This window comes from Mesorhizobium newzealandense (genome assembly GCF_042682145.1).
Taxonomy (GTDB): domain Bacteria; phylum Pseudomonadota; class Alphaproteobacteria; order Rhizobiales; family Rhizobiaceae; genus Mesorhizobium; species Mesorhizobium newzealandense.
Genome location: NZ_JBHUGZ010000001.1, coordinates 455,652 through 513,322, shown reverse-complemented (window position 1 = coordinate 513,322; position 57,671 = coordinate 455,652). Strand labels below are relative to the sequence as shown.

Annotated in this window: 39 protein-coding genes and 2 pseudogenes (2 of these 41 cut by a window edge); 33 read left to right on the top strand and 8 right to left on the bottom strand. The window is 61.7% G+C overall.

Annotation, left to right across the window (positions count from 1 at the left end; genetic code table 11):
• The 16 genes from ACFSOZ_RS02185 to ACFSOZ_RS02110 all read left to right on the top strand — a co-directional run.
• Positions 1 to 618, top strand: partial view of an SDR family NAD(P)-dependent oxidoreductase gene (locus ACFSOZ_RS02185; RefSeq protein WP_379093055.1) — the 3' portion only. Its footprint begins 189 nt before the window's first position; 618 of the gene's 807 nt are visible here — the last part of the coding sequence; its start codon lies beyond the left edge, outside the window; it ends in the stop codon at positions 616 to 618.
• Between the two features lie 13 nt (positions 619 to 631).
• Entirely contained in the window at positions 632 to 979 is a 348-nt protein-coding gene (locus ACFSOZ_RS02180) for a RidA family protein (RefSeq protein WP_379093052.1), read from the top strand.
• A gap of 50 nt (positions 980 to 1,029) precedes the next feature.
• Positions 1,030 to 1,818 carry a FadR/GntR family transcriptional regulator gene (locus ACFSOZ_RS02175; RefSeq protein ID WP_379093049.1) on the top strand — a complete coding sequence of 263 codons (789 nt, stop codon included), beginning with the start codon at positions 1,030 to 1,032 and terminating at the stop codon, positions 1,816 to 1,818.
• A gap of 290 nt (positions 1,819 to 2,108) precedes the next feature.
• Positions 2,109 to 2,819 (top strand): SDR family oxidoreductase, encoded by a 711-nt coding sequence (locus ACFSOZ_RS02170; RefSeq protein WP_379093046.1) that lies wholly within the window; start codon positions 2,109 to 2,111, stop codon positions 2,817 to 2,819.
• Positions 2,820 to 2,830: 11 nt separating this feature from the next.
• Positions 2,831 to 3,580: an SDR family NAD(P)-dependent oxidoreductase gene (locus ACFSOZ_RS02165; RefSeq protein WP_379093043.1), complete on the top strand. Its 750-nt coding sequence runs from the start codon at positions 2,831 to 2,833 to the stop codon at positions 3,578 to 3,580.
• Between the two features lie 55 nt (positions 3,581 to 3,635).
• Positions 3,636 to 4,586, top strand: coding sequence for a LysR substrate-binding domain-containing protein (locus tag ACFSOZ_RS02160; RefSeq protein ID WP_379093040.1), 951 nt, complete (start codon positions 3,636 to 3,638; stop codon positions 4,584 to 4,586).
• A 91-nt stretch (positions 4,587 to 4,677) separates the two neighbouring features.
• Complete coding sequence (locus ACFSOZ_RS02155; RefSeq protein WP_379093840.1) at positions 4,678 to 5,709, top strand: amino acid ABC transporter substrate-binding protein; 1,032 nt, start codon at positions 4,678 to 4,680, stop codon at positions 5,707 to 5,709.
• A gap of 81 nt (positions 5,710 to 5,790) precedes the next feature.
• Positions 5,791 to 6,954: an ABC transporter permease subunit gene (locus ACFSOZ_RS02150; protein WP_379093037.1), complete on the top strand. Its 1,164-nt coding sequence runs from the start codon at positions 5,791 to 5,793 to the stop codon at positions 6,952 to 6,954.
• 3 nt (positions 6,955 to 6,957) lie between these two features.
• Positions 6,958 to 8,037 carry an amino acid ABC transporter permease gene (locus ACFSOZ_RS02145; protein WP_379093034.1) on the top strand — a complete coding sequence of 360 codons (1,080 nt, stop codon included), beginning with the start codon at positions 6,958 to 6,960 and terminating at the stop codon, positions 8,035 to 8,037.
• A gap of 12 nt (positions 8,038 to 8,049) precedes the next feature.
• On the top strand, positions 8,050 to 8,814 hold the full coding sequence (locus tag ACFSOZ_RS02140; RefSeq protein WP_379093031.1) for an amino acid ABC transporter ATP-binding protein: 765 nt from the start codon (positions 8,050 to 8,052) through the stop codon (positions 8,812 to 8,814).
• Positions 8,815 to 8,824: 10 nt separating this feature from the next.
• On the top strand, positions 8,825 to 10,264 hold the full coding sequence (locus ACFSOZ_RS02135; RefSeq protein WP_379093029.1) for an FAD-binding oxidoreductase: 1,440 nt from the start codon (positions 8,825 to 8,827) through the stop codon (positions 10,262 to 10,264).
• Positions 10,265 to 10,343: 79 nt separating this feature from the next.
• The gene (locus ACFSOZ_RS02130; protein WP_379093026.1) at positions 10,344 to 12,014 is read left to right on the top strand and encodes a thiamine pyrophosphate-binding protein; all 1,671 of its coding nucleotides are present in this window, start codon (positions 10,344 to 10,346) and stop codon (positions 12,012 to 12,014) included.
• Positions 12,011 to 14,107 carry a hydantoinase/oxoprolinase family protein gene (locus ACFSOZ_RS02125; protein WP_379093023.1) on the top strand — a complete coding sequence of 699 codons (2,097 nt, stop codon included), beginning with the start codon at positions 12,011 to 12,013 and terminating at the stop codon, positions 14,105 to 14,107. The genes ACFSOZ_RS02130 and ACFSOZ_RS02125 overlap by 4 nt, the downstream gene beginning before the upstream one ends.
• Positions 14,104 to 15,723, top strand: a complete 1,620-nt coding sequence (locus ACFSOZ_RS02120) for a hydantoinase B/oxoprolinase family protein (protein WP_379093021.1) — start codon at positions 14,104 to 14,106, stop codon at positions 15,721 to 15,723. The genes ACFSOZ_RS02125 and ACFSOZ_RS02120 overlap by 4 nt, the downstream gene beginning before the upstream one ends.
• Complete coding sequence (locus ACFSOZ_RS02115; RefSeq protein ID WP_379093018.1) at positions 15,720 to 16,922, top strand: pyridoxal phosphate-dependent aminotransferase; 1,203 nt, start codon at positions 15,720 to 15,722, stop codon at positions 16,920 to 16,922. Before ACFSOZ_RS02120 ends, ACFSOZ_RS02115 begins: the two co-directional genes overlap by 4 nt.
• A gap of 3 nt (positions 16,923 to 16,925) precedes the next feature.
• Positions 16,926 to 17,738: an NAD-dependent epimerase/dehydratase family protein gene (locus ACFSOZ_RS02110; RefSeq protein WP_379093015.1), complete on the top strand. Its 813-nt coding sequence runs from the start codon at positions 16,926 to 16,928 to the stop codon at positions 17,736 to 17,738.
• A gap of 402 nt (positions 17,739 to 18,140) precedes the next feature.
• On the opposite strand, the gene ACFSOZ_RS02105 is transcribed toward ACFSOZ_RS02110, so the two are convergent.
• From ACFSOZ_RS02105 to istA, 3 genes and pseudogenes are all read right to left on the bottom strand, one after another.
• Positions 18,141 to 19,193: a LacI family DNA-binding transcriptional regulator gene (locus ACFSOZ_RS02105; RefSeq protein ID WP_379093012.1), complete on the bottom strand. Its 1,053-nt coding sequence runs from the start codon at positions 19,191 to 19,193 to the stop codon at positions 18,141 to 18,143.
• A gap of 168 nt (positions 19,194 to 19,361) precedes the next feature.
• The gene (istB, locus tag ACFSOZ_RS02100; RefSeq protein WP_379093009.1) at positions 19,362 to 20,174 is read right to left on the bottom strand and encodes an IS21-like element helper ATPase IstB; all 813 of its coding nucleotides are present in this window, start codon (positions 20,172 to 20,174) and stop codon (positions 19,362 to 19,364) included.
• Positions 20,164 to 21,692: pseudogene (istA, locus tag ACFSOZ_RS02095) on the bottom strand (IS21 family transposase). The gene istB and the pseudogene istA overlap by 11 nt, the downstream one beginning before the upstream one ends.
• A 160-nt stretch (positions 21,693 to 21,852) precedes the next feature.
• On the opposite strand from istA, the gene ACFSOZ_RS02090 reads away from it, so the two are divergent.
• The 4 genes from ACFSOZ_RS02090 (at position 21,853) to ACFSOZ_RS02075 (ending at position 26,052) form a co-directional block, all read left to right on the top strand.
• Positions 21,853 to 22,188 carry a MurR/RpiR family transcriptional regulator gene (locus tag ACFSOZ_RS02090; protein WP_379093006.1) on the top strand — a complete coding sequence of 112 codons (336 nt, stop codon included), beginning with the start codon at positions 21,853 to 21,855 and terminating at the stop codon, positions 22,186 to 22,188.
• A 91-nt stretch (positions 22,189 to 22,279) separates the two neighbouring features.
• Complete coding sequence (locus ACFSOZ_RS02085; protein WP_379093003.1) at positions 22,280 to 22,612, top strand: hypothetical protein; 333 nt, start codon at positions 22,280 to 22,282, stop codon at positions 22,610 to 22,612.
• A 340-nt stretch (positions 22,613 to 22,952) separates the two neighbouring features.
• The gene (locus ACFSOZ_RS02080; RefSeq protein WP_379093000.1) at positions 22,953 to 24,719 is read left to right on the top strand and encodes a type I secretion system permease/ATPase; all 1,767 of its coding nucleotides are present in this window, start codon (positions 22,953 to 22,955) and stop codon (positions 24,717 to 24,719) included.
• Positions 24,706 to 26,052, top strand: a complete 1,347-nt coding sequence (locus ACFSOZ_RS02075; protein ID WP_379092997.1) for an HlyD family type I secretion periplasmic adaptor subunit — start codon at positions 24,706 to 24,708, stop codon at positions 26,050 to 26,052. The genes ACFSOZ_RS02080 and ACFSOZ_RS02075 overlap by 14 nt, the downstream gene beginning before the upstream one ends.
• A gap of 292 nt (positions 26,053 to 26,344) precedes the next feature.
• Here ACFSOZ_RS02075 and ACFSOZ_RS02070 read toward each other — a convergent pair whose 3' ends face one another.
• Positions 26,345 to 39,400, bottom strand: a complete 13,056-nt coding sequence (locus ACFSOZ_RS02070) for a VCBS domain-containing protein (protein WP_379092994.1) — start codon at positions 39,398 to 39,400, stop codon at positions 26,345 to 26,347.
• Between the two features lie 503 nt (positions 39,401 to 39,903).
• A complete protein-coding gene (locus ACFSOZ_RS02065; RefSeq protein ID WP_379092991.1) occupies positions 39,904 to 40,083 on the bottom strand; it encodes a hypothetical protein in 180 nt (59 codons plus the stop codon).
• Positions 40,084 to 40,806: 723 nt separating this feature from the next.
• Here ACFSOZ_RS02065 and ACFSOZ_RS02060 point away from each other — a divergent pair.
• From ACFSOZ_RS02060 to ACFSOZ_RS02040, 5 genes and pseudogenes are all read left to right on the top strand, one after another.
• Positions 40,807 to 41,052 (top strand): hypothetical protein, encoded by a 246-nt coding sequence (locus ACFSOZ_RS02060; protein ID WP_379092988.1) that lies wholly within the window; start codon positions 40,807 to 40,809, stop codon positions 41,050 to 41,052.
• 352 nt (positions 41,053 to 41,404) lie between these two features.
• Positions 41,405 to 41,614, top strand: a pseudogene (locus ACFSOZ_RS02055) (Arm DNA-binding domain-containing protein); the annotation flags it as partial.
• A 145-nt stretch (positions 41,615 to 41,759) separates the two neighbouring features.
• The gene (locus ACFSOZ_RS02050; protein ID WP_379092985.1) at positions 41,760 to 42,974 is read left to right on the top strand and encodes a glycosyltransferase family protein; all 1,215 of its coding nucleotides are present in this window, start codon (positions 41,760 to 41,762) and stop codon (positions 42,972 to 42,974) included.
• A 1-nt stretch (position 42,975) separates the two neighbouring features.
• Entirely contained in the window at positions 42,976 to 44,214 is a 1,239-nt protein-coding gene (locus ACFSOZ_RS02045) for a glycosyltransferase (RefSeq protein ID WP_379092982.1), read from the top strand.
• Positions 44,211 to 45,401, top strand: a complete 1,191-nt coding sequence (locus ACFSOZ_RS02040; protein WP_379092979.1) for a glycosyltransferase family protein — start codon at positions 44,211 to 44,213, stop codon at positions 45,399 to 45,401. The genes ACFSOZ_RS02045 and ACFSOZ_RS02040 overlap by 4 nt, the downstream gene beginning before the upstream one ends.
• A 107-nt stretch (positions 45,402 to 45,508) precedes the next feature.
• Here the strand turns inward: ACFSOZ_RS02040 and ACFSOZ_RS02035 are convergent, their stop codons facing one another.
• Positions 45,509 to 46,180 (bottom strand): methyltransferase domain-containing protein, encoded by a 672-nt coding sequence (locus ACFSOZ_RS02035; protein ID WP_379093837.1) that lies wholly within the window; start codon positions 46,178 to 46,180, stop codon positions 45,509 to 45,511.
• Between the two features lie 83 nt (positions 46,181 to 46,263).
• Between ACFSOZ_RS02035 and ACFSOZ_RS02030 the strand changes: the two genes are divergently transcribed.
• The 4 genes from ACFSOZ_RS02030 (at position 46,264) to ACFSOZ_RS02015 (ending at position 50,690) form a co-directional block, all read left to right on the top strand.
• Positions 46,264 to 46,491: a hypothetical protein gene (locus tag ACFSOZ_RS02030; RefSeq protein ID WP_379092976.1), complete on the top strand. Its 228-nt coding sequence runs from the start codon at positions 46,264 to 46,266 to the stop codon at positions 46,489 to 46,491.
• Between the two features lie 17 nt (positions 46,492 to 46,508).
• Positions 46,509 to 49,223, top strand: coding sequence for an ABC transporter transmembrane domain-containing protein (locus ACFSOZ_RS02025; RefSeq protein ID WP_379092973.1), 2,715 nt, complete (start codon positions 46,509 to 46,511; stop codon positions 49,221 to 49,223).
• Between the two features lie 40 nt (positions 49,224 to 49,263).
• Positions 49,264 to 49,713 carry a cyclic nucleotide-binding domain-containing protein gene (locus ACFSOZ_RS02020; RefSeq protein WP_379092970.1) on the top strand — a complete coding sequence of 150 codons (450 nt, stop codon included), beginning with the start codon at positions 49,264 to 49,266 and terminating at the stop codon, positions 49,711 to 49,713.
• Between the two features lie 122 nt (positions 49,714 to 49,835).
• The gene (locus tag ACFSOZ_RS02015) at positions 49,836 to 50,690 is read left to right on the top strand and encodes an MBL fold metallo-hydrolase (protein WP_379093834.1); all 855 of its coding nucleotides are present in this window, start codon (positions 49,836 to 49,838) and stop codon (positions 50,688 to 50,690) included.
• A gap of 1 nt (position 50,691) precedes the next feature.
• Here the strand turns inward: ACFSOZ_RS02015 and ACFSOZ_RS02010 are convergent, their stop codons facing one another.
• Both ACFSOZ_RS02010 and ACFSOZ_RS02005 read right to left on the bottom strand, forming a co-directional pair.
• Positions 50,692 to 51,456: a polysaccharide deacetylase family protein gene (locus tag ACFSOZ_RS02010; RefSeq protein ID WP_379092967.1), complete on the bottom strand. Its 765-nt coding sequence runs from the start codon at positions 51,454 to 51,456 to the stop codon at positions 50,692 to 50,694.
• Positions 51,453 to 52,541, bottom strand: coding sequence for a glycosyltransferase family 4 protein (locus tag ACFSOZ_RS02005; RefSeq protein ID WP_379092964.1), 1,089 nt, complete (start codon positions 52,539 to 52,541; stop codon positions 51,453 to 51,455). Before ACFSOZ_RS02005 ends, ACFSOZ_RS02010 begins: the two co-directional genes overlap by 4 nt.
• Positions 52,542 to 52,615: 74 nt before the next feature.
• Between ACFSOZ_RS02005 and ACFSOZ_RS02000 the strand changes: the two genes are divergently transcribed.
• The 4 genes from ACFSOZ_RS02000 to ACFSOZ_RS01985 all read left to right on the top strand — a co-directional run.
• Complete coding sequence (locus ACFSOZ_RS02000) at positions 52,616 to 53,794, top strand: DUF3095 domain-containing protein (protein ID WP_379092961.1); 1,179 nt, start codon at positions 52,616 to 52,618, stop codon at positions 53,792 to 53,794.
• Positions 53,795 to 53,907: 113 nt separating this feature from the next.
• Positions 53,908 to 55,251 carry a nucleotide sugar dehydrogenase gene (locus tag ACFSOZ_RS01995; protein WP_379092958.1) on the top strand — a complete coding sequence of 448 codons (1,344 nt, stop codon included), beginning with the start codon at positions 53,908 to 53,910 and terminating at the stop codon, positions 55,249 to 55,251.
• A gap of 265 nt (positions 55,252 to 55,516) precedes the next feature.
• Positions 55,517 to 56,857 carry an adenylate/guanylate cyclase domain-containing protein gene (locus tag ACFSOZ_RS01990; RefSeq protein ID WP_379092955.1) on the top strand — a complete coding sequence of 447 codons (1,341 nt, stop codon included), beginning with the start codon at positions 55,517 to 55,519 and terminating at the stop codon, positions 56,855 to 56,857.
• Between the two features lie 145 nt (positions 56,858 to 57,002).
• Positions 57,003 to 57,671, top strand: the start of a protein-coding gene (locus ACFSOZ_RS01985) for an ABC transporter ATP-binding protein (protein ID WP_379092952.1). The gene runs 1,227 nt beyond the window's last position; only the first 669 of its 1,896 coding nucleotides appear in the window; its start codon is at positions 57,003 to 57,005; its stop codon lies beyond the right edge, outside the window.

Sequence of the window (57,671 nt, the reverse complement as noted above, 5' to 3'; positions counted from 1 at the left end):
GCCGACGTGGGCTCGGTGGAGGCGCTAGCGCAGGCCGTCAGCGCTGTGTTCGGCACGCCGCATGTCGTCGTCAACTGCGCCGGCATCCTGCAGAGCGGCCAGCATGTCCTCGACCAGGATCTCGACGAAGACGAGAAGATGTGGCGGGTCAACTATCGCGGAACGCTGCTGGGTTGCCAGGTTTTCGGCCGGCTGATGTCGGCCGCCAGGCGCGGCGCGATCCTGAATGTCGGCTCGCTAGCCTCTTTCGCGCCGCTGTCTCTGCCGGCCTACACGCCGGGCAAGCATGCGGTCCTGGCCCTGACCCAGATCCTGGCGGCCGAACTCGGCCCGCATGGCGTGCGCGTGAATGCGGTGGCGCCCGGCTACACGCTTTCCGATGGGTTGAAGGCCAGGATCGCCAAGGGCGAACGCAATCCCGAGGCGATCCAGGCCACCACGGCGCTGCGCCGCTTCGTCGAGCCGCGCGACGTTGCCGAGGCGGCACTGTTCCTCTGCTCGGACCGCGCCGCGTCGATAACCGGCGTGACCTTGCCTGTCGATGCCGGCTGGCTCGTTCAGGCGCCTTACGCGCAGTACCTGCAGGGCAACCCCATCCGGCAGACGCCGGCAATCTGACAAGGACAATCCAGTGAGCAATATCCAGCGCTTCGACTTCGATACCCGCATCCACCACGGCGTCATCCACAATGGCACGCTCTATCTCACCGGCCAGGTCGCCAGACCCGGCCAGTCCGCGGCCGACCAGATGCGCGAGGTGCTCGGCAAGATCGATGCGCTGATGGCCAAGGCAGGCACGGACAAGTCCCGGATCCTTCACGTGCAGATGTGGCTGGACGACATCAGGGATTTCGATGAGGTCAACACGGTCTGGGATGCCTGGATGCCGAAGGAGCATGCACCGGCGCGCTCTTCCGGTGAAGGACGGATGGCCAAGCCCGGCATGCTGGTCGAGCTGATCGTCACCGCGGCGGTTTGAATGGTCCAGTCGGTTCGGGCATCATCCCGAATCTGGCGAGAGGGAGACTGATGACGAAGCGCAAGCCGCTGTCCACCGTCGTGGCGGAGAGCCTGTCTGAAAAGATCCGTTCAGGATCGCTGCTGCCCGGTGCGCAATTGCCGACCGAGGCGGAGCTTTGCGCCGAATACGACGTCAGCCGGACGGTGGTGCGGGAAGCAGTGGCGCGGCTGCGCTCCGAAGGCCTGGTGGTGCCGCAGCAGGGACGCGGCATGTTCGTCAGCGAAACGCCGGCGCCACGCAATTTCTCGATACCCGACGAGGCGCTCAGAACCTTGCCGGAAACCATCGCCTTGCTCGAACTCAGACTGAGCGTCGAGGTGGAGTCCGCCGGGCTCTGCGCCGAACGGCGAACCGACGCGGAGGCGAGTGCTATCCGTGCCCTGATGGAACAGGTCGACGCCGAGCAGGCGGATCCCGCTGTCGTCCAGATCCACTACGACTACGATTTCCACCTGGCGATCGCCAAGGCGGCACGCAATGAATTCATCCATGGTTTCCTGAGTTACCTCAGGCCGATGATCGTTCCACGCTTTCAACTGGGCTACGTGGTTACGCCCGCGCTCAAGGACAGCTACTACGCGCGCATTCATAACGAACACAAAACCATTGTCGACGCCATCGAAAGGCAGGACGCTCGGGCTGCGCGCCAAGCCATGCGCAAGCACCTGCACAACAGCCTCGGGCGCGTGCGAGCCTTGGCACGGGCTTCGGGCGTCGCCACAACGGAGGCCGAGCAGAAGGCGGCTGCCGCCTCTCTCTTTTCCGACATGAAAAGGCCTGTTCAGACAGGCGGATAACGCCCGCCGATTTCATTCGCATGCGCAGGCGTCTGGGCCAGTTCAGCCACGCGATGCGAAAGCCTTGTTTTTTGTTCTACCGGCCGTCAGCACTCGCTCTCTTCGTGTTGAGGGCGCCATTTTTCTGGCGTTTCCTTGGGTTTGCGGCTTCCGCGATCGTATGGGTGCCGCAAGAAGTTTCAGAGGCTGAGAGGGATTTCGAAAGTTTATCTTTCCTATTTGCTGATTTTCTTGGTTTCGCGGCATCGATCCCGGCCGCAAACTGAAACCGAGCAATCAGGAACGCCCACGTGACGACAGCCTTCATCACAGGTGCTACGAGCGGCATAGGGCGGGCCATCGCGATCGCACTGAGCGACGCCGGCTATGAAGTCTATGCGGTCGGGCGCAGCCAGGCCGCGCTCAAGGAATTGCAGGCCGAGCGGTCTGCCATTGTGCCCATTGCCGTCGACGTCACCGACCGCGAGGCGCTGGAAGCGGTTCTGGCGGATCTGACCATCGACGTGCTGATCAACAATGCCGGGATCATGCCGCCGCTGGGCAATTTTGCCGATATGAAAATCGCCGACATCGACACCACGCTGGAGGTAAATCTCAGCGCGGCAATCCTGCTCACCCGCCTCGTTGTCCCGCAGATGCGCGAGCGGCAGTCCGGCCACGTATTGTTCACCGGCTCCACTGCGGGCCACGCGCCATATTCCAACATTGCCGTCTATTCAGCCACCAAGGCGGCGATATCGGGCTTTGCCGCCGCGCTGCGCGCCGACCTTTCGCCATCAGGCATACGCGTCACCGAGATCGTCGCCGGCCGTGTCGAGACGCAGCTCTACCAGGACATACTCGACGCCAAGGCGCGCGCGGCCATGTACGCCAGCAAGGTGGTGCAGCCTGATGACGTGGCCAGGATGGTCGTCGCGGTGCTCGCCCTGCCGGCATGGGCCGACGTTACCCGTTTCGACATCATGCCGACTTGGCCAACTTCGCCGAGCGGCACCAAGTAAGGAAAACTGGAATGAAGGATCTTTCCGTTCTGATCGTTGGCGGCGGTGCCGGCCTCGGCGCTCTTTTGGCTGGGATGGCTGTAGACGCCGGGGCTGCGAAGATCGGCATCATCGACATCAACCAGGAAGCTGCCGAGTCCGCACTCGCACCGGCAAGGGCCAAGGGCTTGCCGACCGCGGCTGCTGCGTGCGACATCCAGGTCGGCGCTCAGTGCCACGCCGCCTTCGACGCCATCGTTACGCAGCTCGGGCGCATCGACACATTGATCAATTGCGCCGCAATCTACCCTCGCCGCCCGATCCTCGAGATTTCCGACGCCGATTGGGATGCCTCCAATGGCATCAACATCAAAGGCACCTACCACATGATGGTGGCTGCCGTTCGCCACATGCAATCGCAGGAGCCGAAGAGCCATGTTCGCGGGCGCATCGTAAACCTGACTTCGGTCGACGCGTTCAAGGCGCATCCGCAGAACGCCCACTATGCGGCAACGAAGGCCGCGGTGGTCAGCCTTACCCGCTCCTTCGCTCATGACGTGGCAAAGCACGGGATCCTGGTGAATTCGGTAGCCCCGGCCGGCATGGCCACGGAGAAGGCAAAAGCCCTCGGCTTCCTGGAGGAACTGGCCAAGGCGAGCCCGCTCGGCCGCGGCGCCGAGCCCGCCGAGATTGCCGAATGGGTGCTGATGACCGGTGGTCCCAAGAACACCTATATGACCGGAGAAAACGTAATCGTATCAGGTGGTTACATATACGCTTGAGCACCGCGCATTGCGTGACCAAGGAGGCCCCTAGCGTGAAGGAGCGGAATTTTCGATGACCGGCAAGCTGCGCCTTCCGTCGCTCAATGCGCTTCGCGTTTTCCACGCCGTCGCGCAGCACAGGAGCTTTCGGCAGGCGGCAGATGAATTGCTGGTCACGCCGCAGGCCGTCGGACAGCAGATCAAGCTTCTGGAGGATACGCTTCAGGTGACGCTGTTCGAGCGCAAGGGCCGGTCGGTCGAATTGACAGAGTCGGCCATCCTTCTCTCGCACTATGTCAAAGCCGGATTTGACGAGTTCTCGGAAGGCGTTCGCCGCGTCACCAAGTCGAACTACCGGGACCGCATCAACCTGAATGCGAGCCCTTACTTCGCCACCCACTATCTGCTGCCGCGCCTTTCCCTGTTTCGCGAGATTCTGCCGGGCGCCGATCTGCGCCTGACGACGATGGTCGACCTGCCCGATTTCGGACGCGACGACATCGATATGACCGTCCAGTGGGGCTACGGCAAATGGCCGGACTACGAGACCACGCTGCTGGTGCCGGATCCGAAGGTCATCTGCTGCACTCCGGCCATCGGCGAGAAGATCAAGTCGGCGCAGGACCTGACACTGTTCACGTTGCTGGACACCGTCAAGTCGAAGCGCCTTTGGCCAGACATTTTACGGCATCTTGCCGTCGAGCAGACGGATGGCAACCGAAGCATCAGCTTCGACGATGCGGCAACCATGCGCCGTGCGACCTTGCAAGGCATCGGCGTGGGCTTGGTCTCCGTCATCGACGCCGAGGAAGATCTGAGGTCGGGCGCGCTGGTCGCGCCGGTTGGCCGCGAAGCCCTTGCTGATATGAGGCCGGAGGAGGTCCCTGGATTCTACCTGATCGTCCCGCGCGGGCACCTGCGCGTGAAGGCGGTCGCCGCTCTTCATCGATGGCTCGCCCAGCAGGACTGGGGAAGCGATCTGAAGATTTCCTCCCTGCCGAAACCGACCCCGCTTTCCGACTAGGAGCGGCTTCGCGACTGAGTTCCGAAAGCTTGTTTCGGACCTCCAAAAACAAGAACCAAACAACCTCAACAGTGGAGACATCAACGTGAAAATGATCAAATGGGGGGCGGCTGTCGCCCTAGTGCTCAGCCTTGTCCAGATTTCGGCGCCGGCAGAAGCAGCTGGCGGCAAGACGCTCGAGACCGTCAAGGCTCGCGGCGTGCTCAATTGTACCGGCCATGACGGATCCTATCTCGGCTTCGCCGAAGTGGACGACAAGGGCAACTGGAAGGGCATGGACATCGACCTATGCCGAGCCGTGGCAACGGCCGTGTTCGGCGATCCGGCAAAGCTGAAGATCGTGCCAATCAGCTGGGCGCAGCGCTGGCCATCGCTTCAATCGGGCGATGTCGACATCATCATCAAGGCATCTGGCGGCACGCTCAGCCGCGACACGGAGCTGGGCTTGCAGTTCTCCACCTCCTATTACCTCGGCACGACCAAGGTGATGGCGCACAAGGAGCTCAATCTCAAGTCGCTGAAGGATGCCGCCGGCGGCACGATCTGCATCCCCGCCGGAACGTCGCAGGAACAGCAGGTCGCGGCCTATACGGCCAAGCTTGGCATCAAGCTCGAGCCCGTGCTCATCGAAAAGACGGAAGAACTCGAGCAAGCCTACTTCTCCGGACGCTGCGATCTCTATGCGCAGTGGGGGCCGACTCTGGCCATTGCGCGCATCGCCAAGGGCAAGGTCGAAGACCATGTCATCCTGCCTGACGTGCTCGCCGTCGAGCCTGAAGTCATGATCATGCGGCAAGGCGACGACAATTGGGTCGACATCGCCAACTGGACGCTCAGCACCCTGATCTTCGCCGAGCAGGAAGGCATCACCTCCAAGAACGTCGACGAGATCAAGGCCAAGCCGACTTCGCCTCAGGTCGCCAAGTTTCTCGGCGTCACGCCAGGCATGGGCAAGGGTCTCGGCCTCGATGACGACTGGGCCTACAAGGTGATCAAGAACGTCGGCAATTACGGCGAAATCTTCGAGCGCGACCTCGGCAAGGACTCGCCCTACAAGATGGACCGCGAACTGACCAATTTGTGGAACAATGGCGGTGTCTTGTTCCCGCTGGTGATCGACTGATCCGTTCTTAACGCATCCCGCTCTGAGCTCCGCCCGGCTCCTGTCGGGTGGAGCCGGCGACAATTCGGCAAGGATCTTTGGATGGTCAGCCTGCTGAGAAATCAGAAGGTCCGCAACACGCTGTTGCAGGTCCTGTATGTCGGCTCGATCGCCGCGCTGGTGCTTGCCGGTATCGTGATCGCTCGCCGGAACCTGGCCGCGCAAGGGATCACCTCCGGATTCGACTTCCTGTTCAAGTCGACGGGTTGGGATGTCAATTTCTCGCTGCTGCCCGCCACGGCCAACGATCCCTATTGGTGGTACTTCCTCATCGGCATCATCAACACGCTGTTTCTGGGCAGCGTCGGCCTGATGCTGGCGACGATCGTGGGAACGATCGTGGGTTTGGCGCGGACGTCCTCGAACGACTTGGCGCGGCTGCTCGGCCGCACCTATGTGGACATCTTCCGCAACATCCCGCTGATCCTCCAGGTCTTCTTCTGGTACGCGATCATCACACACTTGCCGACACCGCGCAGCGCGCATGAAGCCTGGGGCTTTCTGCTCACCAGCCGGGGGCTCTACATCCCGTTTCCCAATGTCGGCAATGCGGCGTTTGCCGCAGCCACTTTGGCTGTGGTCGCGGCCATCGTGCTGCCGGCCTGGCTGGGCAGGACGTCGCGCCTTAGCCAACCGATCGGCCAGCGGCGCGCCATCCAATTTACCGCCGCGGCAGCGGCACTGGTCTGCGCGGCTATCTGTCTGGCCGTTGGACGTTTGCCGGATCTGCCGCTGTTGGACTTCCCGGCGCTGCAAGGGCTCAATTTGTGGGGCGGCCTGCGCATTCCACCGGAGTTCGCCACACTCGCCATCGCCATCGCGATCTATGGCGGCTCCTACATCGCGGAGATCGTACGCGGAGGCTTCAAGTCTGTCGGCAAGGGTCAGGTCGAGGCAGCACTTTCCCTGGGCCTCAGTCCCTGGCGCGTCTTCACGCTGGTGCGGCTCCCGCTGGCGCTGCGCGCCATGCTCCCGATCCTCGCCAACCAGTACGTCTGGCTGATGAAGGCGACCACGATGGGCATCGCGGTGGGCTTCACCGACTTCTTCATGATCGTGGCGCTGACGATCAACCATTCCGGCCAGACTCTCGAAGCGATCGGCATCCTGATGGCAGGCTTCCTCGCCATCAATCTCAGCCTTGCCGCCGTCTTCAATCGCATCAACAAAGCAATCGCCCTCAAGGGCAATCAACTGAGGAGCTGAGAAATGGAGACGGTCGTTGTCGCTCCACCCGCTCCCGGCAGGCTCGAGGATCTGAGGCGACGCTTCTTTGCGACGCCGCTTCAGGCAGTTTTGTCGCTGGCTTGCCTGACGATCATGGTCTTCCTGGCCTGGAAGCTCCTGAACTGGGCGGTTTTCTCGGCTGTCTTCACGACCAGCGGCGGGCCGGAAGCCTGCCAGGCGGCAGCGGGAGCCTGCTGGTCGGTCATTGCTGCCAGATGGCGGATCATCTTCTTCGGCCTCTATCCCTACGAAGAACAATGGCGCTCGGCCCTGGCCTGTGTGGTCGTGGTGGTCATGACGGTGCTGAGCTGCATCCCGGCATTCTGGACGGGCCGTCGAATTGCGCTCGTATGGGGCGCCGGAACGGCCCTTTTCTACGTGTTAATGAAAGGCGGTGTGTTTGGTCTCGCCCATGTCGGCGAGGAAGCGTGGGGAGGACTGGCACTCACCCTCTTCATCTTCGTGACGACCTGCCTGGTCGGCTTCCCGCTGGCGATCTGCCTGGCTTTGCTGCGCCGGTCGGAACTGCCCTGGATCTCCCGCACCACCGGCCTCATCATCGACGGGGTCCGCTCGCTTCCGCTAATATCGATCCTCTTTACATTTGCAGTGGTTTTGCCGTTCGCGCTGCCGCAATGGCTGCAGGGCGACAAGCTGTACCGGGTGATCCTGGGCTCGGCCCTGTTCTTCTCCGCCTATCAGGCGGAGATCGTGCGCGGCGGTATGCAGGGCGTTCCGACAGGACAGGAGGAGGCTGCCATGGCGCTTGGCATGCGCTATTGGCAACGCATCGGCCGCATCCTTCTGCCGCAGGCCATGCGCAACGCCCTGCCGGCCACCATCAACCAGTTCGTCATCTCGTTCAAGGAGACCTCACTGGTGATCATCGTTGGCTTCTTCGAGATACTGGCTTCCGGCAATGCCGCTTACGGAACCGGCGAATGGCGCTTCGCCTATGTCGAGGTCTACGCCTTCATCGCCTTCATCTACTTCGTCTTCGTCTTTAGCCTGTCCCGCTATGGCGCCTTTCTCGAGCGCCGCATGTCGATCAGCGAACGGTAAGGAAGCGCGCAAGTGATATCAGGCAATTCGACCGAACCCGGTGGGCCGGCGCTCCGCATCGAAAACCTCGACAAGTACTACGGTACGTTCCACGCGCTGCGGAGGGTAAACCTTGCCGTGGAGCGGGGAGAGAGGATCGTCGTCTGCGGACCCTCCGGATCCGGCAAGTCCACCATGATCCGCTGCATCAACCGCCTCGAGCAGCACAATGGCGGCCGGATCGCCGTACTCGGCACCGAACTCAACGACGACGTCGGCAACATCGACGAGATCAGGCGCGAGGTCGGAATGGTGTTCCAGCATTTCAACCTGTTTCCGCACATGACGGTGCTGGAGAACTGCATGCTGTCCCCCATGATCGTGCGCAAGCAGCCACGAGCGCAAGCCGAGGCAACGGCCCGGCGCTATCTGGAAAAGGTGCGCATTCCCGAGCAGGCCATGAAATATCCCGGCCAATTGTCCGGTGGTCAGCAGCAGCGGGTTGCGATAGCGCGCGCTCTTTGCATGCAGCCGCAGATCATGTTGTTCGACGAGCCGACCTCGGCTCTCGATCCGGAAATGGTCTCCGAGGTGCTGGACGTCATGGTTACGCTAGCCTCCGAAGGCATGACGATGATTTGCGTGACCCACGAGATGGGCTTTGCGCGCCGCGTGGCGGACCGGGTCGTCTTCATGGACAGCGGCGAGATCGTCGAGGAGGCGCCGCCGGAAACCTTTTTCACCACGCCGCGGAACGAGCGGACGCGCCAGTTCCTGTCGCAAGTGCTTGACCATTGATGGGGTAGACATGACTGATCCTGCCGCCGCGCTGGCCCAAATGCTCGGCCCGAAAGGCTGGCTTTCGGGAGAAGAGGCCGAGCCCTATCGCCAGGACTGGCTGAAGCGCTACGGCATCGCTCCGCTTGGCGTGGCCCGGCCGATCACCACGGCGCAGGTCGCCGAAATTGTGACGCTCTGCTGCGACGCAGGGATGAACGTGGTGCCGCAGGGAGGCAATACCGGCCTGTGCGGCGGCGCCGTCGTCGAACGAGCCGGAGGCATCATCCTGTCGCTTTCGCGCATGGCGGCGATCGGCGAACCTGATGCGGCAAGCGGCTCGGTTGTCGTCGAGGCTGGCGTCATCCTGTCCGCGCTGCATGATGCGCTGGCGCCGCATGGCCTGGTCTTTCCCATGCATCTGGGTGCCGAAGGGAGCGCGCGGATCGGCGGGCTGATCGGCACCAATGCCGGCGGTAGCCATGCGTTGCGCCATGGCATGATGCAGGACCTCGTCCTCGGCCTGGAGGTCGTGCTGCCTGACGGCTCCATCTGGAACGGATTGCGGGCGGTGCAGAAGGACAATGCCGGCTATCAACTGCGCAAGCTGTTTTGCGGCGCGGAGGGCACGCTAGGCATCGTCACACGTGCGGTCCTGAAGCTCTCTCCAGCGCCCAGGCAGCGGGCGACGGCGCTTCTCACCTTAGGCGACAGCGCCGCCGCGGTTGCCTTCGGCACGTATCTGCGGGGGGAGGCGGGTGAATTCCTCTCCGGTCTTGAATTCTTCTGCGATTTCGGACTTTCGCTTGCGTTGAAGCATTTACCCGGCCTGAGCTTTCCGCTGGAAAGCCGGGGCGATGTTCATCTGCTCGTGGAACTGACGTCAAACTCCACGCGCGTGCCGCTGGATGAAATCCTGGCGTCGGCTCTGGAATGGGGGATGGAGCGAGGGCTGATCATGGACGGAGCTCTGGCCATGTCGGACGCGCAGCGAGCCCATTTCTGGCGCCTGCGGGAAGAACAGCCTGAGGGCCAGCGGTTGGAGGGCGAGCAGCTCAAGCACGACATCTCCGTGCCGGTCGGCCGCATCGCCGAGTTCATCGACAAGGGGCAGGCGCTCTGCCAGGGCATACTGTCCGGCGTGCGCATCAATCCCTTCGGCCATCTGGGCGACGGCAACATCCACTACAATTTGTCGCCGCCGGCAGGTCGTGCCGATTTCGACGGCAAGGCGCCGGAGATCGCACAGGCACTGGCGGCGCTCGCCACCGATATGAACGGCAGCTTCGCCGCTGAGCATGGCCTCGGCCGGGCAAAGATCGCATTGGCCGACCGCAATCGCAGTCCCGTCGAACGGGACCTGATGGCCCGGCTGAAACATGCCCTGGACCCGCTGGGAATGATGAACCCTGGCGTCATCGTTTGCGAATCCTTGGGAAAGAAGAACTTTCCAATGAACGGGATTTCTTGATTTCGCCGCGAGGCCCCAAAGTGCAGGTTCGGCTGCAATCCGCCCTGGCGTTTCGTCAGGGCCAACAGGAAGTGGATGGATGATGCGCAATGGGGGCCAGCTTCTAGTCGAGTGCCTGCTGGCGCTCGGCGCAAGCAAGAGCTTCGGCGTGCCGGGGGAAAGCTACCTGGCCGTGCTGGATGCGCTGCACGACACAGCTGGAAGGCTGGACTACGTGCTCTGCCGCAATGAAGGCGGTGCTGCGTTCATGGCCTCGGCCTATGGCAAGTTGACGGGCTCTCCGGGCATCTGCTTCGTGACGCGCGGGCCGGGCGTTGCCAATGCGTCCATCGGCGTGCACACGGCGATGCAGGACAGTTCGCCGATGATCGTTTTTGTTGGCCAGGTCGGTACCGATATGAGAGGCCGCGAAGCGTTCCAGGAAATCGACTACCGCGCCGTGTTTGGCACGATGGCGAAATGGGCGGTCGAGATCGACGATGTCGGGCGCCTGCCGGAAATTGTTGCCCGGGCCTGGACGACGGCGCTCACCGGGCGGCCCGGCCCGGTGGTGATCGCTTTGCCCGAAGACATGCTGACGACGCTGACCGATGTCGCAGCACTCAGCGGGCCGGCCAGGGTGTTCGAGGCCGCCGCTGATGCCGATGCCCTGGCTGAGGCCCGGTCGATGCTTGCCGCATCCCGCAGGCCGGTCATCCTGATCGGCGGCGCCAACTGGTCGGCGCAAGGGCGTGCCGCGCTGCAGGCTTTCGCCGAATCCTCCGACATTCCGGTCGTCGCCGCGTTTCGCTTCCAGGATCAGTTCGACAATGGCTCGCCGGTCTTCGTCGGCGAGGCGGGCGTCGGCATGGTTCCCCATGTCAAGAAACTGATCCGCGACGCCGACGTGATCCTGGCGATCAATGTGCGCTTTGGCGAGATGACGACGGACGGCTATACGCTGCTGTCCGTGCCGGAGCCGAAGCAGAGGCTGATCCATGTCCATGGGTCGGATCGCGAGATCGGCAAGATCTATGTGCCTTCGCTCGGCATTCATGCCGGGCCGAACACCTTCGCCAAAGCGTTGTCGCCGGTGAAGGGCGACTGGGCCGAGTGGCGGTCACAGGCGCGCCAAAGCTACGAAGGCACATTCACGGCGCCGGCCCAGCCTGGCCCCGTCGACATGGTCGAGGTCAGCCGCTGGTTGCGCGAGACGCTGCCCGACGACGTCATCCTGACCAACGGCGCCGGCAACTTCACCGTCTGGCCAAACAAGTTCTTCAAGTTCGGGCCGAAGGCACGGCTGCTTGCGCCGCAATCCGGCGCCATGGGCTACGGCCTGCCGGCGGCAATCGCGGCCAAGGTCGCGTTTCCCGGCCGCACCGTGGTCTGCTTTGCCGGCGACGGTGATTTCCAGATGAACTGCCAGGAGTTGGGGACCGCGATGCAAGCCGGGGCGCAGCCGATCGTTCTCATCCTGAACAATGGCATCTACGGCACCATCCGCGCCCATCAGGAGCGGCATTATCCGGCGCGCGTTTCGGGAACTACGATCGAAAATCCGGATTTCGTCGGCATCGCCCGGGCCTACGGCTTCCACGCCGAGCGGGTCGGCGCGACCGCTGATTTCGCCGGCGCTTTCGGCAGGGCGCTCGCGTCCATGACCGGCGCGGTGCTGGAGCTGGATATTTCCCCGGAAGCCCTCACGCCGCGCCAGACCCTGTCCCAGATGCGCGAAGCAGCGCTCGCTTCGCAGAAGGCCAACGCATGACCAGTACGGCAAATGACATCCGTCTCGGCGCGGATATCGGCGGCACCTTCACCGATATCGCACTTGATGTGCGTGGCACGATCTTCTCGACCAAGATCCTGACCAACTATGCCGCGCCCGAGCAGGCCATCCTCGACGGCATCGAGATCGTCGTGCGCGACGCCGGTATCTCGCTGGCGGACGTCGACATCGTGATCCACGGCACCACGCTGGCGACGAACGCGCTTATCGAGCGCCGTGGCGCGAAGACCGCACTGGTCACGACCGAAGGTTTTCGCGACGTGATCGAGATGCGCACGGAGAACCGCTTCGAGCAGTATGATCTGAATCTCCAACTGCCGCCGCCGCTGATCCCGCGCGAGGACCGCTTTACGGTCAAGGGCCGGATCGGAGCCCAGGGCCAGGAACTGCAGCCGCTCGACGAAGCAGCGCTGGAAGATATCGCCGGACGGATTGCGGCCGGCGGTTTCGGCTCGGTGGCTATCGGCTTCATCCACTCCTATGCCAACCCGGCTCACGAGCTCCGAGCCCGCGAAATTCTCGCTCGGAAGCTGAACATTCCGATTTCGGTCAGCGGTGAAGTATCGCCGCAGATGCGTGAGTTCGAGCGCTTCAACACGGTCTGCGCCAACGCATATGTGCGGCCGCAGATGGCGGACTATCTCGCCCGCCTGCAGATACGCCTGAAGGAAATGGGCGCCGCATGCCCGGTCTTCATGATCCATTCCGGCGGCGGCCTGATCTCGGTGGAAACCGCCTCGGAATTCCCCGTGCGGCTGGTCGAGTCCGGCCCGGCGGGCGGCGCAATCTTTGCCGCCGACATCGCCAGGCGCTTCGGCCTGGAGAAGGTCGTATCCTATGACATGGGCGGCACGACCGCCAAGATCTGCCTGATCGAGGACTATGTGCCGCGCACCGCCAGAACATTCGAAGTGGCGCGCACCTATCGCTTCTGCAAGGGCTCCGGCATGCCGATCTCCATTCCCGTGATCGAGATGATCGAGATCGGCGCCGGTGGCGGCTCGATTGCCTGGGTCGATGCCATGGGCCGCATCCAGACCGGGCCGGAAAGTGCTGGATCGGAGCCGGGCCCGGCGTGCTATGGCCGCGGCGGCAGGCGTCCGGCGATCACCGACGCCGATCTGGTACTTGGCAAGCTCGATCCCGACAACTTCGCCGGCGGCGCCATCCGGCTCGACACGTCTGCGTCCGAACTGGCCATCCTGCGCGATCTGGGCGCGCGCCTGTCGCTCGATGCCATTTCGACGGCCTTCGGCATCTGCGAGGTGGTCGACGAGAACATGGCCAATGCCGCTCGCGTCCATGCCGTCGAGAACGGCAAGAACATTTCCGACAATCTGATGATCGCCTTCGGCGGCGCGGCACCGCTGCACGCAGCAAGGCTCTGCGAAAAACTCGGCATCGACCGGTGCATCGTTCCCAAAGGGGCAGGCGTCGGCTCGGCGATCGGCTTCCTCAAGGCTCCCTTCGGCTACGAGGCTCTGGCATCCAGGCTCACGCGGCTTTCGCAATTCAAGCCTGCCGAGGTCAACGCCTTGCTTGGCGAGCTCAAGGCGTCCGCCGAGGGCTTCGTGCGGACCGGCGCCAGCGGCACGATCGTCTGCGAAATCACCGCCTTCATGCGCTACGCCGGCCAGGGCTGGGAGATCCCCGTGCCCTTGCCGGACAAGCCGTTCGGCGACGATGCCGCCACCACCCTCAAGGATCTGTTCGAGGCGAACTACCAGCGCTTCTTCGGTCGCGCCATCGAAGGGCTGGACGGGCTGGAAATCGAGATCGTTACCTGGTCGGTCAAGGCCACGGATGTTCGGCCCACCACCGCCCGGCACGATCTGACGACGGGCCACCGCACCAATGAGCCGGCCACGACCCGGGCGGTATTCGACCCGGCCAGCGGCGAGCCACGCACCTATGGCATCGTCGAACGAGACCTGCTCTGTGCCGGCGATCGTGTGGCGGGCCCGGTGGTCATCGTCGAGCGCGAAACCTCCACCGTCGTCACCACAAGCTTCGACGCCGTTATCCAGAGCGACGGCGCCATCCTTCTGATCCGCAAAGGCAGCCAGGCATGAGTGACATCAGCGAAATCCGCATGCAGGTCATGTGGAACCGGTTGATCTCGGTGGTCGAGGAGCAGGCGCTCACCTTGCTGCGCACGGCCTTCTCGACCTCCGTGCGCGAGTCCGGCGACCTGTCGGCGGGCGTGTTCGATCCCAGCGGCCAGATGCTGGCACAGGCGGTCACCGGCACGCCCGGCCATGTCAACACCATGGCCGAGGCAGTGCAGCATTTCATGAACGAAATCCCGCGCGACAATATGTTCGAGGCCGATACCTACGTCACCAACGATCCCTGGCTTGGCACCGGCCACCTGCATGACATCACCATGGTGTCGCCGTCGTTTCTGAACGGCGAACTCGTGGCATTCTTCGCTTGTACTGCCCATGTCGTCGATGTCGGCGGGCGCGGCTTTGGCGCCGACGCCAAGTCTGTCTACGAGGAAGGCATCCAGATCCCGATCATGAAGTTCGCGGAGAAGGGCAAGGTCAATCTCGACCTCGTCAGGATCCTTCGTGCCAATGTCCGCGAGCCGAACCAGGTCGTCGGTGATTTCTACTCGCTCGCCGCCTGCAACGAAGTCGGGCACCGGCGCCTGGTCGACATGATGAAGGAGATCGGCCTGACGTCTCTCGACGGGCTCGGCGAGTTCATCTTTTCGCGAACCCGCGACGCCATGGCCGAACGCATCAAGGCACTGCCGAAGGGAACCTGGTCCAACGAGCTGGTGACTGATGGCTACGACAAGCCGGTGAAGCTCGCGGCAGCTGTTACGGTTCGCGAGGACAGCGTCGAAGTCGATTTCACCGGCACCGACCCGATGAGCCGGTGGGGCATCAACTGCCCGATCATCTACAGCAAGGCCTATGCCTGCTACGCCCTGAAATGCGTGGTGGCGCCCGACATCCCGAACAATGCCGCCTCGCTTGCCTTCTTCACCGTGTCGTCGCCGGTCAATATCCTGAACGCGGTGCGGCCGGCGCCCGTGGCGCTGCGGCATATCTTCGGACACATGGTTCCCGATCTCGTGCTGGGAGCGATTTCCAAGGCGTTGCCCGGGACGATCCTTTCGGAAGGTGCCGGCGCGCTGTGGAACATCCACATCTCGGTGCGGCCGGCCGCTGGCGGTCTGGGCCGTCGCGCCGAAGTGCTGATGTTCAACTCCGGTGGCATGGGCGCGCGGCCCGGCCTCGACGGCCTGTCGGCGACGGCCTTCCCTTCCGGCGTCCATACAATGCCGATCGAAGCGACGGAGCATACCGGTCCGATCGTCATCTGGCGCAAGGAGCTGCGCCCCAATTCCGGCGGCGACGGCGAATTCCGTGGTGGTCTGGGGCAGGTTATCGAGATCGCCGCGACCGAAGGCCACGAGTTCGACTTCTCGGCCATGTTCGACCGCGTCAATCACCCTGCCCACGGGCGCAACGGTGGAAAGGCCGGCGTCGCGGGCGTGGTCAGGCTGGACGATGGCACGCAGATGCGGCCCAAGGGCTGGCAGCATGTACCGGCCGGCCGCCGGTTGATACTGGAATTGCCGGGCGGCGGCGGCTATGGCGATCCGGCCAAGCGTGGCGCGGAGGCGAGGGCGCAGGACCAATCCAGGGGATATGTTACGGAGGACGGCAAATGAGCTACATCTCCTCACGCCTGTCCGTGGTCAAGCCATCGGCTTCGATGGCAGCCTCCCAGGCCGCCAAGGCGCTGAGGGCAAAGGGCGTCGACGTCATCGACCTTGGGCTCGGAGAACCGGATTTCCCGACGCCTGCCCACATCACCGAAGCGGCCTATGCGGCCGCCAAAGCGGGCCAGACCCTGTATACCGCGGCGGCCGGCACGCCAGAAGTGCGCGAGGCGGTGGCCGATAAGTTCAAGCGTGAGAACGGCTTGGACTACACGGCTGACGACATCGTCGTGGCCAACGGCGCCAAGCAGATCATCTTCAACGCCCTGATGGCGACGCTGGAAAGCGGCGACGAGGTGATCCTGCCGGCGCCCTATTTCGTGTCCTATCCCGAGATGGTCAAGCTGCTGGGCGGCACGCCTGTGGTCGTCGAATGCCCCGAAGCGACCGGTCTCAAGCTCACGCCCGAACTGCTCGAGCGAGCGATCACGCCGAGGACCAAATGGCTGTTCCTGAACATGCCGGGCAACCCGTCGGGCGCGGTCTATTCCTCGGTGGAACTGAAGGCCCTTGGCGCGGTCCTGGCCGGGCATCAGCAGGTGCTCGTGCTGTCCGACGAGATCTATGAGCACATCATCTTCGACGGTCGTGAATTCGTATCGTTCGGCAAGGCTTGCCCGGACCTTCGGGACCGAAGCCTTATCGTCAACGGCGTCGCCAAGGCCTATGCGATGACCGGCTGGCGTGTCGGCTACGCAGCGGGCCCGGCGCCGCTGGTCAAGGCAATGGCGACCATCCAGAGCCAGTCAGTCACTTCGGTGTGCTCGATCGCCCAAGCGGCGACGGTCGCTGCGCTGAACGGCCCGCAGGACGAGGTGGCCCGGTTCCGCGCGGCATTCGAGGCGCGCAGGAATCTGGTCGTCGATGGCATAAGGCGCATCAATGGCCTGACGCTGCCGCCGCCGGAGGGCGCCTTCTATGCCTATATCGGCTGCGCCAGCCTGATCGGCCGCAAGACCCCCAAGGGCATCGTGCTCGAAGATGACACCGCCGTTGCGGCCTATCTGCTGAATGAGGGCCGCGTGGCCTCGGTACCAGGTGCCGCCTACGGACTTTCGCCCTATTTCCGCATCTCCACCGCCACCAGCGAGGAGGTGCTTGCCGAAGCGATCGCGCGGATCAATACCGCCGTCGCGCAAGTGGAGTAGACCATGCCCCATTACGAACGCATCCTGATCACCGGCGCGGCCGGCCGCCTCGGCTCGGAACTGCGAAAAGGGCTGGTACCGCTGGCAAAAACGATCCGCCTGGCCGGCCGCGAACCGTTCGGCGATCTTGCCCCGCATGAGGAAGAAGCGGTCTTCGATCTCGCCGACATGGAAGCGACAATTGCCGCCACCAAGGACTGCGACGCGATCGTGCACTTCGGCGGCGCGCCGCTCGAATGCGATTGGCAGACGATACTGGATTCCAGTATTCGCGGCTCCTATCACATCTATGAAGGTGCGCGGAAGCATGGCGTGAAGCGCGTCATCTATGCTTCCTCAGTGCATGCCATCGGCTACCATGAAGTCGAAGCCCATATCGGCGTCGACGCGCCGGTGCGCCCCGACAGTCTCTACGGCGTGTCGAAGAACTTCGTCGAGAGCCTGAGCCGGCTCTACTGGGACAAGTTCGGCATCGAGACGGCGTGCCTGCGCATCTTCTCGTCCTTTCCCGAACCGGCCGACCGCCGCATGTTGTGGTCATACCTTTCCTTCGCCGACTGCGTGCGCTTGATCGAGGCTTCGCTGACCGCGCCGCGTGTCGGCCACACGATCACTTTCGGCATCTCCGACAACAAGCTGAAGATGGTCGACAACAGCGGCGCGAACCATCTGGGGTTCATCGCGCAAGACAGTGCCGAGCCATTCCGTGCTGCCGTCGAGGCGAAAACACCCGTTCCCGATCCGACAAAGCCATCGGTGAAGTATCTCGGCGGCTGGTTCTGCGAACTCGGCCACCCGGACGACAAACCGGCATGAAGGTCAAGCAGCGGGACAACCAGCCGCCGCTCGGTTGCAAAACCTTGCGCACTACCGGCTCATTTCGCATGCCTGCACCTGATCAGAACGTGAAGCGGCCTTCATGCCGAAAAGTAGAAAATCAATGCTCTTGCGAGTGCATCCTATCTTCTGTCTTAGTTGGCAGCTGGTTCTCATCGAACTATCGGACCTGGTCGGTCAACCAATCACGAAATAGGGCGTGACTATACTGCTTGTGGGGCAGAACAGAAAAGTTGCCTTGAAGTTCGCCGACTGCGGCTATGTGCTCAAAGCCGGCGATCGTTCTTGAGGGACTTGGCAGAGACCTCGCGAGCAATGAAGCGGTCATCAGTCCTCAACGTCGCGCTGCTTCGAGGAAGTAACTCGGTGCGATGAAAGTTGTTAGATGTTTTCTTTCGTAAATATTTCGAATGGAACGACTGACGTATAGCTGCTTGGGTCGGCACTGCCTTTGACGGCGCGTATCATGCTATCCACGGTTGCCGCGGCAAGACGGCGGAGGGGGTGGGCGATCACGAGCGTGAGAGTGCCGTCAAGCAAGGCGGCGCGCGTGACGTCCATAAGCTCATATCCCACGACAACCAACTTGCCCGCCCATCCACTCGCCCTTACTGCGGCCATCACGCCTGTGATGCCGCCGCCCGAAACGTACAAGCCTGAAATATCAGGATGTTCGCGCAGCAGGCGCTCGGTCATTTCGTGTGCGATTGCCGATGATTCAAACGTGGACAGTGGCTCCAACAAAACAAACTCCGGAGCATGTTCACGAAAATACGAGCGAAAACCGGACTCGTTCATCTCCTGGTTGCGGTAGCGATGATTTCCCATCAGGATCCCGAGCTTGCCGGGCGCATGACAAACATTGGCAAATGCCCAAGCCGCTGTGCGACCAACCTTCCAATCGTCCAGGCCGATGTAGGGGAATTGCCCGGTAGCCGATAGTTGCGAAATCAAGCCAAAGACGGGCACTCCCGTCGATTGAATGGTTTCGAGTGCGTGGGTTACGGTCGGATGGACAGCTGTCGTGATGCAAATGGCTTGACAGGTCTGGGCGAGTGCGAGCGCACGAGAAGCGGTGTTCTCGGGCGATAAGTCTTCCAAGTGTTCGACTTTTATGTCGACGTCCGCATCGACGTTTGCAGCGGCCGATCGCAGAGCTTCGGCCAGAAGTTGGTAGAAGGGTCGGTGTGGTTGCAGCAGCAGCACGCCAAACCGAAACCTCTGCCGGGCAGCAGCGTTACGCGACTGGATCGCGCCAACACCGTAGAAATCGATCGCCTCGGCGGCCGCACGAACAGCTTCGCGGGTCGGCTCTCGAACACCGGCAACTCCCGAGAGCACGCGGTTGACTGTGGCGACCGACACACCGGCAGCAGAGGCTAGATCGCGTATTGTAGGTCTTGAGATGAGCCTTTTTGATGCAATATGTCTCATTAAGCTGCCACCGTGATACGTCTGATACAATCGCTTTGTGCCGATTAGTCTCTATCTTGATTTGACCTGCGTCAACGTATCTTATTCGAAGCAGATCACGGCAGTTGGCCATGTGTTGATTTTCACTGAGAACTGACCCGGTATTTCCACCGAGATTTGACCCGCCTGTCATGTATGTTTCGGTTCGGGGTTGAGGGTCAAGGTTCTGGCTTTCTCCTTCGCTTTTTTAGGCTCGTGTGCGGAGCTGTTCTTGAACCGGAAGCTGTCGTTTCCGGTTTCCAGGATGTGGCAATGATGCGTCAGCCTGTCGAGAAGGGCGGTTGTCATCTTGGCGTCGCCGAAGACACTGGCCCACTCGCTGAAGCTGAGGTTTGTGGTGATGATGACGCTGGTGCGTTCGTAGAGTTTGCTCAGCAGATGGAAGAGCAATGCTCCACCTGATGCACTGAACGGCAGATACCCAAGTTCGTCCAGGATCACGAGATCGGAATGGACAAGGCGATTGGCGATCTGGCCGGATCTCCCCTGAGCCTTCTCCTGTTCCAGCGCATTGACCAGCTCGACCGTCGAGAAGAAGCGAACCCGTTTGTGATGATGCTCGATGGCCTGCACGCCCAAGGCCGTGGCAACATGGGTTTTGCCTGTTCCGGGGCCGCCGACAAGCACAATGTTGTGAGCTTCATCGACGAACTCGCAACGATGAAGCTGCCGCACGAGTGCCTCGTTGATCTCGCTGCTGGCGAAGTCAAAGCCGTTGAGATCGCGATAGGCTGGAAAGCGTGCGATTTTGAGCTGATAGGCTGTCGACCTGACCTCGCGTTCCGCCGTCTCGGCCTTGAGCAGTTGCGACAGGATCGGAATGGCGGCTTCAAACGCTGGCGCTCCCTGTTCGGTGAGTTCGCCCACAGCTTGCGCCATGCCGTGCATCTTCAGGCTCCGGAGCATGATGACGATTGCGCCGCTGGCAGGGTTATGACGCATGGCGCACCTCCAGGGCCTTCCTCAAAGCATCATAGCGTTCGACATTGGCCTTCGGCTCATTGGTGAGCGTCAAAGCCTGAGGAGCACTGATGGTCGGGGGCGTGAGCAATTTGCCGTCGATGAGCCGATGGAGAAGGTTCAGCACATGGGTTTTGGTAGGAACACCGGCTTCCAACGCCATCTCAACGGCCAGGAGCACGGCCTCCTCGTCGTGTTGCAGGACAAGTGCCAGGATCTCGACCATCTCGCGATCACCGCCCGGCTTCTTGAGCAAATGCTGCTGCAACGACCTGAATGCATCGGGAAGTTCGGCAAAGGGTGCTCCGTTGCGTAGGGCGCCTGGCTTGCGCTGAACGACAGCCAGATAGTGCCGCCAGTCGTAGACCGTCTGTCCTGGCCGATCATGCGAGCGATCGATGATGCGGCGATGCTCACAGATGATCAAACCTTCCGCGGCAACCACGACACGATCCGGATAGACCCGAAGGCTCACGGGCCGATTGGCAAAGGACGCCGGAACGCTGTAGCGGTTGCGCTCTAAATGCACGAGGCAGGTTGGGGAGACCCGCTTGGTGTATTCGACAAAGCCGTCGAAGAGACGGGACGCCGGCATGAGAGCCTGGGCTTCCTCAGCCCAGATATCGGCAATGGTGCCGCGCATTTTGCCATGCGGGGTCTTGTGCCAAAACTCCTTGCATCGAAGCTCCAGCCAGTCGTTCAGGGCTTCCAGTGATGGAAAGCGCGGCATGGGTTGCCACAGTCGATGACGCGCATCCTGCACGTTCTTCTCGACCTGTCCCTTCTCCCAGCCAGAGGCCGGATTGCAGAACTCAGGCTCGTAGAGATAGTGGCTGGCCATTGCCATGAAGCGGACGTTGACGTCGCGCTCCTTGCCGCGGCCGACCTTGTCGATCGCGGTCCGCATATTGTCGTAGATGCCGCGCCGGGGAACGCCGCCAAAGACACGGAAGGCATGATTGTGGGCGTCGAACAGCATCTCGTGCGTCTGCAGGAGATAGGCTCGCACGATGAAGGCCCTGGAGTAGCTGAGCTTTGTATGTGCCACCTGTAACTTGGTGCGTTCGTTGCCGATGATTGCCCAATCCTCGGACCAGTCGAACTGGAATGCTTCACCCGGATCAAACGCAAGCGGCACGAATGTCCCGCGCCCTGTCGTCTGTAATTCCCTCTGCAGATCCGCCTTCCACTCCCGAGCGAAAGCGGCAACACGACCATAGGAACCCTCATAGCCAAGGCTCAGCAAATCGGCATGCAACTGCTTCACCGTGCGTTTCTGTTTGCGGTTCTTTTTGGCTTCCGTCCTCAGCCAGGCGACAAACGGTCGGCAAATGCGTCAAGCCTGCTCGGCCGCTCTGGAACCTTGAACTTCGGCTCCACGCCGCCCACCCGCAGGTATTTGCGCACCGTATTCCGCGACAGGCCGGTCCTACGGCTAATCTCTCGGATCGATAAATGCTCTCGAAAATGCCAGCGTCGGATCACGCTCAATAATGCCATGTCGATCACTCCGTAGCCCCCGCTGAAAACACGCAGGGCAAGGTTCAAACATGGGTCAATTCTCGGTGGAAATATCCTGTGTTACCGGGTCAGTTCTCAGTGGCAATCAACAGTTTGAGGATATTTGGCCGCTGATTCATCTAATTTTGGAGGCTTTCGAATGAGATCGCCAGTGCTTGCAGACAGACCGAAGTGTCTTCAAGAACTCAAAACGGCAATCGCGAAGCGCGAGCTTCGATTAACCCCAGCCCTTGAGAAGGTGGCTCGGCAAGCGCTCGAAAAACCAGACATCATTGCATTTGAAAGCGCGGCCGCGATAGCCCGCCGTTGTGGCGTTGCCACCTCAGCGCTGACAAGGCTCGCTCGTTGTTGTGGGTTCTCTTCTTTTCGAGAAATGAAGAAGTTCTTTCAGCATAACCTGCGCGCTCGGGCGGTGCATTCTTCCCACGCGAGCCACGAACGTGGTCCGCAACGATCAGGCTGGCTGGATCGTTGAACATGTGTGCAGATGCGCCAGTTGCTACCCTGCGCCTACACCGGGATTTTGCCATGAGTGCTTAATCTTCTGCATCGGAATGTCGGACTTGATGTCGCGTATGCCCTGGATGCGGCCGAGTTTCTCGATCCTAAAACGCCTGTACTTGGCGCAGAATATCGCGCTCAGCGTCAATGCGCTTTCTCAGCAGGCTGCCATCTCGGCCTTCGATGCGACCGAGGAACTTGAGGCGGTGAAGGCGGCTATGCCGCGAACCGAGCACTCCTGTTCAAGTCGACGATCGCAGCGTTGGGCCGTTCGTCAAACTTCTCCGTGTTGCTGGTGGCACCGTCACACGGAGCTCAACACTCCCGGCTTCGAAAGACCCTTCAGCGATGCAATCGGCGGCAACGATGTGCGAATGGGATGGTTTGAGCGAGTTTGATAGCGGATTGCGAGCGAGATCATCTGCCTCCGGATGAAGTCTGGCTGTCAGCGTCGCGGTCTTGCCGGATGCTTCCTCTAAGTCGTCCGACAGACTGTATGGAGACCTGAAGGACGGAGCGTTCTGACTTCGGCAGAAGGCTCAAACCCTCGAAGGCGCTCGCCATTCGGTTAACTCGGCCGATCGGGCCGCAGGCCTACCTGTCGTAGCGCCTCAGCCCCGCTTTGGCGGTCTTTACTATGGCTATCAAAAGAATCCCAACCGATAGCGTGGCGACCCCGTATGATATATAAAGATTGTCTAATTTGACCGCTTATCCCGGGGGGAGGCAATTTTGGGGATGTCCAGTTCTACAAGCAGAAAGGTGCTGTCGAGGAGCGTGGTCGAATTGGGCCTCTTCTCTGCAGTGATGAACACCCTGGTGTTAATTCTGCCTCTCTACATGCTGCAGGTATATGATCGAGTTTTGCCCGCCGCCAACCTGGATACTCTCACCTACCTAACCTTGCTTGCGCTTTCGTCGCTTTTGCTTTTCGGAGTGCTCGAAGTCGTGCGGGGCGTGTATGCAAGCCGACTTGCCGCGCGACTGGATGTCTCTTTGGGTACATCGTCCTTTCTCGCCGCAATGAGTGGCCCGCGCGCTGGCCTCGGCGATGTCCAAGCCTTGCGGGATTTGGCAACCCTGCGTGGATTCATCGCTTCGCGAACCATCTTCTTTCTATTCGACCTCCCTTTTGGGCCCATTTTCGTGGCCCTGCTTTATTTCATCCACCCGTTGCTCTTCCTGGTAACGGTCATCGGAGCGGTTCTCATGGTTTCCATCGCCGTGCTGAACCAGGTCGCGAGTTCGCGGCCTGGCAAGGAGGCGGCGGAGAATCTTAGCGCCTCGATGAATTCGGCGCAGGCCTTCGCGCGAAACTTCGAAACGGTCCGTGCGCTCGGCATGGTGTCCAACGCGATTGAGTTCTGGGGGACCCGCTTTTCCGACTCACTGCACGCTGCCGACGGACTGGCTCGCATCAACGCATTCTATGGCGGTGTGTCCCGCACAACGCGTTCGGTGCTGCAGATCGCGATATTGGGCGTCGGTGCCTATCTGGTTCTGCACAACGAGATGACCGCGGGCATGATCTTTGCCTCATCGATGATATCCGCGCGCGCTCTGCAACCTCTGGATCAGATCGTTGGAAGTTGGCGGCAGATCACCGACGCCAATCTTGCATGGAAGAGGCTTTCGGCTTCCCGGTCCGGGCCAGGCAAGCAGGAAAACATAGCATTGCCGCCCCCTGAAGGAGCGTTGAGCGCGGATCAGGTAGTCTATCAACTTCCTGGATCGGCCGACGGCGCGCTGCCGCTCATAAAGCGGGTGACCTTCGAGGTCACCGCTGGCGAAACCGTCGCTATCGTCGGCCCGAGCCAGGCCGGAAAATCGACGCTGGCGCGGCTCATCGTCGGTGCCATTCAACCCCGTTCCGGCGCCATCCGTCTCGATGGCGGCGATATTCGAAACTGGGATCCGGAGGAGCTCGGCCGTCACATTGGCTACCTTCCGCAGGATGTGGAACTCTTCCCCGGAACCATCGCCCAGAACATTGCGCGCTTTGAGCCGGACGCACCTGACGAAAAGTTGGTCCAGGCGGCCCAGCAGGCGCAGGTACATGAGCTCATCCTGGGGCAGAGAAACGGATACGCGACGGTGATCGGCCCCACTGGCGTTCGCCTCTCAGGCGGTGAGCGTCAGCGCATTGGACTTGCGCGCGCCTTTTATGGCGATCCCAAGGTCCTGGTTCTCGACGAGCCCAATGCGAATCTTGATTCCGACGGCGAAGCCGCACTCGAGCGGGCGATCATCCAGGCGCGTTCACGAAAAACCACCGTGCTCGTCATAACCCACCGTCCCTCCCTCGCTTCCAAATGCGATCGCATACTCATGCTGCGCAATGGCCAGGTCGAGATCTACGGTTTGACCAAGGACGTGCTCGACCAACTCGCCCAGCGACGGGGCCAAGCAGCGGCGGCGGCTGCTCAGTCGCATGACAACGAAGGAGTGGTGCCTTTCCCGTCACCTGCTCGCGTGGAGGTAAAGGTCGCTAATGACGGTTCCTAGCCAAACCATCCAGACGGGCGCCAAGGTGTATCGCTGGCAGAGCAACATCGCTACACGCACGGATCGGATCACGCTGGCGGGATATGCAAGCGTGGCCGTTTTCGTGCTCGGCTTCGGGTTCTGGGCAGCCACTGCACCGATTGCCGGAGCAACGATAGCGCCGGGTGTGGTCGCGGCAGCAGGGCAGAATGTGATGATCCAGCACCTCGAAGGAGGTGTTGTCGGCAGCATTAGAGTTCGCGAGGGTGACAGGGTCTTAAGAGGCCAGGCCCTGATCGTGCTCGATCCAACGGTGGCGCAGTCCCAGCTCAACCGCGTTCTCAAGCAGTGGGTTGCACAAAAAGCTGAAATTTCTCGACTCGAAGCAGAACGCGACGGCCTCGATAAAATTGTCTTGTCCAGTGACCTGGGAGCCTATTCAGGCGCCTCCGAATATAGCGGTGTCTTCGGAGAGCAAAACAAGGAATTTCAGGCGCGGCTAGCGCGTTACGGCGCGGAACAGGGGATTCTGAAGCAAAGGGTAGCAGCTCTTCAGGACGCCGTTGTCGGGTTAAAGGCCCAGAAGGAGGCAGCGGAAAATCAGCTTGCGATCGTCAACGAGGAGACGGAAAGAAAAAAAGAGCTGCTGAAAAAAGGGCTCACGAATCGTTCCGAATATACCGATCTTCTGCGCAGCACTGCCGAGCTGGTAGGCCAGGCAGGATCTTTGGAAGCGCAGATTGCCAGCTCGGCGACCCAGACCGTGGAAGCGCGTCAGCAGATCGAACGGCTCACAACCAGCCGGGTCGAGGATGCCGTCACGGAACTGAACAAAGCCCGGGCGCAGGTCGCGGACCTCGAGGAACAAATCAACGCTGCTCGATCGGTCCTGGACCGGACGATCATCCGGGCACCGGTGGACGGCATCATCGTTCGATCGCTCTACAATTCCGAAGGCAGCGTCATCCGAGCGGGGGAGGTGGCGATGGAGCTTCTGCCGACCACGAACGACCTCATCGTCGAGGCCAGGATAAAGCCCGAAGACATCGACTCGATCCGTGTGGGGCAGGATGCGAACATGATGTTCACCGCGCTCAATGCGCGCACGACGCCGAAAGTGCCTGGTAAGGTGTTCTACATTTCGGCGGACCGGCTGACAACGCCCAGCACGGGACTGCCTTACTTCACCGTCCGGCTTAAAATGGCCGACAAGCTGCCGCCGCAGGTCAAGCCCGAGCAAATCTATCCCGGCATGCCGGTCGAAACATTCATCTCAACCGGCGAACGAACGTTTCTAGCCTATCTGACCAAGCCGCTGGTGGATTCGTTCCAGCGCGCCTTCCGGGAGCGATAGAGCAATCCCAGAAAAAGTGTGAAACGGTTTTCCCGGGAAAAGCGCGTAGCGCTTTCCCTCAGGGAATTGCGTCAAAACAAAGAGATAGAACCGCTCCAATGCATGTCGCCCAAAAGTGGCCCCGGTTTTGGGACGGAGACATGCATAAAAACAAAGACTTAAAGCGCGTCGACTGAATCCGTTTCAACGCGACGCGCTTTGGGCCCGCCCCCTCCCGGATATCGGAAGCTCGGATGTGAAGCGGGCGCCGGATTGACCCGGCGCCCGCTATCACATCCTGCGGCCTTTAACGTCAGACGAAGTGGAAGTCGTCCGCCGGATTATAACCAACCACTGTCCGCCCGGTGCCGTCGTCGGCTACGGTGAAGCTGTCTGCATCGTAAGCGCCGACAATGTGGAGCGTGGCATCATGGGTGCCGTCCGAAACGGTCAACGTTCCCCCACTTCCATCCTGGTTTGCCTGATAGACAGCGGATGTTCCGGTGCCGTACCAGATATCTCCGAGGTCTACTTTGTCATCATTGGTGATGCCGGCGATGCTGCCGCTGAAATCGAATGAATCGTCCAGCCGCAATGTGCCAGCCGCATCCGCCCCGAAGATGACGTCTGCGGAAGAGGCGGCGTGAAACTCCAGCTGCGACATGTTTCCGATGATGGCATCGCCGTCGCCGGTGACCTGACCACCGATCGTGACGTCGCCGCCATGGGCCCAGATCAGTCCGGAATTGGCGACGGCACTGTTGATTGTCAGGCCACCCGACCCTGTCGCCTCCAGCGTTCCCGAGTTGACGATGGTGCTGCTGCCGGTGTCGACAACCAGCGCATGGGTGCCGGTGGCGATGATCGTGCCCTGATTGTTCAGACCCAGCAAACCGCCGCCGAGTTGGCCGGCGCCGGAGATGGTGTTGTCGACATTGGTCAGGGTGACGTCGGCAGCCGTCCCGGAGATCACGTTCGCATCGCTGTCGGACAGGACGATCTGTCCACCACCTTGCAGCGTGATGCCGTGCTGGATCAGCTGCAGCAGGGTGTCGTTGCCGGCCGAGTCGAGCGACATAAGGCCGGTATTGTTGATCGTGCCGCTCAGCGGCAGCAATGCGCCGTCGCCGATCGTCATGGTCCCGGCATTGTTGACCACCGGCGTCTGGTCGAAGACAAAATTGCTTCCGGTGAGCGCACTCGAGTGCACGCCGTCGAGCGTGATCGACTGGCCATCCGCAAGCGTGATCATCGCATTGCCGTTACCATCTTCGGCCATATGCGCCTGGACGTCGGCGAAGCTCGCGAAACCGGAATAGCCGATGAGATCGATATGGTCCGCGGCCGTGTCGAAGCTGTGCACCGTGTCATTGCCAATCGGCTGCGAGAAGACGAACAGGTCGTTGCCGTGCGAGCCGGTGAGCACGTCGTCGCCGGACCAGGCAAAGATCGGCGAGCCCGGTGCGTAGGCTTCGACATTGTCGGCGACGAACTTGGTTCCGATCGTGCCGTCTGCGTTCGTCCAGGTCATCGAGACCTCGAGCAGAGCCGCCCCGGCGAAATCGGCCGGCGTGGTGACCGTCAGCGATTGCACATCGTTGCTCTGAACCGTCCAGGTACCGTCGCCATTATCGGTGCCCCCGCTGATGCTCCAGCCCACAGGGACGCCGGAGACGACGACCACGATGGCATTGGCGAGATCCCCCGAAGGGTTCGTTAGAGCCAGATTGATCGGCTCTCCGGCAACGCCGGCGGGCTTGACGTGGGTGTTGGTGATCAATGTGGCAAGATTGGCCACTGTGACGCCGGAGAGATCGACAAGGATGTCGTTCGCCGGATTCGGGGTGGCACCAACCTGTTCGTAAACATAGGTGTGGGCCGTTCCGTTTATCGTCGCGGTGAACGCCACCGTCGCACCCGCAGCGCCGATATCGTTGTTTTGCAAATACTGAACTGCAGCGGCGACTCGCGACGTGTCGGTGGCACTCAGATTTAGCGCTGCATTGAAGCCGTCTGCATCGTCAAAGGTGATGATGCCGTTCGAAATCGTGTGCGACTTTATCGTTTGACCGCCAATGGTCAGCGTAGAATCGGTTCCATTGACGTTCGCGCCCGTCGCGGCTGCCGGTGTACCTTGCAAATCGAGGAAATCCGCGGCCGCGGCAAAATCGGTAACCACGTCGTACCCTGTGATCGTACCGGCATTGCCGCTACCTCCAACAGTCGCCAGCGATTGTCCGGAATTGACGATGAAGGTGTCCGCACCTCCACCGCCCGTTACGGTGTCGGCGCCGCCGCCACCCGTAATGGTGTCGTCTCCGGTGCCTCCGCCGCCGTTGATCGTGTCATTGCCGGATCCGCCGGTCAGGGTGTCATTACCGCCGTTTCCGGAACTGCCGGTGATATTGAAGGCCCCGGTCGTGACTGCGCTTGCGTTGACGACAAGGTCTCCGTTTCCTGTAATACCCGATCCGTCAATCGTCAGCGTCCCGTTGTTCTGGAAGGTGGACGCGAAGATGAACGTGTCGGTATGATTTCCGCTGTTGGAATCGAGCAACACGAGCGATTCGAAGTTGGTGAGCAGCGTAGTACTTCCCGTGCCATCCCCAAATGTATGAGTCCCGAGGCTCCCGTCGGATATGGTCAACGTATCGTTGCCTGTACCGCCGGTTATCTTGTCTCCATTGTTCAGAGTGGCATCTGTTCCGTTTACGTTGTTCGTGCCGCTCGCGTAGAAGATGACATCGGTCGGACTAGTCGTCAGCGTACCCGGGTTGGGGCTCTCCTCATTGATTGTAACGGTGTCGCTATCGCTCAATCCACCCAGATCCGTCGTCGTGATCGTCAAAGTATCGGCGCCGACGAAAGTATCAGTTGGATTGTAGAGAAGACCATTCAAGGCGTTATTGATGTTCGTCACGGTGCCGGAGAAGGTCATGGTGGTGTCGGTCGTACCGTCGCCCGTGGTGAACGAGATGCCAGTGGTACCCGATAGCGTCAGCGTCCCGTGTGCGACCGACAGCGTCACCGTCTCGGTACCAGCGCCTACGTCAACGTCGGAGATCGAGATGAGTTTGGCGCCGTTGAATGTCACGTTGGTATTTTGCGCCACCTCCTGCGCACCAGGCACCGTATTCACCGGCGCGTCGTTGGCGTCGTTGATGGTGATGACGAGCTGTGCCGTGTCGGTGAGGTTGCCCGGATCCTTGACCGTGTAGGTGAAGGTGTCGGTCAGCGTGCCGCCGGCATTGAGCGCCTGGACGGTGGCATTGCTGTTGTTGACGGCATAGCTGTAGCTGCCGTCGGCGTTGAGCGTCAGCGTGCCGTACTGGCCTGCCAGCCCGGTGCCGACCGTGCCGCTGGTGCCCGAGCCGGCCTCGGTGCCGGTGCGGATCGCCGAAACCACCAGCGAGGCGGTGGCGTTGTCGATGTCGCTGTCGGCTCCCGGCCCGGTGGTAACAACGTTGCCGGTCGCATTGCTGCCCGCGGTCCCGTTGGCGGTGCCGCCCGCCTCGGTGGCCGAGCCGGTGTCGTTGGCCGCCACCGGTGCATCGTTGACCGGCGTGACGCTGATGGTGACGCTATGCGAGACGCTGCTGTCCGTGCCGTCGCTAGAAACGACGTTCACCGTCCGAGCTGCTGTCGTCGGCGCGTCGCTGGTGTTGTTGTAGACGATGCCGTCGAGGATCGTCTGGTAGGTGGCCTGTGAAGCCGAGCCGGTGATCGACATAATGCCGGTGCTTGCGGTGTAGAGCACCGTCAGTCCGGCCGTAGCCGCCGTGGCGCTGGCGTTCAGCGACAGGGATTCGACCGTATTCCCATCGGGCCGCGCCGTCAGCGTCGCCGTCAGGGACGTCAGGTTCGCCGAGTCGACGTCCGTCACCGTCGCCAAAGGCGCGATAACCAGCGGCGTCTGCTCCGTGAACGAGGCCGTCGCGTCATTGCCGGCGCCCACGCCGTTCAGATCAATGATCGGCGCATCGTTGGTGCCGGTGATGGCGAAGTTCACCGCGGTGCTGGCGGTGCCGGTGCTGCCGTCCTTGACATAGACAGTGAAGTTGTCACTGACGCTGGCGCCTTGGGCCAATCCATTGGTGTCGGTGTCGGCGTTGTCGAGAGCGTAGCTCACCACGCCCGTGCCGGTGGTCAGTGTGGCGGTGCCGTAAGTGCCGGTCTTGGTGTAGGTCACCCCGCCATTGCCGGTCGCCCAGCCGTTGGTGGTCAGTGCCGTGCCGTCGTAGACAGCCGCGTCGCCTGCGTCCACATCGCCCTTGGCCAGCGCGATGCTGGCCGAAGCAGTGCCTGGCGTGCCAACAGCGGCTTCCACCAGCTGTACGCTCTGTGCGCCAGCCGTGATGGTCGGCGCGTCGTTGGTGCCGGTTACCGTGATCTGCAGCGTCGTAGTGTTCGACACCGCATTGAATGGATCCTTGTCGGTGTAGGTGAACGTGTCTACCGCTGTGACCCCGGCGGCGAGGCTGTTGGCGGTGTCCGCCACGTAGCTGTACGAGCCGTCGGCATTCAGCGTCAGGTGACCGTAAGTGCCGGCGAGCGAGCTGCCGACTCCCACGCCCTGCGTTACGGCGCCGGCGCCCGCGACCACACCGGACACCACCAGCGTGTTGTTGGCATTGTCGACGTCGGCGTCGGCCACCGATCCACTCGTGGTGCCCCTGATCACGCCATTCGCGGCAGACACAGTAAGGGTCGCATCTTCCAGCACCGCTCCGGTGTCGGCATTGGCAATGGGCGCGTCGTTGGTGCCGGTGATGGTGATGGTGACGGTTTCGGTCGCCGTCGCGCCCTTGTCGTCGGTCACCGTGGCGGTGAACGACTGGGTGTCGCTGGCGCCCTCGGCCAGATGGTCGGCCGCGTCCTGATCCAGCGTGAAGGTCCAGTTGCCGGCCGCGTCGATGGCGAATGCGCCATAGGTGCCCGTCGCCGAGCCGCTCCAGGTCGCCGTCGCGCCGTCGTCGACATCGGTCGACGCCAGCGTCCCGCTGGCCGACGGATCGCCGGCGACAACCGCGCCGTTGTCCAGATTGCCGGCCTCGACCACGGTGTCGGTATTGCCGCCGGCAACGACGACCGGTGCATCGTTGGTGCCGGTGATGGTCACCGAAACCGTGCGATCCACGGTGCCGCCGTTGCCATCGTCGAGGGTGATGGTGAAGGTCTCGACCTTGGTCTGGTCCTTGGCGAGGTACTCCACGTCGCTATCGGCGACGCTGTAGTTCCAGGTGATCACGCCACCCAGGCCGGAGCCGGTGGTGTCGGTGGTGACGCTGGCGGTGAGGGCGCCGAGCGCGCCGGCCGAGGCCGTGATCGTTGGGCTGATGCTGTGGGCGTCGGTGAGGTCGACGTCGGTGAAGGCAATGGTGCCGGTGTCGGTGAGGTTGCCGACCGGGGCGACCAGCTCGGTGACCGCGCCGGTGACGTCGGTTGCGGCGACGACCGGTGCATCGTTGGTGCCGGTGATGGTCACCGAAACCGTGCGATCCACGGTGCCGCCGTTGCCATCGTCGAGGGTGATGGTGAAGGTCTCGACCTTGGTCTGGTCCTTGGCGAGGTACTCCACGTCGCTATCGGCGACGCTGTAGTTCCAGGTGATCACGCCACCCAGGCCGGAGCCGGTGGTGTCGGTGGTGACGCTGGCGGTGAGGGCGCCGAGCGCGCCGGCCGAGGCCGTGATCGTTGGGCTGATGCTGTGGGCGTCGGTGAGGTCGACGTCGGTGAAGGCAATGGTGCCGGTGTCGGTGAGGTTGCCGACCGGGGCGACCAGCTCGGTGACCGCGCCGGTGACGTCGGTTGCGGCGACGACCGGTGCATCGTTGGTGCCGGTGATGGTCACCGAAACCGTGCGATCCACGGTGCCGCCGTTGCCATCGTCGAGGGTGATGGTGAAGGTCTCGACCTTGGTCTGGTCCTTGGCGAGGTACTCCACGTCGCTATCGGCGACGCTGTAGTTCCAGGTGATCACGCCACCCAGGCCGGAGCCGGTGGTGTCGGTGGTGACGCTGGCGGTGAGGGCGCCGAGCGCGCCGGCCGAGGCCGTGATCGTTGGGCTGATGCTGTGGGCGTCGGTGAGGTCGACGTCGGTGAAGGCAATGGTGCCGGTGTCGGTGAGGTTGCCGACCGGGGCGACCAGCTCGGTGACCGCGCCGGTGACGTCGGTTGCGGCGACGACCGGTGCATCGTTGGTGCCGGTGATGGTCACCGAAACCGTGCGATCCACGGTGCCGCCGTTGCCATCGTCGAGGGTGATGGTGAAGGTCTCGACCTTGGTCTGGTCCTTGGCGAGGTACTCCACGTCGCTATCGGCGACGCTGTAGTTCCAGGTGATCACGCCACCCAGGCCGGAGCCGGTGGTGTCGGTGGTGACGCTGGCGGTGAGGGCGCCGAGCGCGCCGGCCGAGGCCGTGATCGTTGGGCTGATGCTGTGGGCGTCGGTGAGGTCGACGTCGGTGAAGGCAATGGTGCCGGTGTCGGTGAGGTTGCCGACCGGGGCGACCAGCTCGGTGACCGCGCCGGTGACGTCGGTTGCGGCGACGACCGGTGCATCGTTGGTGCCGGTGATGGTCACCGAAACCGTGCGATCCACGGTGCCGCCGTTGCCATCGTCGAGGGTGATGGTGAAGGTCTCGACCTTGGTCTGGTCCTTGGCGAGGTACTCCACGTCGCTATCGGCGACGCTGTAGTTCCAGGTGATCACGCCACCCAGGCCGGAGCCGGTGGTGTCGGTGGTGACGCTGGCGGTGAGGGCGCCGAGCGCGCCGGCCGAGGCCGTGATCGTTGGGCTGATGCTGTGGGCGTCGGTGAGGTCGACGTCGGTGAAGGCAATGGTGCCGGTGTCGGTGAGGTTGCCGACCGGGGCGACCAGCTCGGTGACCGCGCCGGTGACGTCGGTTGCGGCGACGACCGGTGCATCGTTGGTGCCGGTGATGGTCACCGAAACCGTGCGATCCACGGTGCCGCCGTTGCCATCGTCGAGGGTGATGGTGAAGGTCTCGACCTTGGTCTGGTCCTTGGCGAGGTACTCCACGTCGCTATCGGCGACGCTGTAGTTCCAGGTGATCACGCCACCCAGGCCGGAGCCGGTGGTGTCGGTGGTGACGCTGGCGGTGAGGGCGCCGAGCGCGCCGGCCGAGGCCGTGATCGTTGGGCTGATGCTGTGGGCGTCGGTGAGGTCGACGTCGGTGAAGGCAATGGTGCCGGTGTCGGTGAGGTTGCCGACCGGGGCGACCAGCTCGGTGACCGCGCCGGTGACGTCGGTTGCGGCGACGACCGGTGCATCGTTGGTGCCGGTGATGGTCACCGAAACCGTGCGATCCACGGTGCCGCCGTTGCCATCGTCGAGGGTGATGGTGAAGGTCTCGACCTTGGTCTGGTCCTTGGCGAGGTACTCCACGTCGCTATCGGCGACGCTGTAGTTCCAGGTGATCACGCCACCCAGGCCGGAGCCGGTGGTGTCGGTGGTGACGCTGGCGGTGAGGGCGCCGAGCGCGCCGGCCGAGGCCGTGATCGTTGGGCTGATGCTGTGGGCGTCGGTGAGGTCGACGTCGGTGAAGGCAATGGTGCCGGTGTCGGTGAGGTTGCCGACCGGGGCGACCAGCTCGGTGACCGCGCCGGTGACGTCGGTTGCGGCGACGACCGGTGCATCGTTGGTGCCGGTGATGGTCACCGAAACCGTGCGATCCACGGTGCCGCCGTTGCCATCGTCGAGGGTGATGGTGAAGGTCTCGACCTTGGTCTGGTCCTTGGCGAGGTACTCCACGTCGCTATCGGCGACGCTGTAGTTCCAGGTGATCACGCCACCCAGGCCGGAGCCGGTGGTGTCGGTGGTGACGCTGGCGGTGAGGGCGCCGAGCGCGCCGGCCGAGGCCGTGATCGTTGGGCTGATGCTGTGGGCGTCGGTGAGGTCGACGTCGGTGAAGGCAATGGTGCCGGTGTCGGTGAGGTTGCCGACCGGGGCGACCAGCTCGGTGACCGCGCCGGTGACGTCGGTTGCGGCGACGACCGGTGCATCGTTGGTGCCGGTGATGGTCACCGAAACCGTGCGATCCACGGTGCCGCCGTTGCCATCGTCGAGGGTGATGGTGAAGGTCTCGACCTTGGTCTGGTCCTTGGCGAGGTACTCCACGTCGCTATCGGCGACGCTGTAGTTCCAGGTGATCACGCCACCCAGGCCGGAGCCGGTGGTGTCGGTGGTGACGCTGGCGGTGAGGGCGCCGAGCGCGCCGGCCGAGGCCGTGATCGTTGGGCTGATGCTGTGGGCGTCGGTGAGGTCGACGTCGGTGAAGGCAATGGTGCCGGTGTCGGTGAGGTTGCCGACCGGGGCGACCAGCTCGGTGACCGCGCCGGTGACGTCGGTTGCGGCGACGACCGGTGCATCGTTGGTGCCGGTGATGGTCACCGAAACCGTGCGATCCACGGTGCCGCCGTTGCCATCGTCGAGGGTGATGGTGAAGGTCTCGACCTTGGTCTGGTCCTTGGCGAGGTACTCCACGTCGCTATCGGCGACGCTGTAGTTCCAGGTGATCACGCCACCCAGGCCGGAGCCGGTGGTGTCGGTGGTGACGCTGGCGGTGAGGGCGCCGAGCGCGCCGGCCGAGGCCGTGATCGTTGGGCTGATGCTGTGGGCGTCGGTGAGGTCGACGTCGGTGAAGGCAATGGTGCCGGTGTCGGTGAGGTTGCCGACCGGGGCGACCAGCTCGGTGACCGCGCCGGTGACGTCGGTTGCGGCGACGACCGGTGCATCGTTGGTGCCGGTGATGGTCACCGAAACCGTGCGATCCACGGTGCCGCCGTTGCCATCGTCGAGGGTGATGGTGAAGGTCTCGACCTTGGTCTGGTCCTTGGCGAGGTACTCCACGTCGCTATCGGCGACGCTGTAGTTCCAGGTGATCACGCCACCCAGGCCGGAGCCGGTGGTGTCGGTGGTGACGCTGGCGGTGAGGGCGCCGAGCGCGCCGGCCGAGGCCGTGATCGTTGGGCTGATGCTGTGGGCGTCGGTGAGGTCGACGTCGGTGAAGGCAATGGTGCCGGTGTCGGTGAGGTTGCCGACCGGGGCGACCAGCTCGGTGACCGCGCCGGTGACGTCGGTTGCGGCGACGACCGGTGCATCGTTGGTGCCGGTGATGGTCACCGAAACCGTGCGATCCACGGTGCCGCCGTTGCCATCGTCGAGGGTGATGGTGAAGGTCTCGACCTTGGTCTGGTCCTTGGCGAGGTACTCCACGTCGCTATCGGCGACGCTGTAGTTCCAGGTGATCACGCCACCCAGGCCGGAGCCGGTGGTGTCGGTGGTGACGCTGGCGGTGAGGGCGCCGAGCGCGCCGGCCGAGGCCGTGATCGTTGGGCTGATGCTGTGGGCGTCGGTGAGGTCGACGTCGGTGAAGGCAATGGTGCCGGTGTCGGTGAGGTTGCCGACCGGGGCGACCAGCTCGGTGACCGCGCCGGTGACGTCGGTTGCGGCGACGACCGGTGCATCGTTGGTGCCGGTGATGGTCACCGAAACCGTGCGATCCACGGTGCCGCCGTTGCCATCGTCGAGGGTGATGGTGAAGGTCTCGACCTTGGTCTGGTCCTTGGCGAGGTACTCCACGTCGCTATCGGCGACGCTGTAGTTCCAGGTGATCACGCCACCCAGGCCGGAGCCGGTGGTGTCGGTGGTGACGCTGGCGGTGAGGGCGCCGAGCGCGCCGGCCGAGGCCGTGATCGTTGGGCTGATGCTGTGGGCGTCGGTGAGGTCGACGTCGGTGAAGGCAATGGTGCCGGTGTCGGTGAGGTTGCCGACCGGGGCGACCAGCTCGGTGACCGCGCCGGTGACGTCGGTTGCGGCGACGACCGGTGCATCGTTGGTGCCGGTGATGGTCACCGAAACCGTGCGATCCACGGTGCCGCCGTTGCCATCGTCGAGGGTGATGGTGAAGGTCTCGACCTTGGTCTGGTCCTTGGCGAGGTACTCCACGTCGCTATCGGCGACGCTGTAGTTCCAGGTGATCACGCCACCCAGGCCGGAGCCGGTGGTGTCGGTGGTGACGCTGGCGGTGAGGGCGCCGAGCGCGCCGGCCGAGGCCGTGATCGTTGGGCTGATGCTGTGGGCGTCGGTGAGGTCGACGTCGGTGAAGGCAATGGTGCCGGTGTCGGTGAGGTTGCCGACCGGGGCGACCAGCTCGGTGACCGCGCCGGTGACGTCGGTTGCGGCGACGACCGGTGCATCGTTGGTGCCGGTGATGGTCACCGAAACCGTGCGATCCACGGTGCCGCCGTTGCCATCGTCGAGGGTGATGGTGAAGGTCTCGACCTTGGTCTGGTCCTTGGCGAGGTACTCCACGTCGCTATCGGCGACGCTGTAGTTCCAGGTGATCACGCCACCCAGGCCGGAGCCGGTGGTGTCGGTGGTGACGCTGGCGGTGAGGGCGCCGAGCGCGCCGGCCGAGGCCGTGATCGTTGGGCTGATGCTGTGGGCGTCGGTGAGGTCGACGTCGGTGAAGGCAATGGTGCCGGTGTCGGTGAGGTTGCCGACCGGGGCGACCAGCTCGGTGACCGCGCCGGTGACGTCGGTTGCGGCGACGACCGGTGCATCGTTGGTGCCGGTGATGGTCACCGAAACCGTGCGATCCACGGTGCCGCCGTTGCCATCGTCGAGGGTGATGGTGAAGGTCTCGACCTTGGTCTGGTCCTTGGCGAGGTACTCCACGTCGCTATCGGCGACGCTGTAGTTCCAGGTGATCACGCCACCCAGGCCGGAGCCGGTGGTGTCGGTGGTGACGCTGGCGGTGAGGGCGCCGAGCGCGCCGGCCGAGGCCGTGATCGTTGGGCTGATGCTGTGGGCGTCGGTGAGGTCGACGTCGGTGAAGGCAATGGTGCCGGTGTCGGTGAGGTTGCCGACCGGGGCGACCAGCTCGGTGACCGCGCCGGTGACGTCGGTTGCGGCGACGACCGGTGCATCGTTGGTGCCGGTGATGGTCACCGAAACCGTGCGATCCACGGTGCCGCCGTTGCCATCGTCGAGGGTGATGGTGAAGGTCTCGACCTTGGTCTGGTCCTTGGCGAGGTACTCCACGTCGCTATCGGCGACGCTGTAGTTCCAGGTGATCACGCCACCCAGGCCGGAGCCGGTGGTGTCGGTGGTGACGCTGGCGGTGAGGGCGCCGAGCGCGCCGGCCGAGGCCGTGATCGTTGGGCTGATGCTGTGGGCGTCGGTGAGGTCGACGTCGGTGAAGGCAATGGTGCCGGTGTCGGTGAGGTTGCCGACCGGGGCGACCAGCTCGGTGACCGCGCCGGTGACGTCGGTTGCGGCGACGACCGGTGCATCGTTGGTGCCGGTGATGGTCACCGAAACCGTGCGATCCACGGTGCCGCCGTTGCCATCGTCGAGGGTGATGGTGAAGGTCTCGACCTTGGTCTGGTCCTTGGCGAGGTACTCCACGTCGCTATCGGCGACGCTGTAGTTCCAGGTGATCACGCCACCCAGGCCGGAGCCGGTGGTGTCGGTGGTGACGCTGGCGGTGAGGGCGCCGAGCGCGCCGGCCGAGGCCGTGATCGTTGGGCTGATGCTGTGGGCGTCGGTGAGGTCGACGTCGGTGAAGGCAATGGTGCCGGTGTCGGTGAGGTTGCCGACCGGGGCGACCAGCTCGGTGACCGCGCCGGTGACGTCGGTTGCGGCGACGACCGGTGCATCGTTGGTGCCGGTGATGGTGACGGCTACGACCTGCGTTGCCGTCGCGCCGTGGCCGTCGTTGACCGTTACGGTGTAATGCTCGACCACGCTCTGGCCGGCGGCGAGGTACTGCGAAGCCCCGTTGTTGAGGGCGTAGTGCCACTGCACGGAGCCGTTGGCGGCGTTCGCGGCTTCACTGACTGGGTCGAGCGAGAAGGTGCCAAGCGCGGTTTCGCCGGCGGTCGGAGCAAACGAAGCGGTATGGCCGTCACTGAGGTCGACGTCGCTGAACGTGATCGTGCCGGCGGCGTTGAGCGAGTCGGTCGGCGAAGGCGTCGTGTCGGCATCTTCGACGACCGCGCCATTCTGTGCGCCGCTGGTGATCGAGACGATGTCGTTGGTGCCGGTGATGGTGACGGCTACGACCTGCGTTGCCGTCGAGCCGTGGCCGTCGTTGACCGTTACGGTGTAATGCTCGACCACGCTCTGGCCGGCGGCGAGGTACTGCGAAGCCCCGTTGTTGAGGGCGTAGTGCCACTGCACGGAGCCGTTGGCGGCGTTCGCGGCTTCACTGACTGGGTCGAGCGAGAAGGTGCCAAGCGCGGTTTCGCCGGCGGTCGGAGCAAACGAAGCGGTATGGCCGTCACTGAGGTCGACGTCGCTGAACGTGATCGTGCCGGCGGCGTTGAGCGAGTCGGTCGGCGAAGGCGTCGTGTCGGCATCTTCGACGACCGCGCCATTCTGTGCGCCGCTGGTGATCGAGACGATGTCGTTGGTGCCGGTGACGGTGACGGTCAGCTGCGCGGTATCCGTAAGCCCGTGAGGGTCACGGACGGTGTATGTAAACACCTCAGTGACTGTGACCCCGTCCGCGAGCGAGTTGGTGTCCACATCGCTGTTGTTGAGCGTGTAGGTATAAGTTCCGTTCGCATTCAAGGTCAGTGAGCCATAGGTGCCCACTAATGCAGATCCGACCGTGCCGGCACTTCCTGATCCGGATTCCGTACCTGTCCGGACCGCCGACACGACCAGCGACGCCTGACCGTCGTCGGAATCCGTGTCGTTAGCCAGCACATTACCTGCCGCCGTGGAATCGCCCGAAAACGGTGTATTCCCCGGCCCAACGCCAGCCTCTCGCACGAGATCGGCTCCATTGGTATCGTTGAAGCCGACGGGCGAAGTCGGATCGAGACCGACTGAAACCTGCTCGATCGCGGAGACCTTGAGATTGATCGAAGTGAATGTAAATTCTGCTTGACCTGCCTGGCCCGTATTCGAGTTCGAGTTTGCGGCAATAAACGCACGAAACTGAGCAATTTCACCGTTAAACGCCGCCATGAACGACGCATTGGCGAGTTGCTCATTGCTTAGATAGATAACGAGCGTATCGATCTCGGCAGTGCCTTTCGCAGCATTGCCGTTGCCGCCGTCGTAGACGTCGTAGCCGGAAAAGACTGTTTGTCCGGCCGTTATCCCAGTGCCGTAGAATTGGCTGCCAATCTTGTACTGATTTTCCCACGCTCGATAGATAAGTATGTCCGCCCCCGATCCGCCCAGGACCGTATCGAAACCACTGCCTCCATCGAGCGTATCGGCGCCTGACCCGCCATTCAGGCGATCGCTTCCAGCGCCCCCCAAAAGCACGTCGTCTCCGCTACCGCCGACTAGATTGTCGTTGCTGCTTGTGCCAATGGTCGTTGCCATACCCCGTCCCCCTATTTCGCTAGTTGTTCTTGTCGGTCGAGAATTGCCGACGGCGACCTGCCGCTTGCGGCGGGTCGCTCAAAAATTGCAAACCTATGCGGGCAAGTTCGCCTTCGCCAACAAACGGCCTGATCCTGGGCGAGAGCGCCAGGACCAAACGAGTTCGCATTCAGGCCAATGAGACTTGTCCCGACGCCAAACGCCCACGCTCGCGAGGCCGCCGGATGCCTGATGTCGGCGATATCTTCGTTATCGGCGACCGAGGATTTTTTCGCATCTGTCGAGGCAGAAAACTCATCATCGATAGGGCAATGTTCGATTGCGGCTAGATTGTTGTCCAACACATCGATGGAAACAACGGCCAGGGGCGTGGAAATGAGGATGGTCGCATTTTCGGCAAAGCCGCAGGCCCCGTCTCCGGTCGGCGGTGTATTTGAAAACGATGTCGCAACTGCGTTGGCATCTGTGCTTTGACACGAAGCCATTTAAACCCCACCCCTTTTTCACTCTTGCGCCAGCACAAAAACAGATGCCCCATCATCTATTTGAATGCCGTATCCGGCGGCTATCTGCTCTCCATTTAAACCTGTTGAACCATCAACATGCTGGTTTTGACCAACGTCTATTGTCAGCGCACAATCCACGGGAGGCGCAGGCGTCGTCGCAATCCCGCGATCAGCCATGCATCAACATGGCCGTCCACAAACGGGTCTTGTCTCAACGATGGCAGCTGCGGCGAGTTTTCCTGGCCGCGCTGCGTTCCCCTTTAGCCCCTATGGCGTCGCCCATTCCCTGATTGCCAGTCAGGTCTTTCTTAGGTGACGCTTATATTAGCACATTCTTAACGCTAATGAAGAGTAAGCGTCAACATCCAAAAGGAGGTACAGTTAATAGCCAAAAGCAGCAGGGGAGCGGCTCTCGCGCGGGAAAGTGGCAGTACGATCGTGAAGGACCCCCACTAGCTAGGAACGCTCGTCGGACAGCGGCAGACGGGATCGCACCGCGTTGTCGTCAGACTTGCATGCTCGTCGCCTTACCTTCATCGTCTAGTGGTACTTGCCGGTGCACTATGTCGTTGAAGTTCAGCTCCCTGCGTCCGTTTTCTAACGGATGCCGTGGTATCGGAAGCGAGATCATTGTGCACCAGGATTGTCGTGCTATTTCGCTTCGAGACTAATTCTCCATTCAGATGGCGGCCATCAGCGAATATCAATATTCGGTGGTCTTCGATATGGTCGGCCATTGGTGGCGGGACGATACGGAACAATACGAGAAGACTTTTGATTTGGCCCACGAAAAAGTCAATTAAATCAAAGTTCTTGTTACACCCTCCGGGCCCCATAACCATTGATTTTGCAACTAAAAAATGTTTGGTTCGGGATGCCTGCCTGCCGACCTGCTCGCGAATGGACTATCCGAGAGGGATATTTCGCCGCGCGTTTGGCGTAGCCGTAGTCGCCTCCCTGGTTGGAGCGGTGACGGTACTTTTTCGAGACGGCTTGGGCGCCGTCGAAGACCGCGAAGTGCAAAAAATCGCCCGATTGGTTCCAATAGCTGGTGAAACTTCAAAATATTTTTTGCGGCGATTCTCCCTTTATAATCAGAAGCGTAACTTTTTGACGGTTTTGATGTCGGCATTTGCGCGGCGCTGAAAAATATTTAACAGTGATTTCAATTGGTTATATGCTGTTTGAACCAATGAGTGGGAATGATTCAGGCCTAGGCAATTGCCCGCCGAAACCAGGTCGATGTTCGCCGTAACCGTCTGAAAACAAAAATAGATCATTCCAAGGACAGTCAGCAACTATCGGGGGGCAGAGATTGGCGGTGGCGGAGCGCTTGACGGGCCTCCGGCATATTGCCAGCTCCGAATTTTCAAAGTACCCGTCACCAACAGCGAGGCTAATGACCGTACTTTTTTCCTTAAAGCATTGAAAGTAGAAGAGATTTCCTGCCAGGAGGCCTCAAAATTGTACTGACGGTACTTTTCGGAAGGTACTAGGCATGTTGCTGGATGCCGCCCTTAAGGCACTGAAACCAAAAGAGAAAATCTTCAAAATTGCGGACCGTGACGGCATGTATGTTCGCGTCTTGCCAAGTGGCGCGATCTCGTTTCGGCTCGATTACAGGCTCAACGGACGCCGCGAGACGGTCTATCTAGGCAGGTATGGACGGGACGGAATCTCACTTGCCCTAGCCCGGGAGAAGTGTATCCGTGGGCTTGTTGTCTGAGCATATGGACCCTCTTGGGTAATACAAATTGAAAATTGCGCCCTCATGTTTCAAAACAGGTCGGTAGACCCGGGAGGATGGTTTTGCGCACGGTCCTCAAGGCGAGAATTGTAAAAGACGTTCAACAATGACCCAGCACGTACAAAACGCTCGAATTCTCATGTACAGCCACGACACGTTCGGGCTCGGCCACTTGCAGCGCTGCCGGACGATCGCGCATTCGCTGGTCGAGGATTTCCGCGGACTTCAGGTGCTCATCATTTCGGGTGCGACTATCGCTGGCGCCTTCGACTACCGCGCCCGTGTCGACTTCGTGAAGATCCCCAGCGTCATCAAGTTGCGCAACGGCGAATATACCTCGCTGGAAAAGGATATCGATCTGCATGAGACGCTAAGGATGCGCCAGTCGATCATCCGCCACACAGCCGAGACTTTCCGGCCCGATATCTTCATCGTCGACAAGGAACCGCTCGGCCTGCGCGGTGAGATCGAGGACACGCTGTCCTACCTCAAGACGCGGGGCACCACGCTCGTGCTTGGCCTGCGCGAGGTGATGGACGCGCCGCATCTGCTCGAAGCAGAGTGGGCACGCAGGGATGTGATGCGCAAGATTGGTCTGTTCTACGACAAGGTCTGGGTCTATGGTCCGCCTGATTTCTACGATCCGTTGACAGGCTTGGATGTGCCGCCGGCTGTCAGGGCAAAGATGAAGTTTGTCGGATTCCTGCAACGGAGCCTGCAGAAGAACGAGTTACCCGGCCACCGCCCCGAGGGCGACTATATCCTCGTTACCACCGGTGGCGGCGGTGACGGCGCCGAACTGATCCACGACGTCATCGATGCCTATCAGCAGGATCCACAATTGCAGCATAGGGCGCTGATCGTGCTTGGGCCTTACATGCCGGCGCGTAAGCGCAACAAGCTGGTCAAGAAGGGGGCCAAGATCCCCTATATCAAGATCATCGAGTTCGACAACCGCATGGAAGAGCTGATTGCCGGCGCCAAGGCGGTAGTGGCGATGGGCGGTTACAACACCTATTGCGAGATACTGTCTTTCGACAAGCCGGCGCTGATCGTGCCGCGCGTCAAGCCCCGCGAGGAACAACTGATCCGAGCACGTCGCGCAGCCGAACTCGGCCTCATCGAGATGCTTTTGCCGGAAGAAGCCGAGGATTCCCAGCGGTTTGCCGATGCACTGGAGGTGCTGCCGGACCGGCCCCGCCCATCGCAGAGCAATCCGCATCTGACGCTGGAAGGGCTGCCTCATATTTCCGAAATCGTCGCGGAACTGCTCGAGCGGCGGGCCGGCCATCACCTTTCGGTCATTGAAGGCATGAACTGAGTTGCGCAAGATCGTCGTGGTTCTGAAGGGCTATCCGCGGCTGTCGGAAACCTTCATCGCGCAGGAGCTGCTCGGTCTGGAGCGTGCGGGGTTCGATCTGATACTCGTCGCGCTCCGGCGGCCGACCGACGCAAAACGCCACCCCGTGCATGACGAGATCAAAGCGCCCGTCCATTATCTGCCGGAATATCTGCATAAAGAGCCGCTGCGCGTGCTTCGCTCGCTGTTTGCTTATCTGCTGCGGCCGGGCTTCTGGCGCGCGCTCGGATCGCTGGCGGCCGATCTCCCCCGCGACTTTACGCGCAATCGCGTGCGCCGCTTCGGACAAGCGCTCGTGCTGGCGGCCGAATGGCCGGAAGACGCGGGCTGGCTGCATGCACATTTCGCGCACACGCCGGCATCGGTCACGCGCTATGCCAGCCAGCTTCGTGGCCTGCCCTGGAGCTGCTCGGCCCATGCCAAGGACATCTGGACTTCGGCGGACTGGGATCTGGCTGGCAAGCTTGCCTCGGCGCGCTGGACGGTCACTTGCACGAAAACCGGTTTCGACCGTCTGAAAACACTCGCTAACGGCAACTCGTCTGTGCATCTGAGCTATCATGGGCTCGACCTTGATCGCTTCGGCAGTTTCGGCGAGGCGCGAAAACAGCATGACGGCTCGGCGCCGGACGAACCGGTTATCGTTCTGAGTGTCGGGCGCGCCGTTGAAAAGAAAGGTTACGATACCTTGCTCGAGGCCCTTGCCCTCTTGCCAGGTGATTTGGCGTGGCGTTTCGAGCATATCGGCGGCGGCGAGGAACTGGAACGGCTCAAGGCGCTGGCGCAAAAGCTCGGACTGGATGGTCGCGTCTCTTGGAAAGGCGCGCTTGCGCAGGAGGAGGTGCTTGAGCACTACCGCTGCGCCGACATCTTCGCCCTGGCCTGCAGGATCACCGCAAATGGCGACCGGGACGGTCTGCCGAATGTTCTGGTGGAGGCGGCTAGCCAGCGGCTTGCCTGCGTGTCGACCGATATTTCCGGCGTGCCGGAGCTTTTATCGCCGGATGAAACCGGGCTGCTGGTTCCCACGGAAAACCCAATTGCGCTGGCACAGGCGCTGGAGCGCCTGATCCGTGATCCGGTGCTGCGTGCCAGCCTCGGCGACGCCGCTGAGCGGCGCGTGCGCGGCAATTTCGATCATATGGCAAGCATTGGACAGCTCAAGGAACTGTTCGAGCGGGAGTGGCGGGCCGCCGAATGAAGCGGCTGCGCGCTTTCTTCTATGTCCAGCACCTGCTCGGTATCGGCCATCTCGCGCGCGCCAGCCGCATTGCGGCGGCTCTGGTCGATGACGGATTTGACGTAACCGTCGTGACCGGCGGAGCGCCGATCGCGGGGTTTCCGGGACTGGGTGTAAAATCTGTAACCCTGCCACCTGTCACCTCCGGTGATGAAGGATTTTCCGGACTTGTCGACCTGCAGGGCAAACCCATCGACGATGATTTCAAGAAATGGCGTTCAGAGATGCTGCTGCAGGCATTCCGGGATTGCAGGCCTGATATCGTCATTGTCGAGGCGTTTCCATTTGGACGCCGGCAGATGCGTTTCGAACTCCTGCCGCTGATCGAGGCCATCGAAGCGACATCGCCCAGACCACTGCTGGCGACGTCCGTCCGGGATATCCTTCAGGAGCGCGTCAAGCCGGGTCGAAACGAGGAAACGGTCGATCTCGTCAACAGGCATTTCGACCTTGTTATGGTCCACGGCGATCCGGCTTTCGCAACCATCGACAAGACCTTTCCACTGGCTGGGGCGATCACGGCCGAGGTCACCTACACGGGGCTCGTTGCCGCGCCGCCATCGCCCGCGGCCTCCGAGCGCTTCGACGTTCTGGTGTCGGTTGGCGGCGGGGCTGCCGGAAAGAGCCTTGTCAACTCCACCATCGCAGCGGCGCGGAATGCCAACAACGGTTGGAAATGGTGCTTGATCACCGGCCCAAACCTGCCGAAAGGCGAGTTTGACGCGATCGCACGCGATGCCACGCCGGGCCTGTCCATCTTCCGGTTCCGCGAGGATTTCGCCAGCCTGCTGACCGGCGCCCGCCTGTCAGTCTCGCAGGCGGGTTACAACACGGTCTGCGATGTCCTGCGCGCGGGTTGTCGCTCCCTGCTCGTTCCATTTGCAGCCGGCGGGGAAACCGAACAGACGGTCCGCGCCCTGATGCTCGAAGAACTCGGTCTTGCAACGGTGCTGATGGAAAAGGACCTGACGCCTGAAGGTTTGGCGCAAGCGATCGAACAGGCGCTTGTCGGACCGACGCCATCCGCGCACCGTCTCGATCTGGAAGGCGCGCGTCGCTCGGCGCAAATCCTGCGCGAGCGGTATCGAACATGGTCCCCAAAAGTGGGGCCGGATTTCGGAAAAATTCATGATCAAAACAGACGATAGATCCTAACGCGCGTCGCGTCTGGCGAGATCCGTGCGACGCGCTTCAAGTTCTTGTTTTTATCCATGTCGTTGTCCCAAAACCGCTACGCACTTTTGGGTGAAATAAATTAGACAGTTCCAATCAGCATGAAGCGCGTATAATTTTTGGTCGGCAGTTCGCCGGAGAACCGCACCTCCCGTAGCGCCGCCATTGCTTCGAAGGCTGCAAGTGAAGCCACGCAGTTGATGTGCGTCGGCTCGCTGAAATAATCGTTCGATTGCAGCAGTACATTCGTGCCCCGCGGAAGCAGAGCAAGCCAGGCGCGCAGATCGGATATGTGTTCGCAGCTCGTATTGACAATCACGTCGGGCTGCCCGGCCGCATAGTCGAGTGCGTACATATCTGCCGTCAGAGCCTGGAACCGGTCGCCGGCTTCCCGGTTGAGGGTCCGGGCGACCGGCGCGACTTCGGGATCGATGTCGATGCTATCGACGGCCGCGATGTCGAAGCGGGCGTCGTTGAAAAGCATTGCCGGCAATACGCCGTACCATCCACCCAGTACCCATATGCGCCCGAACCGGCCGCCGCAGCTTTCGAACAGCCTGTCGAGCGCCCACATCTTGCAGGCGACCTGCTTGTGGTTGAAGGCGTTGGCGATATCGGCCTTCGGATGCTTGCTGATGACGCGCGCCAGCCCTGCCACGAGAGGGCAGTTGACATAGGCAGCAATCCCCCGCGTGAGGTCCAAGGCTTGCTGGTGCCAGTCCGTGCCGGCATTGCGTGGTTGCGTGACATCCATCATATTCGTCTTGTATGTTGGGATTTCGGGCGACACAACGCAATCTTGGCTCCTGCAACGCTGTTCGATTGGCGGACGTGATCATGCTGCAAGCCGCTTCGCCATTGGCCGGTGCCGGAGAGAGCCTGTTGCATCTGTCCGGACCGACGGCGTCCATCCGCCAGCACCAGCCGCGCAGCTGCGGCCTCGTGCTGTCAAAACCCTATGGGAGCCGCGAACCGCTTGGCTTCGAGCTTGTCGCTGCCGACGAAGAAATCGCCGATACGCCATTCGCCAGCAGATGCTTTTACATCCTGCATCGTTCCAACTGAAGGGTCCACAGTCGCATATGGAACCCAGCCTAGCCCGCTATATCTGGACGCACACCAAGAAGCAGCAGCTCTGGATATTGATGATCGTCGTGCTTTCGATGATCCCGTATTTCATGTCCTTCGACCTGCCGAAGCTGATCGTCAACGGCCCGATCCAAGGTAGCGGCTTCGAGCAACCGGGCACGACCCGGCCATTCATGAGGCTACACTATAACCTGCCGTTCATTGGAGAGGTCCAGTTCTTCTCCGGTTTTCAGCTCGATCGCAAGGAGACGCTGTTTGCCCTGAGCGTTGTGTTCCTCTTGCTGGTTATCATCAACGGCCTGTTCAAACTCTACATCAACACTTACAAGGGCCGCCTCGGCGAACGCATGCTGCGGCGTATCCGCTTCGATCTGGTCGATCGTGTGCTGCGGTTTCCGCCGGTTTACTTCAAGCGGGTGAAATCCGCCGAAGTGGCGACCATGGTGAAGGACGAGGTGGAGCCGATGGGCGGCTTCATCGGCGATGCCTTCCTGCAGCCGGTACTGCTCGGCGGCCAAGCGCTGACGGCCATGCTGTTTATCATGGTCCAGAACGTCTGGCTCGGAATGATAGCGGTCGTGATCGTGGTGATCCAGATCGTGCTCATCCCGCGAATGCGGCGGCGGCTGATCGTGCTCGGCCGCGAGCGGCAGTTGACGGCGCGCGCGCTTTCGGGCCGGGTTGGCGAAATCGTCGACGGCATCGGCACGGTTCACGTCCACGATACATCAAACTATGAGCGCGCCGACATAGCTGCCCGGCTCGGGCTCATCTTCAAGATACGCTTCGATCTTTACCAATGGAAATTCATGGTGAAGTTCCTCAACAATTTTCTCGCGCAGCTCACGCCCTTTCTGTTCTACATGATCGGCGGGTATCTGGTCATCCAGGGGCGGCTGGACGTCGGCCAGCTCGTGGCCGTGATCAGCGCCTACAAGGACCTGCCCGGACCGATGAAGGAACTGATCGACTGGGATCAGGCGCGGCAGGATGTCCAGGTCAAATATCAGCAGGTCGTTGAACAGTTCACCGTCGACAACATCATTGCGCCGAGAATCGGGGCATTGACGATCGACAATCCCGATCCGATGACCAACCCCTTGTCGGCGATTAGTCTGTCCATTGCAGACGATGGCGGTGCCATGCTCCTCGACCGTATCTCCCTCCAGGTCAAGCCGGGTGAGACGGTGGCGCTGGTCAGTACCGCAACAGGTGGAGCGGAGGCGCTTGCAGAAGCATTCGCGCGGCTGAACTGGCCGGACAGCGGAAGGGTCGCTTCGGGCGCCGACGACCTGCTTGAACTCCCTGAAGCAGTGACCGGCCGGCGCATGTCCTATGCCTCGTCGGATGTTTTCCTGTTCCAGGCAAGCCTTCGCGATAACCTGCTCTACGGGTTGAAGCATGCGCCGCTGACATCGGTGACTTATGACGGTGCTGCGGCAGACCAGCACCGCTGGAACGTGCACGAAGCGCGCCGGTCGGGCAATCCGGAGCTTGATATCCACAGCGACTGGGTCGACTATGCTTCCGCCGGCGCTGCCGGCCCGCACGACCTCTTTGAAGCCGTGCGCCGGGTGCTCGACGCAGTTGTTCTGTCGCGCGATATTCTGGACCTTGGCTTGCGCTCTTCGGCAGACCTCACGCGTCACACGGAGCTTGCCAAGCGGATCGTTGAGCTGCGCGCGGCGCTGCGAACCCGGCTGGAACACGAAGGGCTGAGCGGACTGGTGGTTCCTTTCGAACCGGGCGCCTACAACAAGGAAGCAACGATCGGCCAAAACCTGCTCTTCGGTGCCGCCGCCGGGCCCGAACTGGCCGACAGGGCTCTGGCCGCCAATCCCTACTTTGCTTCTGTGCTGAAACAAGCCGGCCTCGACCGCACGCTCTACGAAATGGGCATGGAGATCGCCAAACAGGCGATCGAGCTGTTTGCCGACCTGCCGCCCGATCACCAGTTCTTCCAGCAGCTCGCCTTCATGAGCGCCGAGGAGATACCCGCCTACGAAACCTTGCTGCAACGGCTCAAGAACCGTCCCCACGAGGCGGTTTCGGAGAACGACCGCGCCATGATCGTCACCTTGAGCTTCGCCTATATCGAGCCCCGGCACCGCTTCGGCCTGCTGAGCGACGAACTGATGAGCAAGATCGTCGCGGCACGCAACCGGTTCTATGAAAACCTGCCGCCCGAGCTGCAAAATGCGATCGAACGGTATGATCCTGCCAAATACATCGCCGCGGCCACCGTCATGGATAATGTCCTGTTCGGGCGTGTAGGCAACAACCATCCCGACGCGCCGGACCGCATACGCTCCATCGTCTATGACATTCTTGACGAACTGGGGCTTTATGCCGAACTTCTGGATGTCGGCCTGGACTTCAATGTCGGCTCCGGCGGCAGGCGGCTGACCGGTGGACAGCGACAGAAGCTCGATGTTGCCCGGGCCCTGCTCAAGCGTCCCGATTTTCTCATTCTCAACCGGCCGTTGTCGGCGCTCGACCAGCGCATGCAGGAAAAGGTGCTGCGAAACGTGCTCGAGGAAGCCAGGCGCGACGGCCATTCGCCGGCAATTGTGTGGGTGGTGACGAATCCGGCAATGGCGATGATGTTCGATCGCGTTGTCGTCTTCGACTCGGGTCAATTGGTGGAAGACGGAACACACGAGACACTTTTGGCAGCGAAGGGTATCTTCAAGGAACTGCTGTCATAATCTAGTCTGGCAAACGCGAGTTTTGGGAGGGTTTGCGACAATGCTGCTCAAGGATGAAGTTGGAATGCTGCAACGCATTCCCTTGTTTTCCGGCATCGAGTCGACAAAGCTCAAGCTGCTTGCGTTCACATCCGATCGCGTGAGCTACAGCGCCGGCCAGATCCTTTTCCGGCAGGGCGACGAGGGAGACGCTGCCTATGTCATCCTTTCAGGCAGGGCGGATATTCTGGTCGATTCCGACAGCGGACCGATAAAAGTTGCCGAACTGCTGCCAAATTCGATTGTTGGCGAGATCGCTATATTGTGCAACAGCTCTCGCACGGCCACCGTCAGAGCGGCAAGTCCGCTGGAAGCCTTGAGAATCCGCAAGGATCATTTCCTGAGGCTTATGAAGGAGTACCCGGAAATGACCATCGAGATATTGCGGGTTCTTGCCGATCGCCTAAGCCATACGACCGCGGATCTGATCGACGCACGAAGCGCCAAATAACGAATGAGGTGCGCTCAATCCTCGCTGTCGTGATGGCACCTCGGAAGGTCACCCGGAGAAACCTGTCTCGCCTAGCAGCAGTTGTTTGGCTACGATGGGCGGCGGGGACAGCGAAGGATAGCATGGACGACGACGTTTTCCTGGTCAGGTTTTGGGGTGTGCGCGGCAGCATTTCGGTATCGGGGCCAGAATTCTCTCGCTATGGCGGCAACACAATCTGCGTTGAGATGCGATGCGGCAAGCATACGCTTCTGTTCGACGCGGGCTCTGGCCTACGACCTGCCGGCGGGGCGCTTCGGGCGTCGGGCGTGACCGATTTCGACCTGCTTTTCACCCATTGCCATTACGATCACATCATCGGGCTGCCGTCTTTTACGCCGATCTATGACCGGAGCGTCAAGGTTACGCTTTGGTCCGGGCATCTTGCAGGACGCATGACGACCCGGCAGATGGTCGATGAGTTCATACGTCCACCGTGGTTTCCGGTGACACCGGAAGTCTGCAAGGCAAGCCTCGACTGCCGCGATTTCGTATCCGGAGACGTGCTTCGGCCGCGCGAAGGGGTTGTGATCCGAACCGGCAGTCTTATCCATCCGGGCGGCTGCATAGGCTACCGGGTCGAATGGGGCGGCCGCGTCGTGGCGGTGATCACAGACACTGAGCACGAGCCGGACAAACTCGATCAGGCGGTGCTCGGCCTGATCGAGGATGCCGATCTCGTCATTTACGATTGCACCTACACCGAGGAAGAAATGGAACGCCGCCGCGGTCGCGGGCACTCGACATGGCAACAGGGCGTCAAGCTCTGTGAGGCGGCCGGTGCGCGGGGGCTTGCGCTGTTTCACCACGATCCGACACGCACCGACGAGGAACTGGACGAGATCGAGAAACTGGCCAAAGACATGTTTGCCGGCGCTTTTGCCGCGCGGGATGGCCAAACGCTCAAATTTCCAGTCTCATTGCACAAAAAGCGCTGAGCTATTTTCCTCTGCCGGCGCCGCGCCCGATCAATGTCCTGATCGGAAGCCATGCGCAGGCCTCAGTATGTGCGGTGATTGTGAACAGCCGTTCGAGGAAAAGCCATGCCGATTCATCATGTACGAGATGGTGGGTGAGCAGGCCGACCGGTTCGCCGCCGTCGAATGCATGCTGCAATTGCGCGACGATAGCCTGAACCAACAGGCCATGATCGCGGCAGCCGCGCGTGCCATGCCAATCCACGATGTCGACATTGCTGTTGATGACCGCCAGTGAAGCCGGCTTCGGCGGCCCATAGACCGACAATGCCGCAAATCCTATCGATCCAAGGTCGGGCACCAAGCCGGCGTCGATCCTGTTCCAGGGCGGCACCAGCATCGGAACGGCACGTGCGCCGTGCAGGCCGGTTACGTGCGACAGCCCGCGAGCCAGATCATCGAGCACCGCCTCGCGTGGCCGATGTGCGCCGAGCTCCTGCTTTTTCTGGTCCTCGGGCGCATGATTTCGGTGCGCCCAGCCATGGATGGCGACCGTGGCATGCGGTTCCTCGTCAAGCCGGACGACAAGCTTCTCATCAGTCAGGGCCGGAATGACGGCCAGAGTGACCGGAACCGCGAATTCACCGGTGAGGTCGAGCAGCCGATCAAGCGCAGGCGTCGGATCCACGGCGTCATCGTCGCGCAGCCAGAACTCTGCCTTACGGTCCGCTCGTTGCCGGCGCGCCAGTTCTTCAACCAAGGGCTGCCAGATCTGATCGGATGTCATGAAACGGGGACCTTCGAAAGAAGTTCGGCCAGACGCGCCGCTGCAACACCGAGGGAGCGTTCTTCGAGGACGAAACGTCTGGCTTCTGCGGCCATGATGGTTCTTTCGTCGTTACGGGCCAGAAGCCTTTCAATGGCAGAAGCGAACGCCGCCACATCGCCCGGTGGGGTGAGAAACCCGGTCTGGCCATCCCGCACGACCTCCGGCACGCCGGCGATGTCCTGAGCCACCACCGGAAGGCCGGCGGCCTGTGCCTCAAGGTAGGCAACACCATAGGCCTCGCCGTAACCCGGCCAGACGTAAATTCCCCCACCGTAGAGGACATCCGGCACGGCGGCCGGCTCAATCGCGCCAAGCCATTCGATACGGTCGGCGGGTAAGCCGGCGAATTGCGCTTTGACCTCGTCACGGGCAGGCCCGTCCCCGACGACCGACATGGTCCAGGGCAGGTGGCCGATCGAACCGAGCGCTTGCGCCAGCATGCGATAGCTTTCGACTTTGTCGCCCGGGCGCATCATGGCGACGGTAACGAGGCGCGTCGGACAACCCCTTGCCGGAATTTCCCGGAATACCGATGTGTCGATGAAGGGCGAAAGCATGCCGAGAGCGGCGTCGGGAATCGCATCCGTCAGTCCCTGACGATCCCTTTGCGTGAAGCAGATGTTCAGCGCCGCCTGTTCGATGGCTCGCACCACCAACGCTTGCGTATCGGCCCACAAACCGGCGTTGCGCCGCCTCGAATAGGAGGCTTCCGCCGTCACATAGGGGACAGCGAAGGCCGACGCCAGCTCGGGCCCGATCAGGTCTGGCGCCTTGTAATAGGGATGATAGGAGAACCAGAGATCGGGCTTGCCGTCACGATCCCAAAGCCTGGTCAGCCGCGCGGCTTCCTCTCGGGCCTCGATCTTGAGCGCATCGAAACTTTTCGAGTCCGGTTCGCGTAGATAGAAGCGTAGTTCGGATGCTAGTTCGACGCTATGCCCTCCGTGCTCCATCGCCTTGATCAGCATCCGTGCCATCTGGCGGTCGCCGGAGGCAACGGGATGATTGGGTGACTTCAGCGGCGCGTAGAAGGCAATTCGCATTGCCGGACCCTATCATCGGAAAGCCTGCGCAAGTCAATTTCGAAGCATGATCGACTTCACCTTCAAGCAGTGGAATGTGCTATCTGATGCTCATGGAAACAGCTGCCGCGCCCGACCCGTTTGTCGCTTCTTTGCCGGTCTTCGCAAAGTTCGAAAGCGTTGCCGATATCGACAACTATCGGCCTCTCCCCGATGGCTGGGCGCTGGCCACCGCCGACATCGTAGGCTCGACCAAGGCGATCGAGGCTGGGCGCTATAAGATCGTCAATATGGCCGGCGCCAGCGTCATTTCGGCGCTGCTCAATGGGCTGGGTCGGCAAGATCTTCCTTTTGTCTTCGGCGGCGACGGCGCGCTCGTGGCGTTTCCCGGCTCGGCGCTGGAGATCGCACGCAACGCGCTGGCGGCTGTCCAGAGATGGGTGGCGGACGAACTGGACCTGACCTTGCGTGCCGCAATCGTGCCGATAAAGGATATAAGAGCGCAAGGCCTCGACGTTCGCGTGGCGAGGTTCCAGGCCTCCGAAGCGGTCTTCTATGCCATGTTCGCCGGCGGTGGCGGCAGTTGGGCGGAAGCCGAGATGAAAGCGGGGCGCTACCGCATCGATCCTGCACCGGCCGGCGCGCGGCCGGATCTGACCGGCCTCTCCTGCCGCTGGAACCCGATCGAAGCACGGCATGGCGACATCGTCTCGATCATAGCCGTACCGGGGGCGTCGCGCGACTTGCGCGGTTTTCAGTTTCTGGCTTCCGACATCATTGCCCTTGCCGGCAGGCAGGAACGCGATGGCCACCCGGTGCCGGTGAACGGGCCGGGCTACAGTCTTTTGCCCGCCGGTCTCGATTTCGAGGCGCGGGCCGTGGCGCCGGCAGGATGGCGGTGGCTTACGAAGCTGTGGATCGTGTTCCTGATGACGCTTACGGCTGTCACCGATAGATATGGCTGGACGATCGGCCGTTTCGATCCGAAGATCTACAAACGCGACGTGGCCAGCAATTCGGATTTCCGGAAGTTCGACGACGGCTTGAAGATGACCATCGACGTTGACGCGGATGTGTTGCAACGGATCGAGAACCGGCTGAAACAGGCGGAAGAGGCGGGCATCTGCAACTATGGCCTGCACCGCCAGAAATCGGCCCTGATGACATGCCTCGTCGCCTCGCCGCTGCAGCGCGATCACGTTCATTTCATCGATGGCGCCGCTGGCGGCTATGCGATGGCTGCGGCCAGCCTGAAGGCGAAGGTGCCGGTCTGATGACGGCTTGCGGAAATCGATCTTCCGCAATATGCCTCGGCCATGGTTCTTGGCACCAGGTGAGCCTCGCCACGGGAGCGGACAGCCTGTCCGATTGACGGGAAAGCAGATTTTTGGACGCCTCACTATCGACATATGACCGTCTTCTGAGCCTGATTTCGACACGCGCCGCGCAAGTCGGCGTGATCGGACTGGGCTATGTCGGGTTGCCGCTGGCGATTGCGATCGCACGCGCCGGCTTCCCGGTTTCCGGCTTCGACATCGAAGCCCAGAAGGTCGAGAGCCTGAACAACGGCCAATCCTACATTGAGGCGGTGACGTCGACAGCCCTTGCCGGCCAGGTGGCGAGCGGACGGTTCCGCGCCACTGCGGATTTTGCCGAACTGGGCGTCTGCGATGTCATCATCATCTGCGTACCGACACCGCTGACGAAACACCGTGAGCCGGACCTCTCCTTCATCAGGAACACGGCAGGCACCATCGCGAAGCATCTGCGTCTCGGCCAGCTGGTCGTGCTGGAATCAACCACTTATCCCGGCACCACCGACGACGTGATCAAGCCCATACTGGAAGAAACCGGCTTGCAGTCGAAGATAGACTTCTTCCTCGGCTTCTCGCCCGAACGCGAGGATCCCGGCAACCGCAGCTTTGAAGTCGCGACAATCCCCAAGGTCGTGGCAGGCGACGGCATTGAAGCGGCGACGCTCGTGCAGGCTTTCTACCAGGGCGTGGTCAAGACCGTCGTTCCGGTTTCCACCACAGCGACCGCCGAGGCGGTCAAGCTGACGGAAAACATCTTCCGCTCGGTCAACATAGCCCTCGTCAACGAGTTGAAGGTCGTGCTCGGTGCGATGGGCATCGACATCTGGGAGGTGATCGAGGCGGCAAAGACCAAGCCCTTCGGCTACATGCCTTTCTATCCTGGCCCCGGACTTGGCGGGCACTGCGTTCCGATCGATCCCTTCTACCTGACGTGGAAGGCGCGCGAATACGAACTGCCGACCCGCTTCATCGAGCTGGCGGCAGAGATCAACACGGCCATGCCGCGTCATGTGGTCGATGAACTGGCGAAGGCGCTGGACCGGCGCTGCGGCAAGGCGCTCAGCCGCTCGCGCATTCTCATCATCGGGCTCGCCTATAAGAAGAATGTGCCCGACATCCGCGAAAGCCCCTCATTGCGGCTCATTGAACTCATCGAGGAATGGGGCGGCAAGGCGGAATTCCACGATCCGCATGTTACCGAGATCCCGACCACTCGGGAGCATATGGCGATCAAGGGGCGTCGCTCGGTCGAATTGACCGAGGCGGCCTTGAAGGATTTCGATGCTGTCGTCGTTGCAACCGACCACGACGCGATCGACTATCAGGCGATCGCTGATCACGCTCTTCTGATCGTCGACACACGCAATGTTTTTGGCCGCCTCGGGCTAGCCCGAGAGACGGTGGTGAAGGCCTGACGGCGTCTGAGCCGGCGAATTTTTGTCCGATGTCAGGATCGGGATTGCACTCCGCCGGCAGCCTCGCCACATAGTGCCCCAGGAGATAGATGCAGTTACGCCTGCTCCTTGCCTGCAAGGACAGTCATTCGGGAAATTCTTCGCCGGCTTTTGCCGCCGAAGCCGGCTCCATTGACTTCGAGGGTCTTATGTTTGGCGTCGTTGGCGGACTGTGTTGTAGCGGATCAAAGGAGAATGGCTCGTCTTCGACGGGTCTGGAGATAGTATGAGCACAGCACAAGCAGAAATTTCCACCACTCTCATGGATAAGGTTGCCGATTGGCTGGCCCAATCGGCGCTGGCGGGCAACGACCTGGAAACATTGGTAAAAGGCTTTTGTGAACGGCTGGCTGCTGCCGGCCTGCCGCTGAAGCGGGTGCATTTGAGCTTTTCGATGCTTCATCCGCTTTATGACGCGCTTGGCTTCACCTGGTTTCGCGGCCAGGGCATGGAAGTGGAAGGCTTCCGCAATGAGGGCGGCGTGCCGTCTGACAGGTTCCTGACCAGCCCATACTACCATTTGCTCAGCAACAAGCTCGACCATCTGCGGCGCCGGTTCGATCCGTCGGTGCCGTCGGAGTTTCCTGTTTTCGATGAACTCAGGCTGATGGGCGTCACCGATTACATGGCTTTTGTCCATCCCTTCAGCGGCAATGCCAGTCAGGGCATGATGGGGTCTTGGGCCACCGACAGTGCTGCAGGCTTCAGCGACAGCATGATTTCGGCGCTGCTGCGCATCCAGAACCATCTCGCTATCGCAACCAAGATGGCGGTGCTCACCAAGCTCGCCGACAACATGATGACGACGTATCTCGGCGGCGACGCCGGCAGGCGCGTGCTGGACGGCCAGATCAAGCGCGGCGAGGGCGATACAATCCGGGCCGCACTGGTCATGGCCGATATGCGGGGGTCGTCAAGGCTTGCCGAAACCTCCGGCCGCGAAATCTATATCGATACGCTAAACCAGTTTTTCGACGCCGTTGCTGCACCGTTCAATCGCAAAGGCGGGCAGATCATGAGTTTCATAGGGGATGGCTTCATTGCCGTCTATCCTTGCGAAAGGCATCGCTCGCAGTCCGAGATCGCCTGCCAGGCTGCTCTTGCGGCAGCGCACAAGGCCACCGCGCGCATAATGGATCTCAATCTGCGCAGAAAGCAGCAGGGGTTGAATGACATAAACTTTGGTATCGGCCTGCATGTCGGCAATGTGATGTTCGGCAATGTCGGACTTACCGACCGGCTCACATTCTCTGTCTTCGGCTCGGCTGTAAACGAGGTCCAGCGCCTCCAGACCCTGACCAAGAAATATCCGCACAGCGTTCTCGCCAGCAAAGACTTCGCCAGCTATTGCGGCGCCAACAGCTGGCTTACGCTCGGCAACGAGGAACTGGCGGGCATCAAGCAGAAGCTGACGGTGCTTTCACCCGATCTGTCGGGCGCTCTCGCACTCGATGAAGACGGTGCGGTGGAGCCGATTCACGACCGAATATCGGACGCCGAGCAGGTCATGCTGCTTCATCGCGATGCCGCGCGGCTGTCGGCGGGCGACCCGAGGAAGCTCCAGTAACCGCCACGTTCTGATCCGAACGCCTTGGTATCCGCAAGCGAACTGGCGGCCGTTTCGAATCCAAGTTGCTCTAGGCTGGCAATGCGCTAGTCTCGCTTTCTGGGCCTGCCGCCCGGTAGGCTGCCAGAGTGGGGCTGGTGTGAGAATGAGTTCGGGTGTTGATCTGCTGCGGATCGAGGATGTTGGCATCTCTTTTGCCATTATCGGGGGACCGTTGCATGCCGTCAGGCGTGCAAATCTTCGCGTCCTGCCCGGCAAGGTTACCGCGCTTGTGGGCGAGTCCGGTTCCGGAAAATCGGTTCTCAGCCAGGCAGTGATGGGCATTTTGCCGAAGACGGCCCATGTTCGCGGCCGTATCCTGTTTTCCGATCCTGAAAAGCCCGGCACGATGCAGGATATCCTGCAGATGTCGCGTGACGGACCCGAAATCCGGGCGTTGAGAGGCAGCCGCATCGGCAAGATCTTTCAGGAGCCTATGACATCGCTGTCGCCGCTGCACACGATCGGCAACCAGGTCAGCGAATCCCTGCAGATTCATTCGCCCATGGCTCGGGCGGAGCGCAAGGCGCGGACCGAGGAAATGCTCGGCCTTGTCGGCTTTCCCAATCCCAAGCGCGCCTATGACATGTATCCCTTTGAACTTTCGGGAGGATTGCGTCAGCGCGCCATGATCGCCATGGCGCTTATCTGCCGGCCCGCCCTGTTGATCGCCGACGAGCCGACGACGGCGTTGGACGTCACCATCCAGGCGCAAATCCTGCAATTGCTGCGCGAGCTTCAGACCAAGCTGAACATGGCGATGCTGCTGATCACG

Coding starts and splice junctions, on each gene's coding strand:
- ACFSOZ_RS02175 (WP_379093049.1), top strand. CDS start 1,030: ATGACGAAGCGCAAGCCGCTGTCCACCGTCGTGGCGGAGAGCCTGTCT.
- ACFSOZ_RS02165 (WP_379093043.1), top strand. CDS start 2,831: ATGAAGGATCTTTCCGTTCTGATCGTTGGCGGCGGTGCCGGCCTCGGC.
- ACFSOZ_RS02160 (WP_379093040.1), top strand. CDS start 3,636: ATGACCGGCAAGCTGCGCCTTCCGTCGCTCAATGCGCTTCGCGTTTTC.
- ACFSOZ_RS02155 (WP_379093840.1), top strand. CDS start 4,678: ATGATCAAATGGGGGGCGGCTGTCGCCCTAGTGCTCAGCCTTGTCCAG.
- ACFSOZ_RS02150 (WP_379093037.1), top strand. CDS start 5,791: ATGGTCAGCCTGCTGAGAAATCAGAAGGTCCGCAACACGCTGTTGCAG.
- ACFSOZ_RS02145 (WP_379093034.1), top strand. CDS start 6,958: ATGGAGACGGTCGTTGTCGCTCCACCCGCTCCCGGCAGGCTCGAGGAT.
- ACFSOZ_RS02135 (WP_379093029.1), top strand. CDS start 8,825: ATGACTGATCCTGCCGCCGCGCTGGCCCAAATGCTCGGCCCGAAAGGC.
- ACFSOZ_RS02130 (WP_379093026.1), top strand. CDS start 10,344: ATGATGCGCAATGGGGGCCAGCTTCTAGTCGAGTGCCTGCTGGCGCTC.
- ACFSOZ_RS02125 (WP_379093023.1), top strand. CDS start 12,011: ATGACCAGTACGGCAAATGACATCCGTCTCGGCGCGGATATCGGCGGC.
- ACFSOZ_RS02120 (WP_379093021.1), top strand. CDS start 14,104: ATGAGTGACATCAGCGAAATCCGCATGCAGGTCATGTGGAACCGGTTG.
- ACFSOZ_RS02115 (WP_379093018.1), top strand. CDS start 15,720: ATGAGCTACATCTCCTCACGCCTGTCCGTGGTCAAGCCATCGGCTTCG.
- ACFSOZ_RS02110 (WP_379093015.1), top strand. CDS start 16,926: ATGCCCCATTACGAACGCATCCTGATCACCGGCGCGGCCGGCCGCCTC.
- ACFSOZ_RS02105 (WP_379093012.1), bottom strand. CDS start 19,193: ATGAGACATATTGCATCAAAAAGGCTCATCTCAAGACCTACAATACGC.
- istB (WP_379093009.1), bottom strand. CDS start 20,174: ATGCGTCATAACCCTGCCAGCGGCGCAATCGTCATCATGCTCCGGAGC.
- ACFSOZ_RS02090 (WP_379093006.1), top strand. CDS start 21,853: ATGAGATCGCCAGTGCTTGCAGACAGACCGAAGTGTCTTCAAGAACTC.
- ACFSOZ_RS02085 (WP_379093003.1), top strand. CDS start 22,280: ATGTCGCGTATGCCCTGGATGCGGCCGAGTTTCTCGATCCTAAAACGC.
- ACFSOZ_RS02080 (WP_379093000.1), top strand. CDS start 22,953: ATGTCCAGTTCTACAAGCAGAAAGGTGCTGTCGAGGAGCGTGGTCGAA.
- ACFSOZ_RS02075 (WP_379092997.1), top strand. CDS start 24,706: ATGACGGTTCCTAGCCAAACCATCCAGACGGGCGCCAAGGTGTATCGC.
- ACFSOZ_RS02070 (WP_379092994.1), bottom strand. CDS start 39,400: ATGGCAACGACCATTGGCACAAGCAGCAACGACAATCTAGTCGGCGGT.
- ACFSOZ_RS02065 (WP_379092991.1), bottom strand. CDS start 40,083: ATGGCTGATCGCGGGATTGCGACGACGCCTGCGCCTCCCGTGGATTGT.
- ACFSOZ_RS02060 (WP_379092988.1), top strand. CDS start 40,807: ATGGACTATCCGAGAGGGATATTTCGCCGCGCGTTTGGCGTAGCCGTA.
- ACFSOZ_RS02050 (WP_379092985.1), top strand. CDS start 41,760: ATGACCCAGCACGTACAAAACGCTCGAATTCTCATGTACAGCCACGAC.
- ACFSOZ_RS02040 (WP_379092979.1), top strand. CDS start 44,211: ATGAAGCGGCTGCGCGCTTTCTTCTATGTCCAGCACCTGCTCGGTATC.
- ACFSOZ_RS02035 (WP_379093837.1), bottom strand. CDS start 46,180: ATGGATGTCACGCAACCACGCAATGCCGGCACGGACTGGCACCAGCAA.
- ACFSOZ_RS02030 (WP_379092976.1), top strand. CDS start 46,264: ATGCTGCAAGCCGCTTCGCCATTGGCCGGTGCCGGAGAGAGCCTGTTG.
- ACFSOZ_RS02025 (WP_379092973.1), top strand. CDS start 46,509: ATGGAACCCAGCCTAGCCCGCTATATCTGGACGCACACCAAGAAGCAG.
- ACFSOZ_RS02020 (WP_379092970.1), top strand. CDS start 49,264: ATGCTGCTCAAGGATGAAGTTGGAATGCTGCAACGCATTCCCTTGTTT.
- ACFSOZ_RS02015 (WP_379093834.1), top strand. CDS start 49,836: ATGGACGACGACGTTTTCCTGGTCAGGTTTTGGGGTGTGCGCGGCAGC.
- ACFSOZ_RS02010 (WP_379092967.1), bottom strand. CDS start 51,456: ATGACATCCGATCAGATCTGGCAGCCCTTGGTTGAAGAACTGGCGCGC.
- ACFSOZ_RS02005 (WP_379092964.1), bottom strand. CDS start 52,541: ATGCGAATTGCCTTCTACGCGCCGCTGAAGTCACCCAATCATCCCGTT.
- ACFSOZ_RS02000 (WP_379092961.1), top strand. CDS start 52,616: ATGTGCTATCTGATGCTCATGGAAACAGCTGCCGCGCCCGACCCGTTT.
- ACFSOZ_RS01990 (WP_379092955.1), top strand. CDS start 55,517: ATGAGCACAGCACAAGCAGAAATTTCCACCACTCTCATGGATAAGGTT.